50 protein-coding genes and 4 tRNA genes (2 of these 54 only partly in view) are annotated in these 57,414 nt (G+C 60.0%); 27 read left to right on the plus strand and 27 right to left on the minus strand.

Annotation, left to right across the window (positions count from 1 at the left end; translation table 11 throughout):
• A protein-coding gene (gene lpdA / locus I6L41_RS18555; RefSeq protein WP_005336123.1) for a dihydrolipoyl dehydrogenase crosses the window boundary here: on the plus strand, positions 1-34 show its final stretch. Its footprint begins 1,394 nt before the window's first position; 34 of the gene's 1,428 nt are visible here — the last part of the coding sequence; its start codon lies off the left edge, out of view; the stop codon is at positions 32-34.
• Positions 35-158: 124 nt separating this feature from the next.
• Positions 159-1,121, plus strand: coding sequence for a sensor domain-containing diguanylate cyclase (locus tag I6L41_RS18560; protein WP_201958487.1), 963 nt, complete (start codon positions 159-161; stop codon positions 1,119-1,121).
• Positions 1,122-1,205: 84 nt separating this feature from the next.
• Here the strand turns inward: I6L41_RS18560 and I6L41_RS18565 are convergent, their stop codons facing one another.
• Positions 1,206-3,116: a methyl-accepting chemotaxis protein gene (locus I6L41_RS18565; RefSeq protein WP_216960564.1), complete on the minus strand. Its 1,911-nt coding sequence runs from the start codon at positions 3,114-3,116 to the stop codon at positions 1,206-1,208.
• Positions 3,117-3,338: 222 nt separating this feature from the next.
• Here I6L41_RS18565 and I6L41_RS18570 point away from each other — a divergent pair, with 222 nt between their 5' ends.
• The 5 genes from I6L41_RS18570 (at position 3,339) to I6L41_RS18590 (ending at position 13,000) form a co-directional block, all read left to right on the plus strand.
• Positions 3,339-5,612, plus strand: a complete 2,274-nt coding sequence (locus tag I6L41_RS18570) for a patatin-like phospholipase family protein (RefSeq protein ID WP_216960565.1) — start codon at positions 3,339-3,341, stop codon at positions 5,610-5,612.
• A gap of 229 nt (positions 5,613-5,841) precedes the next feature.
• Positions 5,842-8,439, plus strand: coding sequence for a bifunctional aconitate hydratase 2/2-methylisocitrate dehydratase (gene acnB, locus I6L41_RS18575; RefSeq protein ID WP_043821991.1), 2,598 nt, complete (start codon positions 5,842-5,844; stop codon positions 8,437-8,439).
• 280 nt (positions 8,440-8,719) lie between these two features.
• Positions 8,720-10,306 carry an EAL domain-containing protein gene (locus I6L41_RS18580; protein ID WP_005355079.1) on the plus strand — a complete coding sequence of 529 codons (1,587 nt, stop codon included), beginning with the start codon at positions 8,720-8,722 and terminating at the stop codon, positions 10,304-10,306.
• Between the two features lie 162 nt (positions 10,307-10,468).
• Entirely contained in the window at positions 10,469-11,863 is a 1,395-nt protein-coding gene (locus tag I6L41_RS18585; protein WP_216960566.1) for a D-arabinono-1,4-lactone oxidase, read from the plus strand.
• Between the two features lie 9 nt (positions 11,864-11,872).
• Positions 11,873-13,000, plus strand: coding sequence for a GTP-binding protein (locus I6L41_RS18590; RefSeq protein ID WP_216960567.1), 1,128 nt, complete (start codon positions 11,873-11,875; stop codon positions 12,998-13,000).
• Here the strand turns inward: I6L41_RS18590 and I6L41_RS18595 are convergent.
• Together I6L41_RS18595 and I6L41_RS18600 are read right to left on the minus strand one after the other, a co-directional pair.
• Complete coding sequence (locus I6L41_RS18595; RefSeq protein WP_216960568.1) at positions 12,985-16,092, minus strand: efflux RND transporter permease subunit; 3,108 nt, start codon at positions 16,090-16,092, stop codon at positions 12,985-12,987. The genes I6L41_RS18590 and I6L41_RS18595 overlap by 16 nt on opposite strands.
• A complete protein-coding gene (locus tag I6L41_RS18600) occupies positions 16,089-17,189 on the minus strand; it encodes an efflux RND transporter periplasmic adaptor subunit (RefSeq protein WP_040068952.1) in 1,101 nt (366 codons plus the stop codon). The genes I6L41_RS18595 and I6L41_RS18600 overlap by 4 nt, the downstream gene beginning before the upstream one ends.
• Positions 17,190-17,279: 90 nt before the next feature.
• Between I6L41_RS18600 and I6L41_RS18605 the strand changes: the two genes are divergently transcribed.
• The gene (locus tag I6L41_RS18605) at positions 17,280-17,888 is read left to right on the plus strand and encodes a TetR/AcrR family transcriptional regulator (RefSeq protein ID WP_005355070.1); all 609 of its coding nucleotides are present in this window, start codon (positions 17,280-17,282) and stop codon (positions 17,886-17,888) included.
• Between the two features lie 11 nt (positions 17,889-17,899).
• A complete protein-coding gene (gene mdtD / locus I6L41_RS18610; RefSeq protein ID WP_216960569.1) occupies positions 17,900-19,303 on the plus strand; it encodes a multidrug transporter subunit MdtD in 1,404 nt (467 codons plus the stop codon).
• Here the strand turns inward: mdtD and I6L41_RS18615 are convergent.
• The 3 genes from I6L41_RS18615 to folB all read right to left on the minus strand — a co-directional run bounded on the left by I6L41_RS18615 (position 19,275) and on the right by folB (position 20,770).
• Positions 19,275-19,763, minus strand: a complete 489-nt coding sequence (locus tag I6L41_RS18615; RefSeq protein ID WP_005336108.1) for a YbaK/EbsC family protein — start codon at positions 19,761-19,763, stop codon at positions 19,275-19,277. The two genes, mdtD and I6L41_RS18615, sit on opposite strands and share 29 nt — an antisense overlap.
• 126 nt (positions 19,764-19,889) lie before the next feature.
• A complete protein-coding gene (gene folK / locus I6L41_RS18620) occupies positions 19,890-20,399 on the minus strand; it encodes a 2-amino-4-hydroxy-6-hydroxymethyldihydropteridine diphosphokinase (protein ID WP_139474360.1) in 510 nt (169 codons plus the stop codon).
• Complete coding sequence (gene folB, locus I6L41_RS18625; RefSeq protein ID WP_005356584.1) at positions 20,399-20,770, minus strand: dihydroneopterin aldolase; 372 nt, start codon at positions 20,768-20,770, stop codon at positions 20,399-20,401. Before folB ends, folK begins: the two co-directional genes overlap by 1 nt.
• Positions 20,771-20,927: 157 nt before the next feature.
• On the opposite strand from folB, the gene plsY reads away from it, so the two are divergent.
• The 6 genes from plsY (at position 20,928) to I6L41_RS18655 (ending at position 23,281) form a co-directional block, all read left to right on the plus strand.
• Positions 20,928-21,590 carry a glycerol-3-phosphate 1-O-acyltransferase PlsY gene (gene plsY, locus I6L41_RS18630; RefSeq protein WP_042053596.1) on the plus strand — a complete coding sequence of 221 codons (663 nt, stop codon included), beginning with the start codon at positions 20,928-20,930 and terminating at the stop codon, positions 21,588-21,590.
• A gap of 47 nt (positions 21,591-21,637) precedes the next feature.
• A tRNA-Phe gene (locus tag I6L41_RS18635) sits at positions 21,638-21,713 on the plus strand.
• Between the two features lie 51 nt (positions 21,714-21,764).
• Positions 21,765-21,840, plus strand: a tRNA-Thr gene (locus tag I6L41_RS18640).
• Between the two features lie 3 nt (positions 21,841-21,843).
• Positions 21,844-21,919 (plus strand) — tRNA-Phe (locus I6L41_RS18645).
• A gap of 8 nt (positions 21,920-21,927) precedes the next feature.
• Positions 21,928-22,003 (plus strand) — tRNA-Asn (locus I6L41_RS18650).
• 105 nt (positions 22,004-22,108) lie between these two features.
• Positions 22,109-23,281: a nucleoside recognition domain-containing protein gene (locus tag I6L41_RS18655; RefSeq protein WP_005355060.1), complete on the plus strand. Its 1,173-nt coding sequence runs from the start codon at positions 22,109-22,111 to the stop codon at positions 23,279-23,281.
• A gap of 85 nt (positions 23,282-23,366) precedes the next feature.
• On the opposite strand, the gene I6L41_RS18660 is transcribed toward I6L41_RS18655, so the two are convergent.
• A complete protein-coding gene (locus I6L41_RS18660) occupies positions 23,367-23,699 on the minus strand; it encodes a hypothetical protein (protein ID WP_181222970.1) in 333 nt (110 codons plus the stop codon).
• A gap of 133 nt (positions 23,700-23,832) precedes the next feature.
• Here I6L41_RS18660 and I6L41_RS18665 point away from each other — a divergent pair, with 133 nt between their 5' ends.
• Both I6L41_RS18665 and I6L41_RS18670 read left to right on the plus strand, forming a co-directional pair.
• Positions 23,833-24,348, plus strand: coding sequence for a ClbS/DfsB family four-helix bundle protein (locus I6L41_RS18665; RefSeq protein WP_181222971.1), 516 nt, complete (start codon positions 23,833-23,835; stop codon positions 24,346-24,348).
• A gap of 242 nt (positions 24,349-24,590) precedes the next feature.
• A complete protein-coding gene (locus I6L41_RS18670; protein ID WP_216960571.1) occupies positions 24,591-25,046 on the plus strand; it encodes a hypothetical protein in 456 nt (151 codons plus the stop codon).
• A gap of 75 nt (positions 25,047-25,121) precedes the next feature.
• On the opposite strand, the gene argH is transcribed toward I6L41_RS18670, so the two are convergent.
• The 5 genes from argH to argC form a co-directional block, all read right to left on the minus strand.
• Entirely contained in the window at positions 25,122-26,507 is a 1,386-nt protein-coding gene (gene argH, locus I6L41_RS18675; RefSeq protein ID WP_181222973.1) for an argininosuccinate lyase, read from the minus strand.
• 211 nt (positions 26,508-26,718) lie between these two features.
• The gene (locus I6L41_RS18680; protein ID WP_033115910.1) at positions 26,719-27,954 is read right to left on the minus strand and encodes an argininosuccinate synthase; all 1,236 of its coding nucleotides are present in this window, start codon (positions 27,952-27,954) and stop codon (positions 26,719-26,721) included.
• A gap of 56 nt (positions 27,955-28,010) precedes the next feature.
• Complete coding sequence (locus I6L41_RS18685) at positions 28,011-28,922, minus strand: ornithine carbamoyltransferase (RefSeq protein ID WP_216960574.1); 912 nt, start codon at positions 28,920-28,922, stop codon at positions 28,011-28,013.
• Between the two features lie 25 nt (positions 28,923-28,947).
• A complete protein-coding gene (argB, locus tag I6L41_RS18690; protein ID WP_216960580.1) occupies positions 28,948-29,727 on the minus strand; it encodes an acetylglutamate kinase in 780 nt (259 codons plus the stop codon).
• Between the two features lie 22 nt (positions 29,728-29,749).
• Positions 29,750-30,757: an N-acetyl-gamma-glutamyl-phosphate reductase gene (argC, locus tag I6L41_RS18695; RefSeq protein ID WP_064339283.1), complete on the minus strand. Its 1,008-nt coding sequence runs from the start codon at positions 30,755-30,757 to the stop codon at positions 29,750-29,752.
• A gap of 272 nt (positions 30,758-31,029) precedes the next feature.
• On the opposite strand from argC, the gene argE reads away from it, so the two are divergent.
• Both argE and ppc read left to right on the plus strand, forming a co-directional pair.
• Positions 31,030-32,175 (plus strand): acetylornithine deacetylase, encoded by a 1,146-nt coding sequence (gene argE / locus I6L41_RS18700; protein WP_216960585.1) that lies wholly within the window; start codon positions 31,030-31,032, stop codon positions 32,173-32,175.
• A gap of 231 nt (positions 32,176-32,406) precedes the next feature.
• On the plus strand, positions 32,407-35,040 hold the full coding sequence (gene ppc / locus I6L41_RS18705; RefSeq protein WP_005356550.1) for a phosphoenolpyruvate carboxylase: 2,634 nt from the start codon (positions 32,407-32,409) through the stop codon (positions 35,038-35,040).
• A gap of 371 nt (positions 35,041-35,411) precedes the next feature.
• On the opposite strand, the gene I6L41_RS18710 is transcribed toward ppc, so the two are convergent.
• Complete coding sequence (locus I6L41_RS18710; protein WP_254203338.1) at positions 35,412-35,822, minus strand: hypothetical protein; 411 nt, start codon at positions 35,820-35,822, stop codon at positions 35,412-35,414.
• A 76-nt stretch (positions 35,823-35,898) separates the two neighbouring features.
• On the opposite strand from I6L41_RS18710, the gene I6L41_RS18715 reads away from it, so the two are divergent.
• A complete protein-coding gene (locus tag I6L41_RS18715) occupies positions 35,899-36,213 on the plus strand; it encodes a hypothetical protein (protein WP_216964016.1) in 315 nt (104 codons plus the stop codon).
• Here the strand turns inward: I6L41_RS18715 and I6L41_RS18720 are convergent.
• Complete coding sequence (locus tag I6L41_RS18720) at positions 36,210-36,527, minus strand: hypothetical protein (RefSeq protein ID WP_005355042.1); 318 nt, start codon at positions 36,525-36,527, stop codon at positions 36,210-36,212. The two genes, I6L41_RS18715 and I6L41_RS18720, sit on opposite strands and share 4 nt — an antisense overlap.
• 348 nt (positions 36,528-36,875) lie before the next feature.
• On the opposite strand from I6L41_RS18720, the gene I6L41_RS18725 reads away from it, so the two are divergent.
• Positions 36,876-37,766 (plus strand): sensor domain-containing diguanylate cyclase, encoded by an 891-nt coding sequence (locus I6L41_RS18725; protein WP_158110931.1) that lies wholly within the window; start codon positions 36,876-36,878, stop codon positions 37,764-37,766.
• Positions 37,767-38,237: 471 nt separating this feature from the next.
• Entirely contained in the window at positions 38,238-39,512 is a 1,275-nt protein-coding gene (locus I6L41_RS18730; RefSeq protein WP_005340121.1) for an amino acid permease, read from the plus strand.
• A 66-nt stretch (positions 39,513-39,578) separates the two neighbouring features.
• Here the strand turns inward: I6L41_RS18730 and I6L41_RS18735 are convergent, their stop codons facing one another.
• The gene (locus tag I6L41_RS18735) at positions 39,579-40,217 is read right to left on the minus strand and encodes an exopolysaccharide biosynthesis protein (RefSeq protein WP_216960589.1); all 639 of its coding nucleotides are present in this window, start codon (positions 40,215-40,217) and stop codon (positions 39,579-39,581) included.
• 250 nt (positions 40,218-40,467) lie between these two features.
• On the opposite strand from I6L41_RS18735, the gene I6L41_RS18740 reads away from it, so the two are divergent.
• The gene (locus I6L41_RS18740; protein ID WP_031227913.1) at positions 40,468-41,091 is read left to right on the plus strand and encodes an outer membrane beta-barrel protein; all 624 of its coding nucleotides are present in this window, start codon (positions 40,468-40,470) and stop codon (positions 41,089-41,091) included.
• 90 nt (positions 41,092-41,181) lie between these two features.
• On the opposite strand, the gene I6L41_RS18745 is transcribed toward I6L41_RS18740, so the two are convergent.
• On the minus strand, positions 41,182-42,105 hold the full coding sequence (locus tag I6L41_RS18745) for a GGDEF domain-containing protein (protein ID WP_216960593.1): 924 nt from the start codon (positions 42,103-42,105) through the stop codon (positions 41,182-41,184).
• A 505-nt stretch (positions 42,106-42,610) separates the two neighbouring features.
• On the opposite strand from I6L41_RS18745, the gene amt reads away from it, so the two are divergent.
• Positions 42,611-44,038: an ammonium transporter gene (gene amt / locus I6L41_RS18750; protein ID WP_216960596.1), complete on the plus strand. Its 1,428-nt coding sequence runs from the start codon at positions 42,611-42,613 to the stop codon at positions 44,036-44,038.
• 82 nt (positions 44,039-44,120) lie between these two features.
• Here the strand turns inward: amt and I6L41_RS18755 are convergent, their stop codons facing one another.
• The 9 genes from I6L41_RS18755 to I6L41_RS18795 all read right to left on the minus strand — a co-directional run bounded on the left by I6L41_RS18755 (position 44,121) and on the right by I6L41_RS18795 (position 52,255).
• Complete coding sequence (locus I6L41_RS18755; protein WP_005340126.1) at positions 44,121-44,588, minus strand: glycine zipper 2TM domain-containing protein; 468 nt, start codon at positions 44,586-44,588, stop codon at positions 44,121-44,123.
• A 97-nt stretch (positions 44,589-44,685) separates the two neighbouring features.
• Positions 44,686-45,183, minus strand: coding sequence for a GNAT family N-acetyltransferase (locus tag I6L41_RS18760; RefSeq protein ID WP_005340127.1), 498 nt, complete (start codon positions 45,181-45,183; stop codon positions 44,686-44,688).
• Positions 45,184-45,294: 111 nt separating this feature from the next.
• Positions 45,295-45,699 carry a nitrous oxide-stimulated promoter family protein gene (locus I6L41_RS18765; RefSeq protein ID WP_005356534.1) on the minus strand — a complete coding sequence of 135 codons (405 nt, stop codon included), beginning with the start codon at positions 45,697-45,699 and terminating at the stop codon, positions 45,295-45,297.
• 87 nt (positions 45,700-45,786) lie between these two features.
• Positions 45,787-47,589: an aminopeptidase P family protein gene (locus I6L41_RS18770; protein ID WP_005355029.1), complete on the minus strand. Its 1,803-nt coding sequence runs from the start codon at positions 47,587-47,589 to the stop codon at positions 45,787-45,789.
• 33 nt (positions 47,590-47,622) lie between these two features.
• On the minus strand, positions 47,623-48,288 hold the full coding sequence (locus I6L41_RS18775) for a GntR family transcriptional regulator (RefSeq protein ID WP_005340138.1): 666 nt from the start codon (positions 48,286-48,288) through the stop codon (positions 47,623-47,625).
• A gap of 193 nt (positions 48,289-48,481) precedes the next feature.
• The gene (gene pckA, locus I6L41_RS18780; protein ID WP_005340139.1) at positions 48,482-50,107 is read right to left on the minus strand and encodes a phosphoenolpyruvate carboxykinase (ATP); all 1,626 of its coding nucleotides are present in this window, start codon (positions 50,105-50,107) and stop codon (positions 48,482-48,484) included.
• 149 nt (positions 50,108-50,256) lie between these two features.
• The gene (gene hslO / locus I6L41_RS18785; protein WP_005340140.1) at positions 50,257-51,141 is read right to left on the minus strand and encodes an Hsp33 family molecular chaperone HslO; all 885 of its coding nucleotides are present in this window, start codon (positions 51,139-51,141) and stop codon (positions 50,257-50,259) included.
• A gap of 78 nt (positions 51,142-51,219) precedes the next feature.
• Positions 51,220-51,618 (minus strand): ribosome-associated heat shock protein Hsp15, encoded by a 399-nt coding sequence (gene hslR, locus I6L41_RS18790; RefSeq protein ID WP_005340141.1) that lies wholly within the window; start codon positions 51,616-51,618, stop codon positions 51,220-51,222.
• A gap of 256 nt (positions 51,619-51,874) precedes the next feature.
• Positions 51,875-52,255, minus strand: a complete 381-nt coding sequence (locus I6L41_RS18795) for a hypothetical protein (RefSeq protein ID WP_005340143.1) — start codon at positions 52,253-52,255, stop codon at positions 51,875-51,877.
• Positions 52,256-52,440: 185 nt separating this feature from the next.
• On the opposite strand from I6L41_RS18795, the gene I6L41_RS18800 reads away from it, so the two are divergent.
• Entirely contained in the window at positions 52,441-53,817 is a 1,377-nt protein-coding gene (locus I6L41_RS18800) for a phosphatase PAP2 family protein (RefSeq protein WP_216960598.1), read from the plus strand.
• Positions 53,814-54,899 carry an AI-2E family transporter YdiK gene (gene ydiK, locus I6L41_RS18805; RefSeq protein WP_005356525.1) on the plus strand — a complete coding sequence of 362 codons (1,086 nt, stop codon included), beginning with the start codon at positions 53,814-53,816 and terminating at the stop codon, positions 54,897-54,899. The genes I6L41_RS18800 and ydiK overlap by 4 nt, the downstream gene beginning before the upstream one ends.
• A 219-nt stretch (positions 54,900-55,118) precedes the next feature.
• Here the strand turns inward: ydiK and I6L41_RS18810 are convergent, their stop codons facing one another.
• Both I6L41_RS18810 and I6L41_RS18815 read right to left on the minus strand, forming a co-directional pair.
• Positions 55,119-55,745 carry a hypothetical protein gene (locus tag I6L41_RS18810; protein ID WP_216960601.1) on the minus strand — a complete coding sequence of 209 codons (627 nt, stop codon included), beginning with the start codon at positions 55,743-55,745 and terminating at the stop codon, positions 55,119-55,121.
• 106 nt (positions 55,746-55,851) lie between these two features.
• Positions 55,852-56,340: a hypothetical protein gene (locus I6L41_RS18815; protein ID WP_201913430.1), complete on the minus strand. Its 489-nt coding sequence runs from the start codon at positions 56,338-56,340 to the stop codon at positions 55,852-55,854.
• A 539-nt stretch (positions 56,341-56,879) separates the two neighbouring features.
• Between I6L41_RS18815 and dhaR the strand changes: the two genes are divergently transcribed.
• Positions 56,880-57,414, plus strand: partial view of a dihydroxyacetone kinase operon transcriptional regulator DhaR gene (gene dhaR, locus I6L41_RS18820; protein WP_216960603.1) — the 5' end (the start) only. It continues 1,367 nt past the right edge of the window; 535 of the gene's 1,902 nt are visible here — the first part of the coding sequence; its start codon is at positions 56,880-56,882; the stop codon falls past the right edge of the window.

A 57,414-nucleotide genomic window follows, 5' to 3' on the forward strand; every position in this document is an offset into this window, starting at 1 on the left:
CCTGCCGAACGCCAAGGCCAAGAAGAAAAAGTAATTTTCTTCCCCGCTTGTCTAAAAAGCCGCTCGAATGAGCGGCTTTTTGTTTTCTCCTTGCTGCCCCGACTTCGACAAAGCCCAATATGCTAAAGATAGGTTTTGGCACGGATGAGAGAGGCACGATGCTAGAAGCACCCATTCCACCCGATGAGGCATTGCGGCTGGAAACCCTGCGGCGGCTCTCTTTGCTCGATTCCGAGGCTGAGGAGCGGTTTGATCGGCTGACCCGCATGGCCCGACGGGTGTTCAATGTCCCCATCGCGCTGGTAAGTCTGGTGGATGAAGATCGCCAGTGGTTCAAATCCTGTATCGGTCTGGAAGTCCGTGAGACTGCCCGGGACATTTCGTTCTGTGGCCACGCCATCATGGGCAATGAGACCTTTATCGTGCCGGATGCTTCGCAGGATCCCCGCTTTGCCGACAATCCGCTGGTGGTGGGCGGGCCCGGCATCCGCTTCTATGCCGGACAGCCACTGCGGATCGCCAACGGTTGCAAACTGGGGACGCTCTGTATCATCGATACGGTGCCGCGGGAATTGAGCGACGAGGATGTGGGGTTGCTCAAGGATCTGGCGGCGATGGTGGTGCGGGAGCTCGAAGCGGTGCAGCTGGCCACCATTGATGAGTTGACCATGATCTCCAATCGGCGCGGGTTCGTGATGCTGGCGGAGAAGAGCCTCTCGCTGGCCAGTCGCTTGCAGATGCCGCTGGCGCTGCTCTATCTGGATCTCAATGGCTTCAAGGGGATCAACGATCGGTGGGGGCATGCAGAAGGGGATCGGGCCCTGATCGCCTTTGCCACTCTGCTCAAGCAGGCTTTTCGGGGCGCAGACGTGTTTGCCCGCATGGGCGGCGATGAGTTCGCCGTCCTGTTGCCCAATGTGCTAGAGGCGCAGGCACAACTAGCCTATGAGCGTTTCAATGCCATGTTGGCCGAGCACAATCAGCACAGTGGTTGCGGCTATGCGCTGACCTGCAGCACCGGGATTGTCTGCTATGACGGGCGCGGCTGTGTCTCCCTGGCCGAGCTGCTCACCAGCGCGGATGAGCTGATGTATCAGCGCAAACGGGATGGCAAGGGCTGACTGCTATGCCGGATTAGCCGCCACCAAAACAACAGAGAGCGCCACGGCGCTCTCTGTTGTTGAGGACTCAGGTCAAGGTCGGGGTCAGAGCCGGAAGTTGCCGACCAGCTTGTCCAGCTGACCGGAGAGCTGCTGCAGGCTGCGGCTCGATTCGGTCAGCTGGTGGGCGATATCGGCGGTTTCCATAGTGAGCTGGTTGATGTCTTCCACGTTGCGGTTGATCTCGCCGACCACACTCGACTGCTCCTCGGTGGCGGTGGCGACCTGGATGTTCATGTCGTTGATCTGGGTGATATGGGCGGTGATCTGGCCGAGGGCGGCGTTGGCCTCATCGGCCTGGCTCACCACCTCCAGACTCTGGTTGCGCCCCTGCGCCATGGCGCTGACAGCGCGGGCACTTTGCTCCTGCAAGCGGTTGATCATCCCCTGGATCTCGGCGGTCGAGGCGGCGGAGCGGTTGGCCAGATTGCGCACTTCATCTGCCACCACGGCGAAACCGCGACCCTGTTCACCGGCGCGAGCGGCCTCGATGGCGGCGTTCAGTGCCAGCAGGTTGGTCTGCTCCGAGATGCTGCGGATGGTTTCGAGGATGCTGCCGATGGAGTCGGTCTGGCTCGCCAGCGACTCGATAACCCCGGCCACCTGCTCAATCTCGCCTGAGAGGTCGACGATGCCGTGGCGCGCCTGCGCTACCACTACTGCCCCTGCATCGGCCTGATCGTTGGCCTGTCTGGCTACTTCGGCTGCCAGCGAAGCGTTACCGGCGATCTCGCTCACCGTGGCCCCCATTTCGTGGATGGCGGTGGCCACCTGCACGGTGCGGTCACGCTGGGCAGTACAGTTGTGCTGGGTCAGCTGCGCCTTGTTGGCCACCTCGTTGGCGGTGGCCGCGAGCTGGCGGGAGTTCTCCGCCACCTGCTCGATGGAGCCGTGGATCTTGGCGACAAAGTTGTTGAAACCGGTGGCGACCTGACTCAGTTCGTCACGTCCTTCCACTTTCAGTCGCTGGGTAAGATCCCCATCGCCGCTGCCCAGCTCCTTGAACAGGCGGGCCAGCTCGTTGAGCGGGCGGCTGACCGAGCCTGCCAGCAGCATCCCTATCAGCCCCATGGCCAGCGCAATCACCAGCGAGATCATCAGGATCTCGTTGCGGGTCTGATCCAGCTCGGCATAGATCTCGGCTTGCGGCACCTGGGCCACCAGATACCAGTCGAGCAGCGGGATATAGCTGCTGGCCAGTACCATGGGCTCGCCATTGACTTCGGCGTTGATGACGGCAAAGGGGCGTTTGGCCAGCAGGCTGCCGGTATCACCGCTGGCAATGTTGCCAAGTGTGTCACGCTCGATGCGATTAGCCTCGGGGTGCAGCTTCACCTTGCCGCTGCCATCGACCATAAAGACGATGCCGCTCTCTTCCAGCCGGAAGTTGGAGACCATGGTCACCATGGTGTCGAGGGATTTGGCAAAGCCCGCCAGCCCGCGCCCGTTGAGCTGCTGGAAGTTGACGAACAGCTTCACCTCGCCGTTGCTCTCGCGGAAGATGCTGAGGGTCATCTCCTTCTGGCTCTTGGTGTAGTCATAGAACCAGGCGTCTTGCGTGGGGGTCAGGTTGCGCAGAAAGCCATCCTGGTTGTAGTAGGCAGCGGTCTGGCGATCGGCGAAGGAGGCGGTCACCAGACCATACTGGTTGGCCACATCCTTGAGCTGGTTGATGAGGATTGGCTCCTGCTCTTTGGGCATGCCCCGATCCACCCAGTCGAGGATGAAGCGGTCGGTGGCCAGTTGGCGGGCGGCCTGGGCGATGCCGTGGAGATCCTGTTCAATCTCCTTGCTGATCCGCTGGGTCAGGTTGGGGAGCTCCTGCTCGAACATCCGGTTTTCGATCAGTTGCTGGGCCGAGCGTTGACTGAAGTAGCCTACCAGTAGGCAGGAGACGACCACGGCCAGGGTGACCGTGGCCAGTATTTTCTGTTTAAGAGTGAGGGTTGCCAGCATAAAGGTGCTCAAAAGGTTGAGATTGACGACGCTCATATTAGCGGCAGCGCGGCGCTACCCATGAGGCTTGCAGCCCTTTATTTGCGGATTACGTTTGCGCTCACAGGGGCGGCGGCGTGCCCCTTCGCCATGCAGCACAGGCGGGATGCGGATTGACGGTTGCGCTAACTGCCGGGCCCCTTATAGTAGAGGCCATCCTTGGTGACTGACCCTCTGAATAATATGGAAAATATGATACGCAGCTTAGGTGCGGGATGGACCCGTCTGCTTTTGGTGATGTTGGCGGCGATGCCGCTGCTGGCTGTGGCGGCACAGGGGGAGCGCCCGAAGATTGCGGTGGTGCTCAGTGGTGGCGGCGCCAAGGGCTCGGCCCATATCGGCATTCTCAAGGTGCTGGAGCAGAAGCGTATCCCGGTCGACATCATAGTCGGCACCAGCATGGGCTCTTATGTGGCGGGGATGTATGCCATGGGGCTCAGTGCCGAGGAGGTGGAGCGCACCACTTTGGCCATCGACTGGAACAAGGGGTATCAGGACAAGGTGGGCCGCGACGAGCTGTCGTTGCGCAAAAAGCAGCAGAACGAGCAGTATCAGCTGCGCACCGACATCGGGGTGAATGGCGACACCACCCAGCTGCCGGACGGTTTCTTCCAGGGCCAATCCATGGCCAGCCTGCTGCGGGGGGCAACCTCCAACCTGCCGGTGCAGGCGAGCTTCGATGATCTCCCCATTCCCTACCGCGCTATGGCGACCGACATGGAGACGGTCACCCCCTTCGTGCTGGATCACGGCAGCCTAGCCAAGGCGATGCAGGCCTCCATGTCCATTCCCGGTGCCCTCAAGCCGGTGGAGTGGGAGGGGCACATCCTGGCGGACGGCGGCAGCGTCAACAACATGCCGGTGGATGTCGCCAAGGCGATGGGGGCCGACGTGGTGATCGCGGTGGATATCGGTGCCAAGCTGCGTACCCGGGAGTCCCTCAAGTCAGGGTTGGCGATGATTGACCAGCTCACCACCTACATGACCCAGGTGGGCACCGACAAGCAGAAGGCGCTGATGGGACCGAAGGATATTCTGATCGCCCCCGAGTTTGGCGATATGGGGATCGCCGACTTTGCCCGCATGCCGGAGGGGATCAAGATCGGTGAGACGGCGGCTGACAAGGTGTCGCTGCAACTCGATAAACTGTCGCTCACCAAGGCGCAGTACAACGCCTATCGCAACCAGAAGCTGAGCCGCCGTGCCGAGCGTAGCGGTCAGCCCGCCTACTTCATCGACAAGGTGGAGATCATCAACAAGTCGCGCCTCTCCGACGAGACGGTGCGCGCCATGCTGAAAGTGCGGCCGGACAAGGTACAGACCAATGAGAGTCTGGAAGCGGGCATTCGCCGCCTCTATGCCCTTGAGTCGTTCGATCGCATCACCTACGAGGTGGAGGAGCGTGACGGGGAGAACGTGCTGCTGGTGGATGCCAGCGAGAAGAACTGGGGGCCGGGCTACCTCAACTTCCAGTTCGGTTTCACCGATGACTTCGAGAACACCTCCAACTACAACGTCGGCATGTCCTATACCCTCACCAACGTCAACGAGTGGGGGGCGGAGTGGCTGACCGAAGCGTCTCTGGGCACGGCCAAACATATCAAGACCGACTTCTATACCCCGCTCGAACCCTCCCAGACCTTCTATGGTGAGGCGAGTCTGGCCTATGACCAGACCCTGCGCCGCCTGTTTTTCCCCAATCCGGATCCCGAGGCGGTTTCGATAAGCTATCTCGACTCCGAATACTCCTTCTTTAGCGGCGATCTGGCGGTGGGCTGGAACCGCCAGCCCTGGAGCAGGTTGTCGATGGGGCTGGAGGGACAACTGGGCACGATTGATGTGAAGAACTTCAAGGGGCTGGAGATGGATGCCACGGCGTGGGGCCCCTATGTCCGCTTTGAACACGACAATCTGGATAGCCTCTATTTCCCCTATCAGGGGGTGAAATGGGATATGAAACTGGGCCACTCCCATGTCAGTGTGGATGGACTTGAGTCAGCAGATGGGCGCAGTGAAGGCTGGAATTATCAGCTCTCGATGATCAAGCCCTGGTCATGGGACAGGCACAGCCTCAACTTGATCCTCGAAGGGGGTGGCTCGGGCAGTGAAGAGGTGGTGCCGCTGCATATTCAGGATCTGGGCGGGCTGTTCCGCCTCTCCGGTTTCCAGCGCTACCAGCTGAGCGGTCGCTACAGCCTGTTTGGTGGCCTGCGTTACATCTATCGGGTGGCAGACAATGACTTCGGTGCCCTCAAGATGCCGCTCTATCTGGGTGGATCTCTGGAGCAGGGCGGGGTCTGGAACAAGGGTGAGGATATCAGTCTGGAGAGCTCGTTTACCGCCGGGTCGGTTTATGTCGGGGTGGAGAGCTTCCTCGGCCCTGTGTTCCTCGGCTACGGCATGGCGGAGGGGGGCAATGACGTCTTCTATCTGCAATTGGGCAGTACGTTCGAATAATGCTGAATTGATGCCAATTTGTTAACTCTGGTTGAGGGCGTTCAATTAATTTTCAAAAAATACCAGCCTGTTTAATTGGTTACGATTTTGTGGTGAATAAGTAAACAGGGTTTGGATTTTAATTAGTCGTTAAAACTTATATAGTGGGGAGCACCCTACGGGGTGTCCCGCAAGGACGATCGCCGCGAGCGTGGGCGAACCCCAAAAAAAGACCAAAGAGGAATTAGTCGTGCTTGAAACATACCGTAAACACGTCGCAGAACGTGCCGCCGAGGGCGTGGTTGCCAAACCTCTGGATGCAGAGCAGGTCGCCGCCCTGGTTGAGCTGCTCAAGAACCCGCCCGCTGGCGAAGAAGACTTTCTGAAAGAGCTGTTGTCCTCCCGTATTCCCCCCGGTGTTGATGAAGCGGCCTATGTCAAAGCCGGTTTCCTCACCGCCGTCGCCAAAGGCGAAGCCCACTCTCCCATCCTGACTGCCGCCGAAGCTGTCGAGCTGCTGGGCACCATGCAGGGTGGTTACAACATTCAGCCGCTGATCGACCTGCTGGATCACGCCACTCTGGCGCCGCTTGCCGCCAAGGGGCTCTCCCACACCCTGCTGATGTTTGACTCTTTCCACGACGTGGAAGAGAAGGCCAAGGCGGGCAATGTCCACGCCAAACAGGTGATGCAGTCCTGGGCTGATGCCGAGTGGTTCCTCTCCCGCCCGGAGCTGGCCGAGAAGATCACTGTCACCGTGTTTAAGGTGACCGGCGAAACCAACACCGACGACCTCTCGCCGGCACCGGACGCCTGGTCCCGCCCGGACATTCCGCTGCACGCCCTGGCGATGCTGAAAAACGCCCGTCCCGGCATTACCCCGGACAAGGATGGCGCCGTCGGCCCCATCAAGACCATCGATGCTCTGAAAGAGAAAGGCTTCCCGCTGGCCTATGTGGGTGACGTGGTCGGTACCGGCTCTTCCCGTAAATCCGCCACCAACTCGGTGCTCTGGTTTATGGGCGACGACATTCCGTTCGTGCCGAACAAGCGCGCTGGCGGTGTCTGTCTGGGTGGCAAGATTGCCCCGATCTTCTTCAACACCATGGAAGATGCCGGCGCCCTGCCTATCGAAGTGGACGTCTCCAAGCTGGAAATGGGCGATGTGATCGACATCTACCCCTATGCCGGCAAGATCTGCAAACACGGCACCGAGCAAGTGCTGGCGCAGTTTGAACTGAAGACCGACGTGCTGATCGACGAAGTGCGCGCCGGTGGCCGTATCCCGCTGATCATCGGTCGCGGCCTCACTGACAAGGCCCGCGAAGCGCTGGGTCTGCCGTTCTCCACCGTATTCCGTCGCCCGCAGCCGGTGGCCGATACCGGCAAAGGCTTCACCCTGGCCCAGAAGATGGTGGGCAAGGCGTGCGGCGTGAAGGGCATTCGCCCCGGCACCTACTGCGAGCCCAAGATGACCACGGTCGGCTCTCAGGACACCACGGGCCCGATGACCCGCGACGAGCTCAAAGATCTGGCCTGCCTCGGTTTCTCTGCCGACCTGACCATGCAGTCCTTCTGCCACACCGCGGCCTATCCGAAGCCCATCGACGTGCAGACCCACCACACCCTGCCGGACTTCATCATGAACCGCGGCGGTGTGAGCTTGCGTCCGGGTGACGGTGTCATCCACTCCTGGCTGAACCGCATGCTGCTGCCGGATACCGTGGGTACCGGTGGTGACTCCCACACCCGTTTCCCCATCGGTATCTCCTTCCCGGCGGGCTCCGGTCTGGTGGCCTTCGCCGCCGCCACCGGCGTGATGCCGCTGGATATGCCGGAGTCCGTGCTGGTACGCTTCAAGGGCGAGCTGCAACCGGGCATCACCCTGCGTGATCTGGTTCATGCCATTCCCTACGCCGCCATCCAGAAAGGGCTGCTGACCGTCGAGAAAGCGGGCAAGAAGAACATCTTCTCCGGCCGCATCCTCGAGATCGAAGGTCTGCCGACCCTGAAGGTGGAGCAGGCGTTCGAACTGGCGGACGCCAGCGCCGAGCGCTCCGCTGCCGGTTGCACCATCAAGCTGGATAAAGAGCCGATCATCGAGTATCTGAAGTCCAACATCGTGATGCTGAAATGGATGCTCTCCGAAGGTTACGGTGACCCGCGCACCATCACCCGTCGCATCAAGGGGATGGAAGAGTGGCTGGCCAACCCGACCCTGATGGAAGCGGACAAGGATGCCGAGTATGCCGAGATCATCGAGATCGATCTGGCCACCATCAAGGAGCCGATCCTGTGTGCGCCGAACGATCCGGACGATGCCCGTCTGCTGAGCGACGTGGCTGGCGACAAGATCGACGAGGTGTTCATCGGTTCCTGCATGACCAACATCGGCCACTTCCGTGCCGCCGGCAAACTGCTCGAGAAGTATCAGGGCGAGCTGCCGACCCGTATGTGGATCGCACCGCCCACCAAGATGGACAAGGATCAGCTGACCGAAGAGGGCTACTACGGCATCTTTGGTCGCGTCGGGGCCCGCATCGAGATCCCGGGCTGCTCCCTCTGCATGGGCAACCAGGCGCGGGTAGCGGAAGGGGCCTCGGTGGTCTCCACTTCCACCCGTAACTTCCCGAACCGTCTGGGTAAAGGTGCCAACGTCTATCTGGCCTCTGCGGAGCTGGCAGCTGTTGCCGCCATCCTCGGCAAGATCCCGACCGTGGCGGAGTACCTGCAGTACGCCAAGGCGCTCGATGCCACTGCGGCAGATACTTACCGCTACCTCAACTTCAACGAGATTGCCTCCTACACCAAGAAGGCCGATGCGGTGATCCTGCAGCAAGCCGTTTAACGGAGTTCTTGCGCGATTTGCGCGATAAGAAGCCAATAATGCCGCGTATTTACGCGGCATTATTTATTTGTGTGTTATTCACCGTCTTTTTTGAGGATTGTTTGCACGATCCTTGCTAGAGAGATCCAACCACCTGTTTGGTGGTTCGTTTTATAAACGCTTTGGGTTATGTTGTTCGGTTATGTGCGGTAATGATGAGGCATCGTTATCGAGGGAAAGTGGATATCTGTTCACTGGGTGCTTGCGTTGGCAGGCCTGACGAATTGCGGCGTGGTTCTTTATGTTTCTGTTCAGGATCGATCTCTCCCGAACCGGGTTACGCTTCGGCGGTGCCTTGCTGGTCTTTACCCTGCCGCTGCTGGTGGGAGCTTGGCTCATCCACAGCAATTATGTGCAGGAGCTGAAAGCGGAATCCAGCGCCTCGGCCCACAAGGCCAGAACCCTGATGGAGTCGATGCTGGATCATGCGGAGCAGGCTAATCGCTCCGTGCTGCCCCTGGTGAATGCTCCCTGTCGCGACAACCTGCTGGTGCTGCGCAAGAAGGTCGCCATCGAGCCCTTCCTGCGTTCGGTCAATCTGGTACGAAACGGCATCATCAATTGCACCTCGCTGTTTGGTGAGGCCAATGATGCCGATGACGGCTCCATCTACACCGGCCGCAAGTTGCTGCTGATGAGTGGCAACCGGGTGCGGCAAAATCACCCGCTGCTGGTGGTGCGCACCGAGCAGGGTAAGGATGCCGCCTTGAGTGCCATCGACAGTACCCAGCTCAGTTTCATGCTCTCCATGAGCGGAAAATCCAGTGCGCTCTATCTGCAGGTGGGATCGGCCTGGCTCAATGAGTCTGGCCGCTATCTGAGCGAGGCGCCCACCCTCCATCGCGGGATCAGCCAGGCCCTCACATCATCCCATTATCCTTTCACCATCCATGCCGGTTATGCCATGCCGGTCTACTGGAAGTCGCTGTGGGCCGCGCGGCACGTGGCGCTGTCGTGGCTGGCGGTTTCCTCGCTTTTGCTGGCCTGGCTGGTGTGGTGGGTGCTGGGGCGTCCCGGCTCGCCAACAGATGAGTTGCGACGTGCCCTGCGGGCCAGGGAGTTTGTTCCCTACCTGCAGCCGCTGATTGCCAGCCACGACGGCAAGATGATGGGAGCCGAGGTGCTGATGCGCTGGGAGCATGTCAATGAAGGGGTGATCCGGCCCGATCTCTTTATCCCGCAAGCGGAGGAGTCGGGACTGATCGTCCCCATGACCACCCATATCATGAAGCAGGTGGCGACAAGGTTGAACCGCTCTCAGGAGCAGTTGCCCGATGGGTTTCATATCAGCTTCAACATCAGCGCCGCTCATTGCCACGATTTTGCCCTGCTGGCCGAGTGCCGCGCCTTCCTCGGCCACTTCCTCCCCGGCAAGGTGGTACTGGTGCTGGAGCTGACCGAGCGGGAGTTGCTGATGTCAGATCCCCAGACCCTCTCCCTGTTCCGCCAGCTGGACGAGATGGGGGTCAAACTCGCCATTGACGACTTTGGCACCGGCCACTCCAGCCTGGCTTACCTGCAGCAGTTCCATGTGGATTACCTCAAGATCGACAAATCCTTTATCGCCCGCATCGGTACCGAGTCGCTCTCGGAACATATCGTGGACAATGTGATCGATCTGGCGACCCGGCTCGGTCTGGCGCTGGTGGCGGAAGGGGTGGAGAGCGAGCGTCAGGCTGACTACCTCAGGGCCAAAGGGGTCGACTATCTGCAGGGATACCTGTTTGCCCGCCCCATGCCGCTGCGCCAGTTCTGCGAGGAGCTGCTGCCGGAAGAGGCACAAACCCGCCAGCCAGATGGGGTGCGAGGCATCCCGAATGCGACCTGATCTATCGGTGACAGACGGGCGGCCACGCTCCCGTCTGGCAGGGTAGGGGAGTGCTCTCTCCCTATCCCCCCTCGAGTGCAGGGGCTTGTTTTCCATGCCTTGTGGCTCGCTTTTCGGTAGAATCGGCGCTCATTTTGACGTCAGTAAAAGATGAGGCGCGGTATGACGGTTCAGTTCCAGGCATTTCACAGCATCAAGGCGATCGGTAATCGGGAGGTGCTGTTCAACTGGTCGAGAACCAATCCCCTCGGGGCGCTGGATCAGGTGTGGCGCCCGAAAACCCGCGACGATCTGCAGCAACTGCTGCGGGAACATCCCGAGCGCAAGCTGCGCCTTATCGGCTCCGGCCTCTCCTTCGAACCCATCCACAGCGTCTATGCCGAGGGCAGTCAGGCACTGCTGGTGGACTTGCACCACCTGCGCGGCCAGTTGGCCAAAACCGCCGATACCGTGACCTATCAGGCGGGGACGCCGCTCGATATCGTCTACGGCGATCTTATCGCCATGGAGCGGATGCTGCCGGCTTCCCCCGGGGTTATCGGCATCCAGACCCTGGGCGGCGCCCTCAGCACCGGCACCCACGGTCAGGGACTGCACCAGTCTGCCCTCTGCGATGCGGTAGAGGCCATGACCGTGATGCTGGCCAATGGCGACATCATCCGGGTGGATCGCACCGACCCGCGCTTCGGTGCCTTCGTGATGGGGATGGGGATGCTCGGCATCCTGCTCGACGTCACCCTGCGTACCGTACCGAACCGCATCATGCGCTGCACCAAGTTCACCACCGATTACCCCTTCCTCCTGGAGCACAACGAGCGGCTCAACCGCGAGCACGGCTTCGTGAAGAGCTGGTGGTTTGCCTGGACCGGCGAGAGCCACATCTGGCTGGTGGATCCCGCCTCCGATGAGGAGGTTGCCCGCTACCGCGCCGGTGGCAGCGAGCCGCTGCTGCTGGATGGCGATATCGACGCCCGCATGAACGCCACCATTGATGCCACCTTGCAGAAGATGGCGAAAGATACCAAGGATGAGGCGCTGGCGGGGGAGCACTTCGAGACGGTGCGCCGCTTCAAGGATGCCTCCGATCTGGTGGGCAACGTCTACCAAATTCTCTGCAAGGGGATCCCGGCCCCCCAGATCAACTGTGAGGTGGCGGTGCCGCTTAATCGCATGAACGAGGCGCTGGAGACCCTGCAAGCGTGGCAGCAGGCCAATCCGGGCGTGCTGCACTATCCCTTTATCCTGCGCTGCACCGGCCCTTCCGAGGCCTGGCTCAGCGCCGCTTATGGCCAGTCGGTCTGCTGGATCGGTTTTCTGGTCTATCTGGCGGCGGACGGCACCTTCGTCAACGGCTCCATGGATCAGATGCGCGAGCTGCAGCAACTGCTGGTGCCGCTTGGTGGCATCCCCCATTTCGGCAAGCACTTGGCGATGGATCTCTATGACTTCCCGGCCCTGCTGCCGCGCTGGAACGACTTCGTGGCGTTGAAAGCCGAGCTCGACCCCCATGGCCGCTTTGAAAACCGCTGGCTCAGCGACCTGTTTGCCAACCGGTAAGGATCTGACATGACCGATATGCAAGATACCCGTATCCCAGTGACCCTGCTGACCGGCTTTCTCGGCAGCGGCAAGACAACGCTGCTCAACCACTGGGTCAAGCAGCCGGAGCTTGGTGAGTGCGCAGTGCTGATCAACGAGTTCGGCTCGGTGGGGCTGGATCACCATCTGGTGCAACAGGTGGATGAGCAGGTGATGCTGCTCGACTCCGGCTGCATCTGCTGCTCGGTGCAGGGCTCTTTGGTGGAGGCGTTGCAGGGGCTGTTTATGAAGGCCATCCAGCGCAAGATCAAACCGTTCAAGCGGCTGATTATCGAGACCACCGGTCTGGCAGATCCTGCTCCCGTGCTTTTTACCCTGCGCGAAGAGGGCTTTATCGCCCAGCGCTACCGCTTCGATGGCACTGTCACCGTGGTGGACGCCGGCCATATCGAGCAGCAGTTGGCGGCTCAATATGAAGCGGTGAAACAGGTGGCGCTGGCGGATCTGCTGGTGGTGAGCAAGGGGGATCTGGTGGATGGCGAACAGCTGGCACGGGTCGAAGCCCAGCTGGCGGCCCTCAATCCGGCGGCCCCGATCGAGCGGGTGACCAATGGCGAACTGTCGCCAGCAGTGCTGGAGAAGCTCGGCGCCTACAACGAAGCTGCAGGGCGCGATGTGCGCCAGCTGCTGGCCTGGCTGCGCACCGAATCCCCCAAGCAGGGGCTGGCGTCACCCATGCAGCCGAAGATGCAACCGTTCGCCGCCAAGGTGGGCACAGCTGCGCCCACCCACTTCGAGCACGGCAACATCGAGAGTTTCTCCCTGCGTATCGGTGAGCCGCTCAAGCCCTCTCGCCTGCTGGCCGCCATCGATGCGGTGCAGGCCCAATACGGCAATGCCCTGCTGCGCCTCAAGGGGATCTTGCAGCTGGAAGGGGAGAGCCAGCCGGTGGTGATCCACGGCGTCCACGGCCAGCTCTATCCGCTGCAGGCGCTGGGCGACTGGCCGGAGGGCAAGGCCCAGTCCCGACTGGTGTTTATCGTGAAAAGTCAGGACAAGGCCGGTATCGAGCAGCTCTTTATGGCGACCCTCAAGGCCCCCGAGCCCACTCTGGAAGAGCGGCTCAAAGCCATGCTGGGTCAGCCCGACAACTGATCTTGCGCGTTGCAGCTCTCCTGCACCGGGTCAGGACGGCGACGGTTGAACAGCACGAACGCCACCGGCACAAAGTAGAACGAGAGCAGGGTCGCCAGCGCTGTGCCACCGGCGATGGCGATGGCAAAGGGGGGCCAGAAGCCGCCGCCCCCCAGCAATAGCGGGATGAAGCCGCCCACCGTGGTGATGGTGGTCGAGACGATGTGGCGGCTGCAACCGGCCACCAGATCGCGGATCTGCGGCAGATTGCCCTGTTGTGCCAGCGGGTCTGCCCTCAGCTCAGCCAGAATGACGATGGCGGCGTTGATGGCCAGCCCCATCAGTCCCAGCAGGGCGATGATCACCGTAAACCCGAAGGGGTACCCCAGCAGCCAGACCCACAGCAGCCCGAGCCCAGCCGACTGGATCGCCACCAGGGTGACGATGCCCGCCAGCCGGAACGAGTTGAAGCTGAGCACCAGCACGGCCACCAGCAGCACGGCGACCAGGCTGACATGGGCCATCAGATTGCCCACCGATTCATCCCGCTTGGCGGCTTCTCCGCCAAACTCCAGTCGATAGCCCGGCTGCAACGCCAGCGCCTTGGCGGCCAGCCTCTCTTTGACCTGCTCCAGCACGGTTTGCGGCAGTACGCCGACCGCCAGATAGGCCTCCAGCACATTGACCCGCTCACCATCCCGACGGCTGATCTCCCCCCAACTTGGCAGCAGCTCGGGAGTGGCCAGTGCCCGTAAGGTGAGATTGGCTACCCCTTGCTGGCCGGTGCCGGTGAGCGACAGCGGCACATTGAGCAGCGCATCCGGATCCTGACGCAAGGGCTCGGCCAGTCGCACCCGAACCGGGATTGACTCGGTGCCTTCCAGCACAGTGCCGCCCAACCTGCCATCCAGTGCGCCCGCCAGCCGGGAGGCAACATCGGTCAGGCTCATGCCTGCCAGTCGGGCGGCCTCCTCATCGACCTGCAACCAGAGTTTGGGGGCCCCTGCCTGCAAGGTGGCGCGGGTCTGCACCACGGCTGGGGTATTGGCGAGCAGACTGCGCAGCTCCTCTCCCAGACGGTGCAGCTGTTCAAGGTCGGGGCCAAACAGCCGCAGTTCGACCGGAGCATTGAAGGGCGGCCCCTGTTCCAGCTTGCGCACCAGGATCTGCGCTTCGGGAAATCTTGCATCGAGCCGCTGCTGCAGTTGTGGCATGAGCCGCTCGGCGGCATCGGCATCCTGCAGGGTGATCATCCCCTGGGCGTAATCGGCCCGCCCCTGTTTTCTGGGTACCAGGTTGTAGTAGAAGCTGGGGGCGTTGTCGCCCACCACCCAATCCTGGCGAACCAGCTCGGGGAGGCTGGCCAGCTCGGCGGAGATCCCCAGTGCCAGCTCGCGGGTGCGCGCCAGGCTCGCCTGTGGGGAGAGGCTGGCCTCGATGTGGATCATGTCCCGGTCGGCAGGGGGAAAGAACTGTTCGGTGAGGCGGCCCGCCACCCAGAAACCGAGCAGGGGCAGCAGACTGACCAGCAGCAGGGTTCGCCATGGGTGAGCAAGCGCCATGGCGATGCTCTGCTGGAAACGGGCGCTCACCCGGGGCAGGTGCAAGCCATCCTGATACCAGCGCCCCCCCTGGTCACTGCCAATCCAGCGGGCTGCGAGGCCAGCCACCAGGGTGTGGGCGATGAGGTAGGATCCCAGCAGCGAGCAGATCACCGCCCAGGCGATGCCGCCGACAAACTCGCCCGCCGGGCCCGGCATCAGAATGATCGGCATAAAGGCGAGCATGGTGGTGAGGGTGGAGCCTAGCAGTGGCAGCCAGAGGTGGCCGATGGCTTCCAGTGCGGCGGCACTCATGGCCATGCCGTGACGGCGCTGATACTGCACCCGATCCGCCATGACGATGGCGTTGTCCACCATGATCCCGAGCGCCACCACCAGACCGGTGACCGACATCTGGTGAATGGGCAGATTGATCAGGTTCATGCAGGCGAATGAGAACGCTACGGTAAGCGGCAGCGACAGGGCCACGATAATGGCGGCCTTGACTCCCAAGGTCACCAGCAGCACAGCCACTATGATGAGGAAGCCCTGCACAATGTTGATGAGCAGGGTGTCGAGCCGCTGATCGGTATAACGCTGCTGATCGAAGCTGGTGACGAGGCCGATATTATCCGGCAAGTCCTGTTGCAGCTTGGCCAGCATGGTATCGACCCGTGCCGACCAGAGGTCGATGCGGTGATCCTGTGCCATGCGCAGGCCGACCACCACGGCCCGTTCACCATTGGCAAAGGCCAGCTGGCTCTCCGGCTGGTGCAGGGTACGTCTTACCTCGGCCAGATCGCCAAGGCGCAGGGTCTGGCCCTGCTCGCCGGTACGCAGCGGGATCTGGCGGATCCGCTCCAGGGTATCGAGGGCACCGCGGATCTCTACCTGAAAGCGATTGTGGCTGCCCTGCAACTCGCCGGCGGCCACTTTGGCATCGGCACCGCTCAGCGCCTGGGCAAGCTGTTCGCCACTCATGCCGCTGGCACTGAGGGCGAGGGGATCGAACCGCACCTCGATCTCCTCCTGCGGTGCCCCGACCCGCTCGACGTATTCGGTACCCGGCAGCTGGCGAGCCCTGCGTTCCAGCTCGGCGCTGTAGCGGGCGAGGCGATCCAGCTGCGGCTGGCCCGGCCCGCGCCAGACCACATTGACCAGCCGGGTGAAGGGGTAGCCCTTCTCGTCATCCAGCTTGGGGGCACTGGCGCCGGCTGGCAGCACGGCGGCCAGATCTGCCAGCCGATCACGGACTCTGGACCAGACAGGTTCGACATCGCTGACCTCATCCTTGAGCTCCAGATTGATGATGGAGAGGCCGGGGCGAGAGCTCGACTCGATCAGCTTGATCTCGCTCTGGGCCCGCAGCCGGTTCTCGATAGGCTCGCTCACCAGCGCCTCCACCCGTTCGGCGCTGGCCCCGGGGAAGTGGGTAACCACGCTGGCAAAACGGCTGGTGAGCTGGGGATCTTCGGTTCTGGGCAGGGTCTGCAATGCCGCAAGGGCGGCCGTCAGCAGCAGCGCTACCGTCAACAGCAGCAGGCGGCCATTCTCGATAAACGGGCGGATCATGACTGTGGCTCCGGATGGCCTGCCTGATGATCCATGCTGGTTGTCAGGGTGACCTGCTGGCCCGGCACCAGTTTATGCAGGCCATCGGTCACCAGCTGTTCCTGTCCATTCAGGGCACCACTGATCCAGGCCCGCTCGCCATCTTGCTGCAGCAGAGTGACGTCCCGACTGACCACCCGGGGTGGCGTTTCGTCGTTGAGCAGATAGAGGGTCCAGCTGCCGCGCAATCCCTGTGTCAGTGCGGTGAGCGGCACCTCGTAGGCGCGGGTGGGCTCGCGGGTCTGATGCAGCAGGGTGATCAGTTGCCCCTCTGCCAGTTGTTCGCCGCCCCGGGTCAGCTGGAAGCGGGCGGTGCGGGTGTGGGTCTGCCCGTCCACTTGTACCCCCAGATTAAGCAGGCGCCCCTCCAGTGATTGCGCACCGCTTTGCAGGGGGTAGTGTTGGCCGACGATCAGGGACTCGGCCTGTTTCACCGGCACGCCGATATCGGCCTCCCACTGGCCGCTGCGGGTCAGGGAGAAGAGAGGCTGGCCTGCGGCCACCACGGCCCCCAATGCCTGCTCGCGGCTGACTACGATCCCGTTGAAAGGGGCGCGCAGCTGTGATTTCTCCTGTTTGACCCGGTTGGCTTCGAGAGCGGCGGCCAGCTGGTTGGCGCTTGCCTCCAGCATGCGGACTTTGCCTTGCTGTTCATCCAGCGCCTGACGGGAGCTGAACTGCTGCTGGCGCAGGGCGGTGAGTCGATCGAGCGTCTGCCGGGCAAGGGTCAGCTCGGCCTCGTTCTGGGCAGCCCGGGCAGCCAGCTCTTTGGCTTCCACTGCCAGCAGCCGGGTGTCCAGTGTGGCCAGCAGTTCGCCAGCCGCGACCGGCTCTCCGCGTCCCTTGTGCAGAGTGGCGATCCGCCCTGCCAGCTCGAAGCCTATCTGGCTGTGCTCGGGAGCGATCACCCGGCCATTGAAACGGTGCAGCACCGGGTAGTGATCGCTGGCTTGCAGCGGCTGGGCGATCACCCGGGTCAGGGCGGGTGTTTCTTCTGACTCTGTGACCGGGCTGCAGCCACTCAGTAACAGCGCCAGCAGGATTAAGCAAAGTGTCATGACATCATCCTCTGGTTGACATAACATCAAATCATACCGGTGAGTCTAGTTTTTCGGAACTAGACTGTCCAGTTTGATTGTGGAGGAAAAATGAACATTTCACCCCGTAGTCAGCAGAAGCGGGCTGCGATCCTCGATGCTGCCGGGCGGCTCTTCTGTCAGCACGGTCTGCATCTGGTCAGCATGGACATGGTGGCCAGTGAAGCGGGCGTCTCCAAGCAGACGGTCTACAGCCATTTTGCCAACAAGGAGTCGCTGTTTGCCGAAGCGGTGGGCAGCAAGTGCGTCAGCAGCGAGCTGATGCCGGAGGTGTTGCTGCGTGGCAACAATGTGCGGGAGAGTCTGATTGCCTTTGGCCGCAGCTTTCGCAAGTTGATCCTGAGCGATGACGCCATCAATATCTTTCGCACCTGCATCAGCTGCAACGATGCCCAGCTGGCCACCCTTTTTTTCGAGGCGGGCCCGCTCTATGTGACCGAGATGCTGTCCAACTGGCTGGAGCAACAAAAGCAGCAAGGCCTGCTGTGCCATCAAGACAGCGAACAGGCCGCCTTGCAGCTGTTGCTGATGTGGCAGGGCAAGGAGCGCATGCTCCGTGAGCTGGGTCTGCCGTTGACCCAGAGCGCTGCCGAGCAGGATGCCTGGACCCTGAGTTGTGTCGATCTCTTCCTGACCGCCGCCGCTCCCCCGCAAAAATAATGGAGGTGGCAATGAGCCACACAGTGACAGATGCCCAGCGCAAGTGGCTGCCCCTGCTGGCGGCGGTCGGTTTCTTTATGCAGGCGCTGGATGGCACCATTCTCAACACCGCCCTGCCCAGCATGGCCGAGACCTTGGGAGAGAGCCCGCTCCAGATGCAGTCGGTGATCATCGCCTACATGTTGACGGTGGCGTTGCTGATCCCGGCTTCCGGCTGGCTGGCTGACAGATTCGGCACCCGCCGCATCTATCTGGCTGCCATCTCGCTCTTCACGCTCGGCTCGCTCGCCTGTGCCGCCTCCAATTCGCTCTCCATGCTGGTGGCTGCCCGTGTGCTTCAGGGGATTGGCGGTGCGCTGCTGATGCCGGTGGGACGGTTGGCGGTGCTGCGGGTTTATGACAAGCACGAGCTGCTGCGGGTGATGTCGTTTGTCACCATCCCGGGGCTGCTCGGCCCGCTGATGGGGCCGGCGCTCGGTGGCTGGCTGGTGGAAGTGGCGAGCTGGCACTGGGTATTTCTCATCAACCTGCCGGTGGGGTTGCTCGGCTTTATCGCCAGCTGGCACTTTATGCCGGAGCTGCGGCAGCAGACCGCCCGGTTCGACTGGCAGGGCTTTGTGATGTTCAGCGTCGGCATGGTGCTGGTGTCGGTCGGCTTGCAGGGACTGGGGGAGCACAGCATCTCCACCGGTTGGGCGCTGTTTGCACTGATCTTCGGCTTGGCGGCGATGGCGAGCTACTGGCTCTATGCCGCCAATGCACCGCAGCCGCTCTTTAGCCTGAGCCTGTTCAAGACCGCCACCTTTGCCATCGGCATCTGGGGCAACCTGTTTGCCCGCCTCGGCAGCGGCGCTATGCCCTTCCTCACCCCGCTGTTTCTGCAGTTGGGGCTCGGTTTCTCCCCGAGCAAGGCGGGGATGACCATGATCCCCACCGTGATTGGCGCCATGCTGACCAAGACGCTGGTGAACAAGCTTATTCCGAAGGTGGGCTATCGCCGCATCCTGATCGGCAACACCCTGCTACTGGGGGCGATGATCGCCAGCTTCTATTTTATCGACAACCAGCTCCCCTACGGGGTCTTGCTGGGCTGGCTGGCGATCTTCGGCGCCATCAACTCGCTACAGTTCTCCGCCATGAACACTCTCACGCTGCAAGATCTCAGCCCGACCCTGGCCAGCAGTGGCAACGGTCTGCTCTCGGTGGTGATGCAGCTCTCCATGAGTTTGGGGGTGGCGATTGCCGCCAGCCTGCTCGGGCTCTTCTCGGCGGGCACCTCAGCGGCCAACGGCCAGTGGCTGGCCGGGTTCCACCTTACCTACCTCTGTGTCGGGCTGCTCTCCATGCTGGCGGCGCTGATCTTCGCCCAGCTGGCGCGCGATGGGGCTACGCCGTCGGCGCGGGCAGATAGCTGACCTCGCAGGGAAGCTGCGCCAGTACCTCGGCCAGATGCTCGGTCGCCAGCAGAAAGGTCTGCTCCGGGTGGCCCGGAGTCCAGGTGAAGGCGGTGTGGTTGAGCAGTTGCGGATCCACCAGTAGCGGAATATCGGCGCGGGGCAGGAAGGGGCAGACCGCCCCCGGCAGGCAGCCAATCTCCGCCTGCATCTCTTCGGCGGTGCAGATGGAGGGCTTGGCACCGAGTGCGGCCTTGACCGCCTTGTTGTCGAGCCGTCCGTCCCTGTGGGTCAGCAGCAGGGCGAAGCGGCCATCCTTGAACTTGAGAAACAGGGTCTTGCTGAACTCAGCCTGCCAGCCGAGGCGGGCCTTGACCTTTTCATCGGTGGCGTAGTCGAGAATAGGTTCATGCTCATAGCGCTGGTGGGGCAGTTCGGCCAGCAGCTGGCAGTTAAAGTGGTGAATGGTATCGAGTGGCATGGGGTTCTCCTGTAGTGGGCGCTATCCTGCCAGCCTCGCAGGGTCAGGCCCAATGACACTTTCTTATCCGTGATAAGCAACCCTGTCCGTGGAAACAACAAGGGCGCCGTGAGGCGCCCTTGCGGATCAGTGATGCTGCAATTCGCACGCTTCCCAGTGAAAGGGAATGGGGCACAGCTGCTGGGAGGCCTTGTCATAGGCTTGCCACAGCTCGCCCATGGTGCGGCCATCGACCGGGTGGCGCAGTTTGGGTGCCAGCTCGGCCAGTGGCCACAGCACGAAGGCGTTGGTGAGCACTTCACCGCGCGGCAGTACCAGCGGGGTGTCGCAGACCAGATCGCCATAGAGCAGCAGGTCGAGATCCAGGGTGCGCGGGGCGAACTTCTTGGCATCCGGCTCGCGGCCGTGGGCGAACTCCATGGCCCGCAGTCGCTGGCAGACGGTGGCCAGCGGCAGATCGGTCTCGGCAGCCGCCACCAAGTTGTAGAAGGGGCGGCCGTTGAAGCCGACCGCCTCGCTCTCGAATACCCGGGAGACCCGCAGCTCGCCAAATTCGGCGTGCAGGGCATCGAGCCCGGCGCGAATATGGCGATCCCGCTCGATGTTGGAGCCCAGGCTGATATAGATGGTGGTCATCAGTTGCTGCTCGCGGCCGGGGTGCGATGGCGCAGGATCTCGACGCCGACTCCGGCGGCATTGGGCACGGCGCCCGGCTTGGTGAGGGTCACCTTGACCCACTGCACCCGCTCGTCGGCGAGCACCAGCATGGCAACCTGCTCGGCCATGGTCTCGACCAGCTCGACCACCTTGCCGGTGACATGCTCGCAAATCTTGTTGGAGAGGTCGGCATAATCCAGTGCCAGATTGATGTCGTCGGTTGCTGCCGCGGGGCGGTTGTCGAACCCCATCTCGAGGTCAAAACGGAGCTTTTGGCGAATGCCCTTCTCCCACTCATATACACCTATGGTGGTCAAAACTTCGAGTCCGCGAATAAACACCTTGTCCATGACTGTACTTCTTCTTTACTCTTGATGGGCTGTGATGACAGCGCAGGGATGCTGGCCGGGCAACACGCTTGCCGAGGCGCTCTGGGTGGGCATGGGCCCATGCCAGCGTATGTGGCCCGCATCATACCCCATTCATATCGTGGTAAAAACGACCAAGATGACGGCCCTGACGATTTTGATGATTATTCTGGCCTACCTGGGTGGTTCACTATCCAGTGCTGTGCTGGTCTCCCGCTGCACCGGTCTGCCCGACCCGCGGGATCATGGCTCCCACAATCCGGGGGCAACCAATGTGCTGCGCCTCGGTGGCCGGATGGCGGCGCTGGTGGTGCTGCTGCTCGATGTGCTCAAGGGCACTGTGCCCGTCTATCTCGCCTGGTATCTGCAGATCAAACCCGTCTACCTCGGCTTTATCGGGGTCGCCGCCTGTCTCGGCCATATGTACCCCATCTTCTTTCATTTTCGTGGTGGCAAAGGAGTCGCCACGGCACTTGGGACCATGATGCCCATCGGCTTTACCATGGGGGGTGCCGTGATTGGCACCTGGCTGCTGGTGCTGCTGGTGAGCGGCTACTCCTCGCTGGCCTCCATCATTACCGTGCTGCTGACGCCGCTCTTTACCTACCTGCTCAAACCCGAATATACCCTCCCTGTCTCGCTGCTCTCCTGCCTCATCCTGATCCGCCATCACGAGAACATCTCCCGCCTGCTCAAGGGGGAGGAACCCAGAGTCTGGGGGCGAAAAGGCGCGGCCTGTGCCGAAGAAGTGGCAGAAATGGACGATGTTGCGCAAAAAAGAGACGAACGAGACAAAAAGTGAAATTTCCCGTTGACCATCCGCCTTAAAATCCGTTTAATAGCGCCCACGCCCAGATAGCTCAGTCGGTAGAGCAGGGGATTGAAAATCCCCGTGTCGGCGGTTCGATTCCGTCTCTGGGCACCAATTTTGGTGCCATGAAATAAAAATTTGTTCATGCACAATGGTTTAAAGTGTGCCGGCTTAGCTCAGTAGGTAGAGCAACTGACTTGTAATCAGTAGGTCACCAGTTCGATTCCGGTAGCCGGCACCATTTGCCCAGATAGCTCAGTCGGTAGAGCAGGGGATTGAAAATCCCCGTGTCGGCGGTTCGATTCCGTCTCTGGGCACCAATTACAATTCCTCCTTAGTTCAGTCGGTAGAACGGCGGACTGTTAATCCGTATGTCACTGGTTCAAGTCCAGTAGGAGGAGCCAATTCAAAAAGCCCTTGTCGCAAGACAAGGGCTTTTTTCTATTTGGCGCAGCTATTTTTTAACCATAAAAACAACCACACACGCACAGATGAACCGCAGGATAGATATGGAAAATCATGTAGTTATAGAGTCAAAGGGGCGACTTGCCGCCATTAGGAACTGGATGGAACCCGTGCTGGTACTGCTTATTCTTGGCAGCCTGTTCGGTTACCTCGGCAGCCAGATGGGCCTCTCTGCCATGGTCAACACCCTGTTCAATACCGCCCACCAGCTGCTGCTCAATACCGTGCTCTTTATCATGGGGATCACGGTGCTCTCCGGTGCCCTGAGCCAGCTCTTGAGCGAGTTCGGGGTGATCCGCCTGCTGGAGGTGCTGCTGGCCCCCCTGATGAAGCCGGTGTTTCGTCTGCCCGGTCGCACCGCCCTGGCGGCGCTGATGACCTTCTTCTCCGACAACCCTGCGGTGATCAGCCTCGCCAAGGACAGCCGCTTTCGCAAAGGCTTCACTCCGTGGCAACTGGTGTCGCTCACCAACTTCGGCACCGCCTTCGGCATGGGCCTGATCGTGGTGACCTTTATGGCCACCTTGCAGCTGCCGAGCGGTGAATCCACTGCCAGCGCGGCGCTGATCGGGCTGCTCGGCGCCTTGGTAGGCTCGGTGGTCTCTACCCGACTGATGCAGCGGATGATCCGCCCCTTGGTGGGGGAAGTGCTGAACGATGACGCTGTATCGTCCGACGGCCGCAAGGTAGGGGTGACCAAAGAGGCTGCTCCCGGCTGGCTGCGGATCCTCAACTCTCTGCTCGATGGCGGCAAATCTGGCGTGGAGCTGGGGATGGCGGTGATCCCCGGGGTGCTGATCATCAGTACCTTCGTGATGTTGCTGACCTTCGGCCCGGGCGACAAGGGCTATACTGGCGAAGCGTTTCAGGGGGTAGCCCTGCTGCCGGTGCTGGCCGCCAAGGTGAGCTGGCTGTTTGACTTGCTGTTTGGCTTCCAGCAGCCGGAGCTGGTCGCCTTCCCAGCTACCTCGCTCGGTGCGGTCGGTGCCGCCATGTCGCTGGTGCCGCCCTTTATTGCCAAGGGGTGGATCACCGGTAACGAGGTCGCGGTGTTTACCGCCATGGGGATGTGCTGGAGTGGCTTTTTGAGCACCCACACCGCCATGCTCGATGCCCTCGGCTATCGCCACCTCACCTCCCGCGCCATCGTTGCCCACACCATCGGCGGCCTGTGCGCCGGGGTGGCAGCGCACCAGCTCTATCTGCTGCTGGGCTGAGTCGGGTTCAGACACGGATACAAAAAGAGGCTCTTCGGAGCCTCTTTGCATTTCTCCCTGCCGGTTCTGTTCATGGGCATACCAATCACTCTTGTGGCGTGATGCCCTGCACCTTTAACCAGAATCGCTCCTGGCAGTGGTTGTGAAACAGCTTGCGGGCTGGAGTGATGGGAATGGGACTGGCGATGACCCGATAGCTGATCCAGCACTCGGCACAAAGCTGCTGCGATGGCGCTTCGTCCTGTTCGGTTTGCTGGCGGATGACGACCCCATTGGCAAACCAGCTGGTGGTTATCTGGTGCTGGATCACAGTGCCGCTCTCATCATGCTCGCTATAGTGTTCACTCTCTTGGCGGGTGAGGGTGACGGGGCTCGCCTGTCGATGAATGGCCCTGATATAGCTGATTAGTTGATTTATTGCCGATCTTGCCGTGATGGTTGGCCTGCACTGGATGAGCTGCACAGGATGGAAGAGGGCTAGCGTAACGTGCTGCCGGGTTTGCGGCAATCGCCTCGGCTGCACCGCAAGTAAACCTGAACGGGGGAGAGCAATGGGGATCCCGCAAAACAAGGCCGAGCTGCTACTCGCGATCGATACCAATTTCAGCAAGTTGTTCAAGGCGTTGCAGGCCGTCCCCGAGAGCCGGGTGCGGGAGCCGACCTTGGCAGGGCACAGCAAGGGAACCACCATGAGCGTCGTCAATCTGCTGGCCTACCTTATCGGCTGGAACGAACTGCTGATCAAGTGGATCGAGCGGGATGCGGTAGGTCTGCCAGTGGATTTTCCCGAAACCGGTTTTAAGTGGAACGAGCTGGACAGGCTGGCCCAAAAGTTCTATCGGGATTACGAGGGGCTCAGCTATCCGGCGTTGTTACAGCGGTTGGCTGCCGCCAGAGGGCACATCATTGAACTGGTGGAGGCGCGCAGCGACCAGCAGCTGTATGGCTGCCTCTGGTATGAGAAGTGGACGTTAGGGCGGATGATCCAGTTCAATAGCGCTTCCCCCTATCTCAACGCCAACGGGCGGCTGCGCAAGTGGCTCAAAGAGTTGGCGATCCGGGTGTGAAAAGAGGGCGATAGCTGCCCGGGGGGGCGGCAAAACGCTTTGCCACCATATTGCCACTACCGCCCGTGGCGGCAGCTACTGGCCGCCTGACTCCCCTTTGCGCTCGGCCATCTCCTGCGTGCTGGTGTGCTGGTTGAATAAATAGATCAGCCATTCAAGGGATTAGCCGGTGCGGTGCGTTGGCCCCGCTTATGCAGACCTCTTGGCAACACCATCAAGGGTCGTTGTCGCGGAGAGTTATCATGATCAGCAACCTGCTTCCCCTTGCCTCAATCGCCCTCAATCTGGGCAGCCAGCTGCTTGGCAGCAGTAGCAAACCCCAGCCCGTGCAGCCTGCCGTGCAGGAGGATCGCCTTGCCCCGACCGTCCAGAGCTTGTTCCAGCGGCTCGGCATCAAAGATGCCGACAGCGAACAGAACCGCTCGGCCATCAATCACTTTATGGGGGAGCTGATGCAGACCCTGGGGCAGGAGAATGGTGGCAAATCCCTCCCGGCTGCCATCGATAGCGCCCGCAACCAGCTGGCGAGCGGCACCCAGAGCACCCGCCTCGATGCCCTGCAAAGTGAGCTTGATACTCTCAAGGATTCCCTCGGTGCCAGCCATCTCAACCTCGATCAGTTGCTCGGTGCCTTTAAACAGACCCTGCCAAATGGCAAGGGAGAGGGGGTTGGCAAGCTGCTAAATGCCAGCGCGTGAACGGGGGGTGAGTAAACAGAAACGGCAACCGAGGTTGCCGTTTTGCTTTCAACTTTGGATGACAAGCCGGTTGGCTTAACCCACCCGCTTGGCCAGCCACTGTTCGGCTGCAGTCAGTGCTACCTCAACCTGTTCGCGGGCGACGCCGCCTTTGGCGACCCGTTTGGCCAGGGTCGCTTCCAGCTCCAGATTGGGGTAGACGTCGAACTCGATCACCGGGCTGAAGCGCTGGAACTCGCCAATGGAGAGCTCCTCCAGCGGTTTGCCCACACTGATGGCGAAGACCACGGTTTCGCCGACGATATGGTGCGCTTCACGGAACGGAATTCCCTTGGCCACCAGATAGTCCGCCAGCTCGGTGGCGTTGGCGTAACCGCCTTGCGCCGCCGCCATGGTGCGCTCGCCGTTGACCTTCAAATCGATCAGCACCAGCGCGGCCATATCGAGGCAGTCGTGCCAGGTGTCGAGGGCATCGAACAGCCCTTCCTTGTCTTCCTGCATGTCCTTGTTGTAGGCCAGCGGCAGCGCCTTGAGGTTCATCAACATGCCCATCTGGGCGCCGACCACCCGGCCGGTCTTGCCACGAATAAGCTCGAGCGCATCCGGGTTCTTCTTCTGCGGCATCAGCGACGAGCCGGAAGTGACCGCATCGGAGAGCTCGACAAAGCCCGCCTCGCCGGTGTTGTAGAAGATGAGATCTTCGGCAAAGCGCGACAGGTGGGTCATGGAGAGGGACGCTACGTGCATCAGCTCCACCACGTGATCCCGATCGGAGACCGAATCCAGACTGTTGCGGGTGGCGCCGGCAAAGCCCATGTCCAGCGCCAGCGCTTCGCGGTCGATGGCGTAGGCGGTGCCCGCCAGCGCGCCGCAGCCGAGCGGACTGGTGTCGAGGCGCTTGAGGGCATCCTGCAGCCGGGAGTAATCCCGCTCCAGCATCTCCACATAAGCCAGTGCCCAGTGGGCGTAGGTGACCGGCTGGGCCCGCTGCAGGTGGGTGTAACCGGGCAACACGGCCACCTGATTGGCACGGGCGGAGGCGACCAGCCCTTGCTGCAGGGCGGTGATGGAGCCGAGCAGCAGCTCGCCCTGCGCCTTGCACCAGAGTTTCAGGTCGGTGGCGACCTGATCGTTGCGCGAGCGGCCGGTGTGCAGCTTCTTGCCAAGATCGCCGACGGCGGCAATCAGCTGGCTCTCGACCCAGGAGTGGATATCTTCGGCATCCGAATTGAGGATCTGCCGGGGATCCTGCTGCACCGAGGCGAGCAGCCCCTCCATCGCCTGTTGTAGTTTGCCCTGCTCATCGGCAGTCAATACGCCCACTTTTACCAGCGCTTTGGCCCAGGCCATGGATCCCTGAATATCCTGCTCCGCCAGCCGGTAATCGAACCGCAGCGAATCGTTGAACTGCTTGAACCGGCTATCGGCTCCCTGACTGAAGCGTCCACCCCAAAGTGCCATACTGCTCTCCTTGAATGCGTTGTCGGCGGCGCCTTGCGCCGTCGAGCTTGAAATCGTGCCCTGTTTTTCTGCGAGCCTGTTATCTCACAGAAGTGGCCCGGGCGCTGCCGCTCTTGTCACACCCGCCGATGATGGCTCAGGAGCCATGCCCTCTGCCTGTAGAAGAGGGGGCCATGCCCCCTCAACGGAATCAACGGGTTATCGCGCTTGCTTAGCCGTGGGTATGGTCGCCACCGATGGCCTGATGCTGCTCCTTCATGGCGCGGATCCGGCTGGCCAGGGTGTAGAGACGGATAAAGCCTTCGGCATGGCTCTGGTCATACACTTCGTCGGCGCCGAAGGTGGCGAAGTCTTCGGAGTAGAGGCTGTTCGGCGACTTCTTCTGCACCGCGGTGACCTGCCCCTTGTACATCTTCAGCACCACTTCACCGTCGAGATCTTCGGCGATGGCGTTGGCAGAGGCGAGGATCGCCTTGCACAGCGGGGTGAACCAGCGACCGTCATAGACCAGATGGGAGAACTCGGCACCCAGCTTTTCCCGCCAGGCGCGGGTCGGGCGATCCAGTACCAGCTCTTCCACGGCGCGCAGCGCGGCGACCATCACGGTACCACCCGGGGTCTCGTAGCAGCCGCGGGACTTCATCCCCACCATCCGGTTTTCGGTGATGTCGATGCGGCCCACGCCGTGCTTGCCGGCACGCTCGTTCAGGGTCATCAGGATCTGGTGCGGGCTGAGCGGCTGGTCGTCAACGGCCACCACTTCACCCTGCGCCACGGTCAGCTTGACGTACTCCGGCTGATCCGGTGCCTGCTCGGCCGGTACGGTCCACTGCCAGACTGCTTCGGACGGCTCGTTCCAGGTGCTCTCCAGCTCGCCACCCTCGGTGGAGATGTGCCAGGCGTTGGCGTCGCGGCTGTAGATCTTCTTCAGGGTCGCCTTGCAGGGGATGTTGCGGGTCTCCAGATAGGAGAGTAGATCTTCCCGGGAGCGCATGTCCCAGATCCGCCACGGGGCGATCACTTTCAGCTGGGGCGCCAGCGCGGCGACCGCACCTTCGAAACGCACCTGATCGTTGCCCTTGCCGGTGCAGCCGTGGGAGATGGCATCGGCCCCTTCCGCCAGCGCGGCCTCGACCATCGCCTTGGCGATCACCGGACGGGCCATGGAGGTGCCCAGCAGATAGGTGCCCTCATAGACGGCGCCAGTCTTCAGGGTCGGGTAGACGTACTCTTTGACGAACTCTTCCCGCAGATCCTTGATGATGCACTTGGTGGCGCCGGAGGCGATGGCTTTTTGCTCGATCCCTTCCAGATCGTCGCGCTCCTGACCGACGTCGGCCACGAAGGCGATGATTTCGGCATCATAGTGCTCTTTCAGCCAGGGGATGATGGCCGAGGTATCCAGTCCACCCGAGTAAGCCAGTACGATCTTGTTGATTCCGCTCATTTTACTTCTCTCCATGATGATTCGATAAAGGGTCGTGATTCAGGTTGAGTGCCGCGTTACTTGCCGCCGAGAAGGGTCAGCAACACGGCGTTCTGGATATGCATCCGGTTTTCGGCCTCGTCCATGATGAGGGAGGCGGGGCCATCCATCACCTGCGAGGTGATCTCCAGCTCCCGGTGCGCCGGTTGGCAATGCAGCACGTGCTGGATGCCGGTGCGGTCGAGCAGGGCCTGGTTGATCTGGTAAGGCATAAAGAGGTCTTTGACCTGCACCATCGGCGTGTTGTCGCCCATGGAGACCCAGGTGTCGGTGTAGGCCACGTCGAACCCTTCGATATCCGCCACGTCATCGCTGATGTGGATAGTCGCCCCCGACTTGGCCGCCAGAGCCTGCGCCTGCAGGAAGATCTGGGTATCCGGGCCGTGGCCTTTCGGGCAGATCAGGGTCACGTCGGTGCCGAGGGTCGCCCCCAGCAGCAGCAGAGAGTGGCTGACGTTGTTGCCATCACCGAGGTAGGCAAGCTTCACCTTCGACAGGTCGTCGTAGTGCTCGGCAATGGTCATAAAGTCGGCCAGCCCCTGACAGGGGTGGTAGAGGTTGCACAGGCTGTTCACCACCGGCACTGTGCCGTGCTCTGCCAGCTCGACCAGGGTCTGGTGATCGAACACCCGGGCGACGATGGCATCACACCAGCGGGACAGGTTGGCGGCGAAATCCTTCACCGACTCCCGCTTGCCCAGCGCGCCGTTCTGCTGATCCAGATAGACGCTATGGCCGCCCAGCTTGGCGATGCCGATGTCGAAGGTGACCCGGGTGCGCAGGGAGGGTTTCTCGAACAGGGTAACCACGCTCTTGCCGGCCAGCGCCTGGCTGTACTTCTTCGGGTCGGCTTTCACTGCTTTGCCCAGCGCAATCAGCGCTTCGATCTGGGCTTTGTTCAGATCACTGTCTTTCAGAAGATGTTGCATCGGATGTTCCTTGTTCCGGTGGAGATCAAATGGCCACTTGAGTGCCGACGGCGTCGCCAGCCAGCAGCTTGAGCAGCTGGTCCGGGTAACGCCAGCTGGCGACACAGACCGGCTTGCCGAGGGTCTGGGCGGCGTGCAGGGCGGCTTCTACCTTGACCGCCATGCCATCGCGGATCACCCCTTTCTCCATCAGATCCAGCGCGGTCAGCTTGTCGAGCTGGGGCACCAGCTTGCCCTTGCCATCGAGGATGCCGCTCACATCGGAGAGCATCACCAGATCGGCGCCGAGCGCCTCGGCAATGGCGGTGGCCGCCTGATCCGCGTTGACGTTCATCAGCTGCCCCTCGGCTGTGATGCCGATGGAGCTCACCACCGGCAGGAAGCCCTGACCGAGGATGCCCGCCACCAGTGCCGGGTTGCCCGGCTTGCACTCGCCGACCGCGCCGAGATCCGGGTCGAGCTGGGTCACCTGACAGAGGCCGCCATCCGCCAGACAGAGCCCAACAGCGGGAATGCCGGTGGCGATTGCCTTGGCCATCATCTGTTTGTTGGCAGTGCCCGCCAGCGCCCCGGCAATGAAGGGGATCTGCTCGAAGGGGGTTACCCGCAGGCCGTTCTTCTTGGTGGAGGTGAGACCCAGCCCCTTGAGCAGGTCATCCACCAGACAGCCACCGCCATGCACCAGCACCAGCGGACGGTGCTGATCGTCGAGAAAGGTTTTGAGGGTGGCGAACAGGGCGGTCAGCGCCTCGTCGTTCTCGATAAGGGCGCCGCCCAGCTTGATTACCAACGTCTGTTTGTCCATGTTCGAGATCCTTCCTAAGTCCTTAAATCAGGCCGGTGGCCGGTTCAAATCCAAATTTGATATTTATGCACTGCATGGCTTGCGAGGCGGCACCCTTGAGCAGGTTGTCGATGGCAGAGACCACCACCAGCATGTTGCCCTGCTGTTGCCAGGCGATATCGCAGTAAGGGGTGTTTGCCACACCGCGAATAGAGGGCATCTGGCCGGTGAGGCGCACCAGCGGCTTGCCTTCGTAAGCCTTGAGGAAGGCCTGATCCACCTGGGTGGGGGTGACGCCGTCCGCCAGCTGCACATAGATGGTGGCCAGGATGCCGCGCACATAGTTGCCAAGATGGGGCTGGAACAGCACCTCCTTGCCGAGGTGATGGCTGATCTCCGGCTGGTGTCTGTGATTGAAGGTGCCGTAAGGGTTGAGGCTCACTTCGCAGAAGCTGGTGTTGATGGCCGCCTTGCGACCGGCGCCGGAGACCCCGGAGACGGCGTTGATGATGGGCTGCCACCCCTTGGCAATCAGGCCATCCTGCTGCAGCGGCTTGAGGGCGCACAGCGATGCGGTCGGGTAGCAACCGGGCACCGCAATCAGCTGGGCGCTGGCGATGGCATCGGCATTCCACTCGGCCAGACCGTAGGCGGCCTGATCCAGCCACTGTTCGCTCTGGTGGGTGAAGCCGTAGAAGCTGTCGTAAAAGCCCTGATCCTTGACGCGGAAGGCACCGGAGAGATCGAACACCGGCAGCCCCTTGGCGAGAAACTTGGGGGCCAGCTCGGCGCTCACCTCGTGGGCGGTGGCCAGCAGCACCAGATCAGCCTGGGTCAGGATCCGGGTCATGCCATCCTCGTCCAGCGGCAGCAGCGGCTGATCGAGGGCGCCGACCCATTGGGGATGCAGGGATGAGAAGCGCTTGTGCGCATCCTGACTGCCGGCGGAGACATAGAGGCCGAACAGTTTGAGTTGTGGATGGTTCTGTACCAGTGCGGCCAGTTCGGCTCCCGCGTAGCCACTGGCACCGACGATAACGGTGTTGAGCATGTTTGAATATTCCAAATCAGAGTTCGAGATTCACAGCGTGGTGCTGCGGTACACAAGGGTGTTCGATCGCCCCTGTGCACAAGTGCGGAGGGGCAATTCAGGCGGGTGTGTGTCGTCGGTTATAGATCAGGTGACAGAACATTAACTTTCCCTTACAACTAGAAGCCTTTGTTGATGAGCCAGATATTCAGGTAAAATTAAAGAATATTCATGCACTCACTTTGCATTTGTATTTTCTAACAGAAACATTCCGGGGACGCAAGGAGGAGCTGATGGCCAATCTGGATTTTTTTTCACTTTATAAGAATATTATTGCGATTCCCTCTATCAGCAGCACGGATCCCAAGTGGGATCAGAGCAACGAGGCGGTGATCCGGCTGCTGGCTGACTGGTTCACCCGGCTTGGCTTTCAGTGCGAGGTAACTGCGCTCCCCGAGCTGCCGGGCAAGTTCAATCTGGTGGCGACGATCGGTCAGGGAGAGGGCGGTCTGCTGCTGGCAGGTCACACCGATACGGTGCCGTTCGATGAGGGGGGCTGGAGCAAGGATCCCTTCAAGGTGACCGAAGAGGGCAACCGCCTCTATGGCCTCGGCACCATCGATATGAAGGGCTTCTTCGCCTTTATCGTCGAGGCGCTCAAGGAGATTGACCTCACCAAGCTGACCAAGCCACTGCGCATCCTCGCCACTGCCGATGAAGAGACCACCATGGCAGGGGCCCGCGCCATCGCTGCGGCAGCCGAACTGAAACCCGACTACGCCGTGATTGGCGAGCCGACCGGGCTGGTGCCTGTGGTGGCCCACAAGGGGCATATGTCGGAGGCGATCCGCATTACCGGCAAGAGTGGTCACAGCTCGGATCCCGCCAACGGCGTCAACGCCATGGAGATCATGCACAAGGCGATGGGGCAGGTGCTGCGCTTGCAGCAGGATCTGAAAGCTCGCTACGCCGACCACCGCTTTGCCGTGCCGCAGCCAACCCTGAACCTCGGTTACATTCAGGGCGGCGACAGCCCGAACCGCATCTGCGGCTGCTGCGAGCTGCATATCGACCTGCGACCCACTCCTCAGGTGGGGCCGGATGAGCTGATGGGGATGCTCAAAGAGGCGCTCTCTCCCATCGAGATCCACCAGCCCGGCTGCCTGCATCTGCAACATCTGCATGAACCCATTCCCGCCTACGCCTGCGCCGACGACTCTGTGCTGGTACGTGAGGCCGAGAAGGCGAGCGGCCGCGCGGCCGAGTCGGTCAACTACTGCACCGAGGCCCCTTTTATCCAGCAGCTTGGCTGCGAGACCATAGTGATAGGGCCCGGCCATATCACCCAGGCGCACCAGCCTGACGAGTATCTGGATCTCTCCTTCGTCAAGCCGACCACCTCGGTGTTGCAGCACCTGATCAGACGTTTTTGCCTGTAGCGGCGGCGGTGAAAGGGGCGTAAAAACTGTAAGTAAGTTACATAACAAGCCGGTTGTGGAGTGGTGATGGAAATACATGTTCTGAATCGGCCTGTTATTTGACCTTGCGCAGACAATCTGGGTAGATTGTCACCCTAAGATGACGGAGCATATGTTGTAATCGCACAACAATAAGTGAGGTCGTCTAGCACCCCGGATGGGTGTCAGGCACCAACAAGATAAGGATGTGGAATGAACGAAAAGTACGCCGCACTACGCGCCAACGTAGGTATGCTGGGTCAGCTGCTGGGTAAATCCATCAAGGATCATCAGGGTCAGGCCTTTCTCGACAAGATCGAAACCATTCGCCAATTGGCCAAGTCCTCCCGCAAGGGCAATGAATCAGACCGGGAACGTCTGCTCGATACCCTGCGCACCCTGAGCGATGACGAACTGCTGCCGGTGGCCCGCGCCTTCAGCCAGTTCCTCAATCTGGCCAACGTGGCGGAACAGTTCCACACCATCTCCCGTCGCTGCGAAGAGCAGGTCTGCACCCCGGACCCGCTGGAGCAGATGTTCGACAAGCTGAAAGCGTCCAACCTGTCGCAAGAGGCCATCATTCAGGCCGTGCGCGAGCTGGATATCGATCTGGTGCTGACTGCTCACCCCACCGAGGTGACCCGTCGCACCCTGATCCACAAGCACGTACAGCTCAACGACTGCCTCGAGGCGCTGGAGCTCTCCGACCTGCTGCCCCGCGAGCGGGACAAGATCCTCAACCGCATCGAACAGCTGATCAATCAGGCGTGGCACACCAACGAGATCCGCGAACAGCGCCCGACTCCGGTCGACGAGGCCAAGTGGGGCTTCGCCGTGGTGGAGAACAGCCTGTGGCCTGCCATTCCCGAATTCATGCGCAATCTGGACGAGCGTCTGCAACACCATCTGGGTGTGCGGCTGCCGCTGGATGCCGCGCCGGTCAAGTTCACCTCCTGGATGGGCGGTGACCGCGATGGCAACCCCTTCGTCACCGCCAAGGTGACTGCCGAAGTGCTGGAGCTGGGCCGCTGGATGGCGGTGAGCCTGTTTTACAAAGACATCAAGGAGCTCACCTCCGAGCTCTCCATGTCCGACTGTACCGACGCCGTGCGTGCTCGCGTTGGCGATCACCCCGAGCCTTACCGTGCGCTGGTGCGCGAGCTGCGTGAAGCGCTGCGCGAAACCAAGGAGCACCTCACCGCCAAGGTGCAGGGCCAGGCGAGCGAGAGCCAGGATCTGGTCAAGACCACCGCCCAGCTGCGCGAGCCGCTGGAGCTCTGCTACCACTCATTGCACGCTTGCGGCATGGGCAACATCGCCGATGGCATGCTGCTGGACGTGCTGCGCAAGGTCGCCTGTTTCGGCATCCATCTGGTCAAGCTGGATATCCGTCAGGATGGCGAGCGTCACGGGCTGGTCTTCTCCGAGCTGACCCGCTATCTGGGTCTGGGTGACTACGCCGAGTGGAGCGAAGATGACAAGCAGGCTTTCCTGCTCAACGAACTGAATTCCCGCCGCCCGCTCATTCCTCACGACTGGGAGCCGAGCGCCGAGGTGCGCGAGACGCTGGATACCTGTCAGGTCATCGCCCAGCACGACCCCGATGCGTTCGGTATCTACATCATCTCCATGGCCGGAGCGCCGTCCGACGTGCTGTCGGTGCAACTGCTGCTCAAAGAGGCGGGCTGCAAGTTCCGTATGCCGGTTGCCCCGCTGTTTGAAACCCAGGATGACCTGATGGCAGGCACCGCCGTGATGGAGCGTCTGCTCTCGGTGGACTGGTATCGCGGCTACATTCAGGGCCGTCAGTACGTGATGATCGGTTACTCCGACTCTGCCAAGGATGCGGGCATGATGGCCGCTGGCTGGGCCCAGTACGCCGCCATGGAATCCCTGGTGGGACTTGCCGAAGCCAACAACATCCGCCTCACCCTGTTCCATGGCCGTGGCGGTACCGTCGGTCGTGGTGGTGCGCCAGCCCATCAGGCCATCCTCTCCCAGCCGCCGGGATCCCTGCGCGGCGGTCTGCGTACCACCGAACAGGGGGAGATGATTCGCTTCAAGTTCGGCCTGCCGAAAGTGGCGATCAAGAGTCTGGAGCTCTACACCAGCGCCGTGCTGGAAGGGAACCTGCTGCCGCCGCCCAAGCCGAAAGAGTGCTGGCGCGAGGTGATGGAACAGCTGGCCGCCGACTCCTGCGAGCACTACCGCAGTATCGTGCGCGGTCATCCGGACTTCGTCCCTTACTTCCGTGCCGCCACCCCGGAGATGGAGCTCGGCAAGCTGCCGCTCGGCTCCCGTCCCTCCAAGCGCAAGCCCAACGGCGGCGTCGAGAGTCTACGCGCCATTCCGTGGATCTTCGCCTGGACCCAGAACCGCCTGATGTTGCCAGCCTGGCTCGGTGCCCACAAGGCACTGCAGCAGGCGATCGACGGCGGCAAGCTGGCGGTGCTGGAAGAGATGAGCGCCCAGTGGCCCTTCTTCCGCACTCGCCTCGAGATGCTGGAGATGGTGTTCCTCAAGGCGGACGTCTGGCTCGCCGAGTACTACGACACCCGTCTGGTGCCGCAGGAGCTGTGGGGCCTTGGCAAACAGCTGCGTCAGGAGCTCGCCGAGTCCATCGAGGTAGTGCTGAAACTGAGCCCGCGCGGGGATCTGCTGGAGGATCAGCCCTGGATCAAGGAGTCCATCAAGCTGCGCAACCCCTACACAGACCCGCTCAACGTGCTGCAAGCCGAGCTGCTCAACCGCTCCCGCAACCACCCGGAGACCCTGCACCCCGAGCTGGACAAGGCGCTGATGGTTACCATCGCCGGTATTGCCGCAGGGATGCGTAATACGGGTTGATAAATATTTCCAAACAGGTCTTAAATAAAAAGAGCGCATAATATGCGCTCTTTTTATGGCTAGTTTATTTTGTCAACTTCATTTAAATAGAGAGTTTTAAATCATCCTGAAAACTAATGGCTGAATGTAGAAAATCATATAGCAACCTAGTATTGCATCATCACAACGCACCAGAGTAGATCGATAGTTAGCTTTTAAAATAATGGTAAATACAATAAAGGTTAAATATATCCAGGCAGAGAAAGTACCCGAGAGATAATTAAATAGTATTGAACCGCTTGAAATTAGTAGCAGTGCAATTCGATGGGCAAGGTTGTTGCTTAAAAGAAAGGGTGCTACAACGGCCGCTATCAATGTGACGATTATTATCACTAGTGACATGAGGCACAGCCCCCGCTTGCTGCTAGGCCAGCACTGCTTGAAGCCATCATGCCTGCGACACCATTTCCCATGATGGGGCTTAACCTACCGGTAACGGTACCACCAAATGCACCTGTAGCAATCTCTCTCATGCTGGCATCAGGATTGTTGGCAATGACGGTCATCGCCCCGATAACGGCACCGCCGCCTGCCCATACGACTGGTGCCGCTCTCTTGTTACGCTTGCTTTCATTTATATCTCTTATCACGATAAAGCTATCGTGCTCTATGCTGATAACTACCTTGGTTGAATTTGCGATTGTTGATATGGTATCGACATCAACAAATTCACCAGGGTATATAACAGTTGGATTTGAATTTTTGTCTTCTATTTCAATGTATCGACTAGAAAGGTTTACCACCGTGATGTTTTCTTTGTTGAAATTGATGCAATACTTTCCATCGGCATTAATAGAGTAATGTTAACCAGCGTGTAGTGTGTTGCAGTTACTCAATGGGCAAGTATTGGCATTGGCACCTGAAATACTGCATAGCAATAATGCTGTGGCCAAACAGAGCTTCATCCACTATCTCCAGAGTGGTTCATTTGGAAATCAATCATTGATTAAATGGGAATTGTTGTCAATTGTTTTTTGGATGCATTCTATTGATTTAATTGTCAAGTTTTCTGACAGCACCCTTGGCATTGCGGGTTGTGGGGCAGCACTTGCCTATGATGAGCTCGTTGTCGATGAAAGGGATATTGTGGGAGCTGGGCTGCACCCCATGCTCCCTGAGTTGACCTTGGGCTAGAGCGCCGGGAAGTAGCAGGCGCTCATGTCGATGGGGTGATCGGGGCAATTGGGCAGATAGAATTGCCAGCCCGCATCGGAGAAAGCGCGCAGTTCGGTTTCGACAAACTTGATGGCGAGGCTCAGGGCCTGCAGGCTGTCGATGCCGTAGATAAAGGTCTTGTCGCTCAGCCCTGCCAGCTTCACCTTGCAGCGCCAGTCACCGCTGGCGGACTTGGGATCCGGCTCGGGGGCCTTGATGGCGATCTTGAGGGTGAGCTGTTCCCCTTCGGTGCTGATAGCGTCGAAGCGGGCGGTAACGATGGCGTTTTTCATATGGTGATTCCTTTTCCGTGGTACAGCCCCTACGGTTGCGGGTGGCTGGCTCCCTGATGGCTGATGAGGTGAAAACTGGACTCAGGACGGCCAGCGTAAATGAACTTGTGAGTTGAAACAATGGGATATGCGCGACCGGGTGAGGGGGCTTTCGCCGCCGTGAGCGAGCGTAGTGGCGGGAGTAGCAACGCGCTGGCCACCTGTGGTGGCCGAGAGGCTGGCGGGCTGCTAGATGTAAAGGGTTGTTGGCTGTGGCCGCAGATTTTTCTGCGCTGCCGATGAGGGCGAGTGAGTCCTCTTGAGGCAGAATATCTCCCCCCTGTTTGACGTTGAAGTACAGGAGTTTCCGTGGCGCTTTCGGTAACCCAGCTTTATGAAGTGATGGCCCAGCTGCCAGATCCCGTCTTTATCCTCAGTGAAGATGGCTATTACGTGGAATATATCGGCGGTATGGAGCAGCAATCCTATCACGACGGCAATCCGCTGGCGGGCAAGCAGCTGGCCGATGTGCTGCCACCCGAGATGGCCATGTGGGTCAAGGCGCAGGTGGCCGAGTCGCTGGCAAACGGTCAGGTGCGGGTGGTGGAGTATGAGCTCTCCGCCGTCGAAGTGGGGGGGATCAATGCTGCCGTCGGGCCGCAAGGGATACAGCGTTTCGAGGGCAAGATTGCGCCGCTGCCCTCCCTCTATGACGGAAAGCGGGCGGTGGCCTGGGTGACCCGCAATATCACCCGCCAGTACGAGTTGCAGCAGCGACTGCTGCGCCAGAGTGAAACCGACCAGCTGACCGGCCTCTACAACCGCCGGTTCTTCTTTGAGCACTGCCAGCCGTTGCGGGCAGGGGAGGCCCCCTGTGGTCTTATCATGCTCGACATCGATCACTTCAAGCAGCTCAACGATCGTTACGGCCATCAGCAGGGAGATCGGGCCTTGCAGCGCTTTAGTTGTTGTATCGATGCCCTGTTGCGGGCGGATGACCTCTTTGTGCGCAGCGGTGGCGAGGAGTTTCTGATCCTGCTGCCGCGGATCGATGAAGCCGGTTTGCTGCAGATGGCGGAGCAGATCCGTGCCGCCGTCGAAGCGCTGCCTGCCGACCCGGTCGCCATCACGGTCAGTCTGGGCACAACTCTGGTGCAGCCGGAGGAGGAGATCAATCAGGCGCTGGCTCGGGCCGACGAGTGGCTCTATCGGGCCAAGCGGGCAGGCCGCAACCGGGTGGCGCACTGCCCGGCAGGTTGAAAGTGCCGCCTCGGTCGCTGTCGGAAATAGCCTGCGCTTTTACCCTGAATAAATTGGCTGACATCACTGTCAATTAGTAGAAAAGTTGGCCGTATTATTTAACTCATATTCCACAGCTTAAGGTGTTAATATTATCGGCCTGTTCGCTGGTCTTATTTATGTTGTTGGGCAACAGCATGAGGTTTTATCGGTATGTTATCAAACAGGCGTGAATCGGGTTTTGGGTGACGAATGTGATACATCCTGTTGTCTTTTGAAACATTCCGATTCAAACAGTCATGAATTATTAACCTTGACCCGGATAGCGATTTCAACGATGGTAGCGTGGCAGCTCCGTTTCTCTCCGGTGGCCCTGTTGGCCACTGGCGGCGTTGTTTTTTCATGTGCAGGGCGATATGCAACGACATATCTCCAGCCTGTTATTCGGGCCAATAAAAATAATGATGACAGATTAATAAGGTATATATTGCAATGAGTGTTTCTATTGCTGAAAAGAGTAACCCTGTTTCAAAATTGAAATGGGAGAAAAGCGATTCGGTATGGACCATGGGCCTATATGCCACTGCTGTCGGTGCCGGTACGTTATTTCTCCCTATTACTGTTGGCAGTAATTCCCCGGTTATTTTGCTGTTTATTTTATTGCTGGCTTTTCCGCTTTCTTATTATTCCCATCGGGCATTGAGCCGCTTTGTGCTCTCCAGCTCCCACAAGGAGGGGGATATCACCCATGTGGTGGAGGAGCACTTCGGAGCCAAGGCGGGCAAGCTGTTGATGCTGGTCTATCTGATGGCCTTCTACCCCATCATTCTAGTCTACAGCATCTCCATCACCAACGCGATCCAGAGCTTCGTTGTTCACCAGCTGGGGGATGCCGAGCTTCCGCGCGGCTTGCTGGTGCTGGGGGTGATGCTGGGCCTGCATCTGGTGCTGCTGGCCGGCAAACAGATCGTGGTGTCGGCCATCAGCGTGCTGGCACTGCCCATGGTCGCCTTTCTGATTGGCCTCTCCATCTATCTGCTGCCCCAGTGGAGCCTCTCCTATTTCAGCGAGAGCCAGGCGGTGGATTGGCGGGATCCGGCGTTCTGGAAATCACTCTGGCTGATCGTGCCGGTGATGGTGTTCTCCTTCAGCCATGCGCCCATTATCTCCTCCTTCAGCGCGGCGCAGAAAAAGCGCTGTCAGGAGAGTGCCGACCTGCGTGCCAAGCGGATCATCAAGTGCAGCAGCATGCTGATTTGCGGCAGCGTGCTCTTTTTCGTGGTGAGCTGCGTGATGAGCCTGAGTCAGGCCGAGATGGCGCTGGCCCGCACCGACAATATCTCCGTGCTGTCGGCGCTGGCGAACAAGTTCTCCAATCCGCTGATCGCCTATGTGGGGCCGCTTATCGCCATTCTGGCCATGTCCAAATCTTTCCTCGGCACCTCCATGGGGGTGAGCGAGGGGACGGTGAGCATGGTGAGCGGTGCCTGTCAGGGGCTGGGGCTCTCCCTCAAGGAGTCGACCATCGCCCGGGTGTCATCAGTGATCCTGTTTATGGTGACCGCCGTCATCACCTATCTGAACCCCAACGTGCTCGACATCATCGAGCGCGTCAGTGGCCCGCTGATCGCGGTGATCCTGTTTCTGCTGCCGGCCTGCTCCATCTATCGCTTGCCCGCACTCAAGCGTTATCGCGGGCCGAGTACCCTTTTTGTGTTGGTGATGGGGCTGCTTGCCATCTCGGCCCTTATCTACGATCTGCTTTGACCGGGCGGTATCCCGCACAAATCAAAAAGGGCGACCATCTGGTCGCCCTTTTTCTTTGCCTCTCATTTAGCCGAGCAAACTGGTGGCGCTTTGGCCCGCCATCAGCAGGCCGGCCGCCAGTACGCCGAACCAGACCAGGGTCGCGCTTACCAGCAGATAGCCGCCGGCGACAAACAGACCATCCCGCTGCAGCATGCCAGTAGCCAGCAACAGAATGGCCCAGGCGGGCAGGGCGTTGGTGAAGGGGATGGCGCCAAGGGGCAGCATCAGCAGCAGGGCGGCCAGCATGATCAGCAGGCCGTTGCAGCGGTTGACCGTACTGCTGCCGGTCAGCACCAGCAGGCGCGGGCGGATAACGCGATCGACCCGGGCCAGCAGATCCGCCCCCTTGTGCAAGGTCGGCTTGAGCTGGTCGGCGGCGAAGCGGCGCTCCATCAGCATGGCGGGCAGCCAGGGCACCCGATTGAGGGTGATGCCGATCCCGATAAAGAGGATCAAGAGGCCAAACGGGGTGCTGACGCCGGGGATGGAGACCGGCAACAGGAAGGGGACGGTGAGCAGCACGCAAAACAGCAGCATGCCCTGCTCGCCCACCAGCGCGAGCATCTGGCGCAGGCTGATGTGGCTCTCGTCGATGGCATGCGCGGTGGCCCGCAGGGTATCCGCGAGGGTAGTTGTGGGGTCGTTGAGTTGCGCGGCAACCATTCCCTGATGTCCTTCTGAGTAGTGATAACGGGCCCCGATGACCCGATTTGGCGCCAGCATACGTGGCAGAGGTTAACCGTCGATGAATGGTGGCAGGGGGGCATAGCGGCGCCAGTGGGGCGGGGCGGCAGGGTTCAGGCGAGAGGGAAATCCCGCGATGAAAGTGATCCGGTACAGCCGCCGTTTAGGATGGGCCTAGGACGCCTCTGGTATGCTTTCTGCACAATCACACAGGGAGCAGGGGATGATGATGAAGAGAGCCGGGATAGTGATGATGGGGCTGTTGCTGCCACTGGGGCAGGCCTGGAGTAGCGAGGCCGCGACCACATCCGGTTGGCAGGTGACGCCATTTTTCGGCTACAGCTCAGCCATCGACTTCGAGAAGAGTGACGATGTGGTGCAGCCGGTGCCGCTTTCTGCATCGTTTGATTCACTGCAGGGACAGGGCTCCGGCAGCTGGGGCCTCTTTATCAGCAAGGAGGTGGATGATCCCGGTATGATCGAGCTGCTCTACAGCCATCAGTCCACCACCCTCTCTCCCGACCAGCCGGATCGCCTGACGGTGGATACCCTGCACTTTGCCGGTGCGCTGACCCTCTCTGACAACCTGATGGCGCCCTATATCGGCGCCGGGATCGGGGTGACCCGCTTTGCCGCCTACGACAGCGAGGTGACCCCTTCCATGTCGCTGGCGCTCGGGGTGCAACCGCGCCTCGCCGAGCATCTGGCGCTGCGGGCCGAGGTGCGCGGTTATGGCTCGCTGGTCAACGACAATAACCAGTTTCTCTGCAACCCGGAGCAGTGCGTGTTCAAGGTGCGCGGGGAGCTGGTAACCCAGTGGCAGGCCAATATCGGTCTTACCTTCCGCTTTTAGGCGAGGGGATTTTCCCTATGAAACAGGGGCCATTGGGCCCCTGTTTCAGCAGAAATGTTTCGCCGTGATCGGCAATCAACCTGCAGATCTTCATACCTCCTTGTTAGTCGGCATCGCCCATACCGCGCAGTTTCTGCCCGCCTCCTTGGCGCCATAAAGCGCCTGATCCACCCGTTTGAACAGCGAGACTGCCGGCTCCCTGGGCTCGCGGATCCCCACTCCCAGACTGACCGTCATGGTATGGGCCGGGTCGGGTGCTATGGTGCGGGTCGCAGTGAGCAGGGTGTTGGCCAGTTGCTGTAGCTCGGCTTCGTGGGCTACGGGCAGCAGCAGGGCAAACTCTTCACCCCCGACACGGGCCGCCAGCGCACCGGGCGGGCAGTGCTGTTGCAACAGCTCGCCAAACTGCTGCAACACCCGATCCCCGATATCGTGGCCGTAGTTGTCATTGATCACCTTGAAGTGATCCAGATCCAGCAGGATGAGGGCGTGGCAAATCCCCTGTTCCAGAAACAGCTGCTGATGAAAGTAGCGCCGGTTTGGCAGCCGGGTCAGATCGTCGAACAGTGCCTGCTGTCTGAGCTGGGTATTGATGTGGAAGAGGTGGTGCATGGTGCTCAGGATGCCGATGCTGCTGAGCAGGATGCCGCTGGAGCGCAGCAGATCCTCGGCATAGATGGCGAGCCAGAGTGGCTGCGCCACCAGCTCATCCATGATGTCGGCGGTGGCTCCCATGATCCACAACATCAGACCGCAGGAGAGCATGCGGTAGGTGTGGGTGGGCAGGTGGGCGCACTGCACCACCCAGAACAGGAACAGCATGGTGAGCCAGTTGATCACCTCGAAGCCAAAGCTGACGGCGTAAAAGCGCTCGTAGGGGAAGTGGGGCAGCAGCAACAGATGAAGGGCCATGATGGCCAGCATCACTATCCCCAGCAGCGCGATGTGGGCGCGATGCTCCCGGTCGAGATGACGGTAGTGGGAGAGGCTGATGTCGAGACGATCGAACTGCATGGTGTTCCTCGGATTGGGACTGCCATCAGGTTGCAAACAAGAGGCTGCGTAATGGCATGCCGTGGTCGGATAACAGGAAACGGCTGGTCTGTCAGTGTAAACGAGCGGGCCCGCAGCGCGCGATATCGATGACGTCAGCTTGTGGACTGGCTCAGGGTTTGCGCACTTCTGGTGCGTGAAGTATCGCCTGCCCTGTGACAGGGCGACCCTGGGCAGGTTAGCGCAGCTCATGCGCCAAATTGGTGCGTTGATGATGCGTGATCTTACTAATGCAATGATTTAAAAGGATTTAAATTTGTGGCCCGCTTTATGCTTTTTACATGTCAGACGGTCTCTTGCGGTCATCGGCGGCAGACGCAGTGATGAGGAAGTGGCAAGAGACATCCCCGTGCCGGGCACGGGTGTGATTCTGGCGGGTTGCAGCAACACCTTGCGGTTCGCCACAGATTCAATCAGGGAAACGGAGCCGGTCTTGTACCGGTACGACAGGGAAGGAGAGTGCTCTATGGTCAAAAAATGGATGATGGCGGGTCTGACGATGTTGCCTGCCTTGCTGGTTACCCCAAGTTGGGCCGAAGAGGTCGCTCAGGTACAGGCGGCGGTGGCACCGGTTGCCAGCGTGACAATCAACAAGGGTGACAACACCTGGATGCTGCTCTCGGCGGCGCTGGTGATCCTGATGTCTATCCCCGGTCTGGCCCTCTTCTACGGTGGTCTGGTGCGGGCCAAAAACATGCTGAGCGTGCTGATGCAGGTCTTTACCCTGTTCTGCCTTATCTGCGTGCTCTGGGTGATCTACGGCTATTCGCTGGCCTTTACCGAGGGGGGCAATTTCTATGGCTCCTTCAGCAAGGTGCTGCTCAAGGGGGTGACCCCTGACTCCATCGCCGCCACCTTCAGCAAGGGGGTCGGGATCAGCGAGCTGATCTATGTGGTGTTCCAGGGGGCCTTTGCCGCCATCACCTGCGGCCTTATCGTGGGGGCGTTTGCCGAGCGCATCAAGTTCGCTGCCGTGCTGCTCTTCTCGGTGATCTGGTTCACCTTCGCCTATATCCCGCTGGCTCATATGGTGTGGTACTGGGCGGGTCCGGATGCCTATACCAGCGCCGAGGCTGCGGCCACAGCGACCGCCACTGCCGGCTATCTGTTCCAGCATGGTGCGCTGGACTTTGCAGGCGGCACCGTGGTGCACATCAACGCCGCCGTGGCGGGTCTGGTGGGTGCCTATCTGGTGGGCAAGCGTCTGGGCTACGGTCGTGATCCCATGACCCCCCACAGCCTGACTATGACCATGATCGGTGCCTCCCTGCTCTGGTTCGGCTGGTTCGGTTTCAACGCGGGCTCCGCGCTGGAAGCCAACGGTATCGCCGCACTCGCCTTTATCAACACCTGGGTGGCACCGGCTGCAGCAGCTCTGTCATGGACGTTGGCCGAGTGGGTGATGAAGGGACGTCCCTCCCTGCTGGGGGCAGCCTCTGGTGCGGTGTCCGGTCTGGTGGTGATCACCCCGGCAGCCGGTTTCGTCGGTGTGGGCGGTGGTCTGGTGATGGGCCTTATCAGTGGCGTGGCGGGTCTGTGGGGTGTCCACGGTCTCAAGCGCCTGCTGGGTGCCGATGACAGTCTGGACGTGTTTGGCGTGCACGGGGTGTGCGGCATTCTCGGCGCCCTGCTGACCGGCGTCTTTGCCAGCCCGGATCTGGGCGGCACCGGGGTGTGGGACTATGTCACCAATCAGGTGGCCGAGGGTTACTCCATCCTGACTCAGGTGAAGATCCAGGCTATCGGGGTCGGTGTCACCCTGCTCTGGTCCGGTGCCGTGGCGGCGATTGCCTTCAAGGCGGTCGACATGCTGGTGGGTCTGCGGGTGAACGGTGATGCCGAGCGGGAAGGGCTGGATGTCACCTCCCACGGCGAGAAGGCTTACAGCATGTAATCCCGAATGCCAGACAACAAAAAACCGCCGGGATCGGCGGTTTTTTTATGGCTCTAAAGCTGCAAAGCCTGAGTTCACACGCTTAATTTACGACGGCCACGTTGATGCTGCCATTGCCCTGGGTCATGCGCACACGAGCTCCCGGGGTGAAGGTGGGGCTGGCTTTCTGCACGACCACGATGGCTTCGCCGTTCTCTTTCTTGATCTCCAGCTCGACGCCGTCGACCTGATTCATCTTGTTACCGATGGCGTTGCCTGCCGCCGCACCGGCGATAGCGCCGCCTGCGGCTGCGATGTCGCGTCCGGTGCCGCCACCGACTGTGCTGCCCAGCAGGCCACCGACTACGGCGCCGCCAATGGTGCCAATCAGGGAGTTCTCATCGGCCTGGATCTTCACCGGGCGGGTGGAGATGATGGTGCCGTAGCTGACGGTCTGCACCTGTTTGGCGCGGTCTTTGGTGTAAACATCGCCAGAGTAAACGTCACTGTTGGCGCATCCGGTGATGGTGGTTGCTGCCAGCAGGGCAATAAGGGTCATACGCTTCAACATGGTGGGCCTCCTGGGCTGCACGTAATTTGAACAATCCGGTTGATGAGTGAACTTTACTCCAACCCCGTCACACATGAAATCGGCAAAATGTAACCAATTATGCGTTCTGTAACCGGTTTTGTCCTTGAATCGCAGCTGTACCGGAGAGGGTTTTAACCAGCAGCAGACGGTCTTCTCCGGGGCCGAAATAGTCGGCGACCTCCGCCTGCAATGTGTAACCGAGCCGGTAGTAGAGGCGCTGGGCCGGATTGGCCGGATCGACCGTGAGCCGCAGTTCGCTGATCTGCAGCGCCTGCTGGTTGGCCTCCATCTGGCGCATCATTCGCTCGGCCAGACCAAAACCGCGCGCCTCGGGCAGCACCGCCAGCGAGAGCACCCAGCCTTGCGACCGCTCCTGACCGAATCCCCCCAGCACATAACCCACCAGCTGCCCCTCGTATTCGGCCACCAGCAACAACTCGGGCCACAAATCCATCGCCTGACGGAAGAAGAAGGCGGGATAGACATCTTCGCCAAACACCTTGGCATCGATCTGCCAGATGGCGTGCATGTCATTGTGGGTAGCGGTGCGTAGCAGGGGCGGGTTGTGGTGCATCAGGACTCCATCGGCAGCAAAGGATCGGCAACGCCGCTGACCTTGGGGTCAACGGCAGAAAAGGAGTCATAGGGTAGTGGTCATCCCCTGCCGGATGCAAGGGATTGGCGGTTATGGCGGCAGGGGGCGGCTCTGGGGCAGTTTGGGAGCCTTGCGCAAGCCGTCGAGCAGATGGCGAAGGGTGAGCCAGGGGTGGCGCAGTAACATGCGCGGGCCGCTCCACTTCATCACCTGCTGGATCTGTTTGCGCATCGCCGGGGCGTAGCAGTGGATATTGCAGTTGGCGCAGGTGGGTTTGTGGCCGTGGCCATAACGGCAGCGACGAAGGCGCTGATGGGCGAAATCCCGCAACTGGCGACAGTGGCGGCAATGGGGATCCTGATGATGGTGCTGGCAGTAGAGGCGGATCATGGCGCTGACCGTCTGCTGCTCGCGCATGAGTCTGGGATGGTCACTCGCCTTTTTGCTGGCTGCGGCGTGTGAGCCCCGGGCTGGGCTGGCATGATGACTTTTCATGGCCGCCATTCTCCTGACCTGCTCGCTTTGGGTGTTGATACAGGTCAAAAGGGGGGATAAAAAACAGGGCCCGCAGGCCCTGTGTTATCAGATGAGGCTGGTTGCCTGCTCCAGCCAGGCGAGATCCTCGCCTTCTAGCAGCGGGCTCAGGCGGCGGAACACCTCGACATGGTATTCGTTGATCCAGCGGAATTCGGCCGGGCTCAGCAGGCTGCGGTCGATCAGGCGGGTATCGAACGGCACGTAGGTCAGACGCTCGAAGCCCAGCATCGGCAGCTCGCCAACCTGTTCCAGCTCGGTCACGACTACCAGGTTCTCGCAACGGATGCCAAAGCCATCTTCACGGTAGTAGCCCGGCTCGTTGGAGAGCACCATGCCCGGTTGCAGGGCAACCATGCTCCCTTTCGGCGCGATGCGCTGGGGTCCTTCGTGGACACTCAGGAAGTGGCCGACGCCGTGGCCGGTGCCGTGGTCGTAGTTGTAACCGGCTTGCCACAGCGGCATGCGGGCCAGCACGTCGAGCTGGATACCGGCGGTGCCGCGCGGGAAGCGGGCCTGATCCAGCGCGATATGGCCCTGCAGTACTCGGGTAAACATCGCCTTCTGCTCGTCGCTCACCTCACCCACCTTGATGGTGCGGGTGATGTCGGTGGTGCCATCCATATACTGGGCGCCGGAGTCCAGCAGATAGAGGCTGTCCTGACCGAACGCACGGGGGGTGCCATTGGTATGGTGGTAGTGGCACATGGCTGCGTTGGGGCCGAGCGCGGAGATGGTATCGAAGCTCGGCTCGACGTAGTGCTCCTGCTCGCGGCGGAACGCTTCCACCTGATCGGCCAGGGTGCCTTCATCCACCCCCTCGAACTCGCCGGAGGCGACCAGCCGATCCAGCCAGGCGAGGAAGCGGGTCATGGCCACGCCATCGCGCAGGTGAGCGGCACGCATGCCGGTCAGCTCGATCTCGTTCTTGCACGCTTTCGGCAGCATGGTGGGGTCTTGCCCTGCCACCAGAATGGCGCCCGCCTCTTCCATGACGAGCTGGGTCCAAGCGTTGGCGCTGTCCGGATCGGCCAGCACCTTCTGCTGATCTTCACCGATGCGCTGCAGCACGTCGCCCAGCTTGTCGATGGGGTAGACGGAGACATCCTGCCCCACGTGCTGGGTAAAGGCGAAGCAGTCAATTTTGTCGGTATCGACGAAGAAATCCATGCTGGTGTTGGCGTAGAGCACTGCAAAGCCCAGCACCACCGGCAGCCGGTCGATATCGCGGCCACGCAGGTTGAGCAGCCAGTTGATGGGCTCGGCCTGGGTCAGCAGCACGGCATCCAGCCCGCGCTTGCGCAGGTCGGCCGCCAGCTGTTCACGTTTGGACTGGCTGGACTGGCCCGCCAGCTCCTCGCTGTAGAGGATGACCGGGCTCTTGGTCGGCTCCGGGCGATCGCTCCAGTTCAGGTCGATGGGGTTCTGCTCGACGCGGATCAGCTCGATACCGCGATCGGCCAGCACGGCTTTGGCATTCTTGTACCAGGTCAGGCTGTGCAGGCGGGCATCAAAGCCAACCCGGGAGCCTGACGGCAGCTGCTCGGCCAGCCACTGCACATGAGGATTTTCAATGAGGTGGAGGAATTCGAACAGTTCGGCGGGGGTTTGCATCCGCGCCTGCACCGTATAGCGACCATCGACAAAGAGGGCTGCCCGCTGGGCCATGATGATGGCGACCCCGGCAGAGCCGTTGAAACCGGTGATCCAGTCAAGCCGCTCGGCATAGGCGGGGATGTACTCGCCGAGGTGCTCATCATCGTGGGGGACGATAAATGCGTCCAACTCCTGCATGGCCAGCTCGGCCCTGACTTGGGCGACGCGGGTTTCAATTATCTCGAAATTATTCATGTCGTTAGTGCCAGATGGTTGCTATATGAGTGTTCAGTTTTTATGGCCGCTGGCCAGGATCCGCTTGATCGACTGACCCGCTGCTTCGATATGCTGCCTGAGCAGCACCACCGCCTCGTGCTTGCGCCGGGCGCGGCACAGTTCCAGCAATTGGGCGTGTTCACGCTCCGCCTTGTCCACCCCGTCGCTGGCAAACAGCAGCTCGAAGCGGACATAGCGGTCACAGCTCAGATTGATCTGGGCGATCAGTTCAAGTGCCTGGGGGCGACCGGCTGCCTGATAGAGGGTGGCGTGAAAGCTGTGGTTCAACTCGGCCCAATGTTCGATCTGGGTGCCTGACTCCAGGGCGTGATCAAACTGGGCGAGGATCGCCTCCGCTTGTGCGAAGGTGGCTTCCGTCATCTTGTCGACGGCGTGAAACAGGGTATCGGCTTCCAGCAGCGCTCGCAAATAAAAGAGCTCTTCAATGGCCGAGGCGTCCAGCATGGTGACCACGGCGCCGCGATGGGCTTCGAACTTCACCAGCCCCTGCGCTTCCAGCTGCATCAGGGCTTCGCGCACCGGGATGCGGCTCACGGCCAGCTCTTTGGCGATGGCATCCTGACGCAAGGGGGCGCCAGCGGGGAACTCCCCACGGAGGATCCGGCCACGGAGGTTTTCCATCACCATCTGGGTTCGGGTCTTGTAGGGTGGGGTCATGGTCGGGTCACGATTGCGCGTTACAGAATTGTATATTGTATAAAGTTTGGCTGAATCTAACCTGTCACAATGGGCAAAGGCAAGGTTTTGGCCCCTTTAACGGGGGCGATGGCGGCGTTCGGCGCTCCACAAAAACAAAAATGCCGGTCAGCGTGGCTGACCGGCATGATGTCACTGATACGAAGCGAGCCTGTTACAGCTGCGGGCCTGCCGCAACCAGACGTTTGCCTTCGTCATTATCGGTGAAGCGCTCGAAGTTCTTGATGAAGCGCCCTGCCAGATCGACGGCCTTGGCATCCCACTCGGCCTTGTCGGCATAAGTGTCGCGCGGGTCGAGGATCGCCGGGTTCACATCGTGCAGCGCGGTCGGGATCTCCAGATTGAAGATCGGCAGCACCTTGGTCTCGGCCTTCTCGATGGAGCCATCCAGGATGGCGTCGATGATGGCGCGGGTATCCTTGATGGAGATGCGCTTGCCGGTGCCATTCCAGCCGGTGTTGACCAGATAGGCTTCTGCACCTGCCGCTTCCATCCGTTTCACCAGCTCCTGACCGTACTTGGTCGGGTGCAGGGAGAGGAAGGCTGCGCCGAAGCAGGAGGAGAAGGTCGGAGTCGGCTCTGTGATGCCGCGCTCGGTACCGGCCAGTTTGGCGGTGAAGCCAGACAGGAAGTGGTACTTGGTCTGCTCCTTGGTCAGTTTTGAGACCGGAGGCAGCACGCCGAAGGCATCGGCAGTCAGGAAGATCACCTTGGTGGCGTGACCTGCCTTGGAGACCGGCTTGACGATGTTGTCGATGTGATAGATGGGGTAGGAGACGCGGGTGTTCTCGGTCTTGGAGCCATCATCGAAGTCGATGGTGCCATCGGCAGCAACGGTCACGTTCTCCAGCAGCGCATCGCGACGGATGGCGTGGTAGATATCCGGCTCGGCCTCTTCGGAGAGCTTGATGGTCTTGGCGTAGCAGCCCCCTTCGAAGTTGAACACGCCGTGGTCATCCCAGCCATGCTCGTCATCGCCGATCAGCTGACGCTTGGGATCGGTGGAGAGGGTGGTCTTGCCGGTGCCGGAGAGGCCGAAGAAGATGGCGACGTCGCCGTCCTGACCCACGTTGGCGGAGCAGTGCATGGAGGCAATGCCGCGCAGGGGCAGGAAGTAGTTCATCATGGAGAACATGCCCTTCTTCATCTCGCCACCGTACCAGGTGCCACCGATGAGCTGCATCTTCTCGGTCATGTTGAAGGCAACAAAGTTCTCGGAGTTGAGACCCTGCTCCTTCCAGTTCGGGTTGGTGCACTTGGCACCGTTCATCACCACGAAGTCAGGCTTGAAGGTTTTCAGCTCTTCATCACTCGGGCGGATGAACATGTTTTTCACGAAGTGTGCCTGCCAGGCCACCTCGGTGATGATGCGCACGGCCAGGCGGGTATCCGGGTTGGCACCGCAGAAACCGTCGACTACAAACAGGCGCTTGCCGGAGAGCTGTTTGGTGACCAGCCCTTTCAGATGTGACCACACTTCCGGGGTAATCGCTTTGTTATCGTTTTTACCCTGGTCAGACCACCACACAGTATCCTGGGTAGTGGCATCTTTGACGATATATTTATCTTTCGGGGAGCGACCGGTGAAGATACCGGTGTTTACGTTGACGGCGCCCAGCTCGGTCACCACACCGCGCTCGAACCCTTCCAGGTCAGGGCGTGTCTCTTCGGCGAAAAGCTGCTCGTAAGAGGGGTTGCGAACGATTTCTTGGCTGTTTTTGATGCCGTACTGGTCCAGTCCTAATTGTTGGGCCAGGGTGGGTTCTGCCACGATTGTCATTGTATTCTCCTGGGTTCAGAGGTTGGTAGGGTTCTATCTGACGGTCATCCTATCACTTAGGTGGTAGAGTTTAGCGATCGCCATCAAACTTTATAAAATAGGGTATTTTTTTGTTATTAAAGTTAAAGGCGGGTTTTGCCCGCCTTTAATTAGTGTAACTGGTTTGCATCATTGCCGGGAGCCCTGCTGAACAGGGTTTCGACATCGATCCCATTAAATTGGTACTGGGCGCCGCAATAATCACAGTGCATGTCGATCTTGCCGAGCTCCTGCACCATCTCCATCACCTCTTCCTTTTCTATCTGCAACAGGGCCCCTTCGCAGCGCTCGCGGGAGCAGGTGCAGCGGAACTCGACCGCCTGCGGATCGAACACCCGCACCTTGTCCTGATGGTAGAGACGGTAGAGGATCTCTTCTGCCTGCAGGCCGAACAGCTCTTCATCCTTGATGGTGCTGGTGAGCTGGGTCAGGTGATCGAAATCGTTGCTGTGATCCTCGCTCTGGGCTGGCAGCTCCTGCAGCATGATGCCGGCAGCGCGCGGCGCACCTTCGTGATAGCCGGTGCGGATCCACAGCTTGGTGGCCAGCTGTTCGGAGCGGGCGAAGTAGTGCTCCAGGCAGCCCGCCAGGGTGTCGGCATCCAGCGCGATGATGCCCTGATAGCGCTCGCCCTGCTCCGGGGTGATGGTGATGATCAGCTGGCCGTTGCCAATCAGGCTCTGCAGCTTGCCATCGCTCGGCAGCTCGCCTTCATAGCGGGCCACGCCGCGCAGCTGCTGGTTGTTGTCACCGTTGATCACGGCCAGCCGCACCGGGCCATCGCCCTGCAGTTGCACCGTGATGGAGCCTTCAAACTTGAGGGTGGCGGTCAGCAGGCTGGTGGCGACCAGCAGCTCGCCCAGCAGTTTTTGCACCTGCACCGGGTAGTTCTGGGCTTCCACTACGTGGCGGTAGGTGTGATCCAGCTGGACCAGCTCGCCACGTACTTCGTACTCTTCAAACAGATAGCGATACAGCAGATCTTGGTTGCTCATCATATGTTCCTGGGTTCTTCGGTGAGGTAAATCGGGCGGGCTGGGGTTGATGCCAGCCCGGTATCAAATCGGGGTCGGTCAGTACTGTTTGACCTTGAGCAACTGGCGTCGCTCCTGCTTGTCGGGACGGCGCTCGGGGCTGGGGGCAAACTGGCTGTTGAAGCGGCGCGCCTCGCTGTTCTCGGCCCGTTTTTTCAGGCTCTCGGCGGTCTCTTCATAGAGCTGCTGGGCCAGCGGGGCCGATTTGCGCTGCTCGCTCAAGGCCAGCACCCGCACTTCGCGTTCATCCTGCCCCTGCCAGAAGCGGATCAATGCACCCACTTCCACCTGTTTGCCCGGTTTGCTGCGCTGACCATTGTAGTGCACCTTGCCCCCGTCTATCTGATCCCGCGCAATGGAGCGGGTCTTGTAGAAACGGGCTGCCCACAACCACTTGTCGAGACGAACCTCGAGGGCACTTTCTGCATGATTGGGCATGAACAGGCTCCATAACGGGGAAAAGAGGTGGTCGATTATACCAGAGCACGGGGTCGGGATAGAAACCGGGCAGCCGCCGTGCGGGGCGCAAACCATGTCAAGGTGATGCAACATATGGGCAGTTTGCTGATTCACAAGGGAAAGCCGCTGCTTTATCGGGTATTCATGGGGGCAGGGAGGGGCCTCCATACCGCACATATAAAGCTGCCGCCCCGGTTGGGGGCGGCAGCGTTCACATCCGTTGACCACTGCTTAGTCAGAAGTGATCGTGCTGATCCGGCTTCTTCTGGTCGTGGGGGCCTTCGCTGTGGGCGATGGCGGTGCGGATCAGATCAACCCCGGCGCGGATAATCAGCACCCCCATGTTGACCAGCTTGACGCAGACCCACATGAAGGTGATGAGCAGGATCAGCTTGAGCACGGTCTGGAACGCTTCCAGGAAGTTCTGCTCCAGCTGGGCGGTCAGGCCGTTGGCGCTGGTCATCAGCCAGGTGTAGACCTCGCGCACGAACGGGATGCGGCTTGGCATCTCCAGTACATCCAGTGCGGCAGGGAGCGCCTGGAAGATGACGATGCTGCCGAACAGGATCAAAATGACACCGATGGCGATGCCGAGGAAAAAGCCGAACTGTCTCATGGAGGGCTCCAGCGTTTGCTGCATGAAATTGAAGATAGCCGCCAATAGTAGGGAGTGCCCTGCTTCATCGCAATCTTCCGTGTACCGCCAGCGCGGCGGGAACGGCGGCGATCCGGCCGCTACCGTTGCCCAACTATCTGATTTCTGGGAGGCTTGTCGCCATTGTGCATAGGGAAAGCAAATTGATGTCGAGAACCCTCTTTTTACTCTTGCTGGCGCTGTTTGCCGCTCTGCCAGCCCTGAGTGCCGAATCGGCAGCCCCCACGGCAGCGGCCTGCGCCATCCGCCATCAGGATCAACTGCTGCTTGTGCAGGATCGCATCTCCTCCCGCTACAGCCTGAGCGGCGGCTACATAGATGGCGACGAGAGCCCGCAGCAGGCGGCGCTGCGCGAGCTGCATGAAGAGACCGGCCTGCGCGGGGAAATCGTCGCGGAGCTTGGCCGCTGGCAGAAAGCGCAGGTTTTTGCCTGCCGCACTCTTGAGCCTATCGTCGCGCAGCAAGATTCCGATTTTGTCTCGCTGCTGCAAGCCCCCAATCTGGGTGGCGAGATCCTAAATGCCCGCTTGATCGCGGTGGACAAGCTCCCCCGCGCACAGCGCCGCTTCCCGGAGCAGCTCGACTGGCTGCAATCCCGACTGGATAAGGTGCCCGAGAGCGAGGTGCGCTGGCAGGCCGATTTTGTGGCGCAGGGCAATGCGCTGCATCAGGCCGAGATCCCGCTGATGCTGCGGCTGCAACAGTGGCTGGGGCCCGATGTCTGGTGGCTGTCGGTCAGCAATCTGTTTGGTTCAGGCGGCTTTCAGCTTGCCCTGATACCTTTGCTGCTCCCGCTGCTGGGGTGGCCGCGACTGCGCCAGCTGCTGTTCGCCATGCTCTGGCTCGGCTTGCTGGTGCAGGCGAGCAAGGAGGGGATCGGCTGGCCGCGTCCCTTCCATCTGCAACCTGAACTGGCGACTCACAGTGCCCAGGGCTTTGGCATGCCGAGCGGTCACACCGCATCGGCCCTGCTGTTCTGGGGGGCGCTGCTTGGCTGGCTCTGGCCTGCCCGGCGCGGACAGGCCTACTCGCTGGCGCTGACCACCGGTCTGGCGCGGGTCTGGCTCGGGGTGCACTTTATCTCCGATGTGGCGGTTGGCCTGCTGATTGGCGCCTTGCTGCTGGCCGCGCGTCCCTGCTGGCGTGCCGACAGGCAGTCGGCGGCTTGGCTGCTGCTGATTGCATCTGCGCTGGCGCTCGGGGGGCTGACCCAGTCGGCCCATCTGACCGGGATCGGCATGGCGGCCCTCGGGCTCTGGGTTGGCGGTTTGCGCTCCCTGACTCGCGGCGGTTATCCCCCCATTGTGACCGGCGCGGTCACGCTGGCGGGGGGCGCTCTGATCGGGGCGGGGCTCTGGGCATTGCCGCTGTTGACCAGTAGTTCGCTCACGATCCTGCTTGGTCAGTTTGTGCTCTTTTTCGGGCTGGGGCTCTGGTTGAGCGCTGGCCTCTGGTGGATACTCTCTTTCTTGAAATGCGACACTCGACCCAAGGGCAACGGCTCTGACAAGGGAACTCTATGAATGTGAAAAAAGTGGATTTGGCCAAGATAACCCTGGGGGTGCTGTTTCTCAGCATCCTGATTATCTCCTGTTTCCTGGTGTTGCAGCCCTTCCTGCCTGCGCTGGTGTGGGCCACCATGATCACCATCGCCACCTGGCCGCTGATGTTGATGGTGCAGCGCCTGTTGTGGGGCAAGCGCACCCTGGCGGCCCTCTTTATGACGCTGGTGTTGCTGCTGATGTTTGTCATCCCGCTCTTTATGACGCTGGCCAATGTGGCGGAGAAGGCCCCCATGCTGATCGAGCTGGGTACCCATATCAGCCAGTCACCGCCGCCGGAGCTGCTCTGGTTGCAACAGATCCCGCTGGTGGGCGACAAGCTCTATGACTTCTGGCAGCAAATTCTGGCGAGCGGTGGTCAGGTGCTGTTTGCCAAGCTGGCCCCCTATTTCGGCCAGACCGCCCGCTGGCTGGCCTCTCAGGCGGGTAATCTGGGGCTGCTGTTCGTCCACTTCCTGCTGACGGTCGGTATCTGCGGGGTGCTCTATCACTCGGGTGAAGTGGTGGCGACCGGCATTCGCCGCTTCGCCCACCGGCTGGCGGGCCAGCGTGGCGACAATGCCACCGTGCTGGCTTCACAGGCGATCCGTGCCGTGGCGATGGGCGTGGTGGTGACCGCTCTGGTGCAATCCTCGGTAGCCGGTGTCGGCCTGCTGATTGCCGGTATCCCCTACGCCATGGTGCTGGTGGTGGTGATGTTCCTGCTGATCGTCGCCCAGATCGGCCCCTTCCCGGTGCTGTTGGCCTGTATCGGCTACCTCTACTGGAGCGGTGACACCACCTGGGGCACCTTCCTGCTGGTGTGGTCACTGATTGCGGGCACCATGGACAACTTCCTGCGCCCCTTCCTGATCAAGCGGGGCGCCGACTTGCCGCTCATCCTCATTCTGGTGGGGGTAATCGGTGGCTTGCTGACCATGGGGATCATCGGTCTCTTTATCGGCCCCGTGGTGCTGGCGGTGGGCTACACCCTGCTGGATGCCTGGATCAAGGAAGATGACCAACCGGCGACCGCTGCGGTTGAAGCGCCCAAGGCCCAATAACGATTCAGTAAAAAGACGATTCGGTAACAAGATGAATCAGTCACCATCGCTGATGCAAAGAGCCGCCCATAAGGGCGGCTCTTTTATTTGTGGCGATTATGATTATGGCGATCGTGTCGGATTGGCAGATCCGCGCCAACCTGCATATCCCACATATTACCGTCCCATGTAGGTTCGATTACGCTTCACGTTCAATCGAACTTACATGGGTACTTTCAGCTACTCAAAGCCAAGTTCGTGCCGCATGGTAAAAATAATCTTATTCCGTGTATCTACTAAAGAGATACCCAAGTTCGTCATTTTGGCTTTACTCTGCGTCTCAAAATTAAATTGTCCCGAAATAAATGATTCCATCGTCATAGATGCTCTAATCTCTGCCAGCATTTGAGGTTGAAGGCGTATCATTTCTTGGTAGGTACTTTCAAACGCATCGAGTAAAAGAGTCAGCTCTTTACTACAGACAATCCTTAAGCTAATGAGTTCATTTGTCGCCTTTTGAAATCCTTCATTTATACTCTTTGTAAAGTCATTAAGAGTTTGTTGGTATTCGACAATAGCCTCTGGTGAAGTGTTAGACTCATACAGTTTTCTTGTCGCATTAGGAAACGTTTCAGTTAAATATTTATCGTAGTCTTGACCTGCTAGTCGAGCAGCCTCTTCGATTTTCTTAAAATATCCCTGATACTCAGTTTTTCTAGTGTCAAATAATTTCTCTTCACGCTCACGCTTAACTTTGTATTTGTGTAACAAAAGTGGAAAAAGTCCTGAGGATAAGAGTACCATAAATGCTGGGATAATAAATTTTGGCTCAATCCACATCAAGGTGGTAGAGCATACTTCTTCCATAGCCAAATTTCCTCCTAAGGGATCTGATTGATATTTGGTTAAAGGGTGGGAATATAACAAAGTTAGCGTATAAGCAAAACAGTGTGTTGACATCCCTATTTATGTTTTAATCTCCCCAAACTTTTAAGTTACCACTACGCCATAACTCTCCATCCCAAGACAGTACATCAGCAAGATATTTACACATAGGATGCTGACGATAACGTGGGGTATAATCCTTTTTATACCAATTATTGATAAGGGTGATAGGTTTTGGTAGTGATATTTTTTTCATCTCGTTTAGTTCTGGTTGCCAGAAATATATTATCATTGACTCGGCCATTTCCAAATAGTATCTAGATGCCTCATCAGGGTATTGAATTTTTCCGATCCAGAATTTTTTGTCTCGGTTGATGTTATGGAGTTTATGATGGGATTTAAATCTCCTAATAAAACTCCCCTCAGTAATTCCGCAGTATTGGATTGTCTCTTCTCGCTTGTGTTTTAATTTTCCAGTCGCAAGATAAAGACCATCTCCTAAGTCTGGATTACTTTCTATCTCATCATAAGAAAATGGGCCACGCCAATTAACAATAACTGTAGTATGGGAACTCATATTTACTCCAAATAAAACGTAACAGTGATAATGTTCAACGTGATAACAATCCTTTACTAGATTTTTCCATATAACTTCAAGTCTTCGGAGAGCAATCTAATAAAAATTGGACGGCAGTCGTTTTCTCTTTTCATCCTCTTTTGACTCTCTGTTTTGCAGTAGGGGAAAAATACATTTATGGCACGGCAATGGAAAGCGTTACCCAGATTCGGCATCTTGAACAACTCAGGAGTGTGATCGAGGTGACACATCATATGGCATATCTGGCTAAGATTTATGGCTGCAGGTCTGAGGGCGTATTGGCATGGCGATATAACCCGATGCGCCGCAACGCGCCGGCTATCTGTCTGTAGGGGAGGGGCTGGCTGGTGAATGATGATGCACTACACGCCACCGCTGTCGGCGGCCTTATCGCCAAACTCGAGGCGAACCCGACCAAGAGCAGAGCGGGCTTGCCACCCTCTGAGGCAGGTCACTGAATCGGGGGCGCTGGCGTGGTTAAATGGTCGGCTCACATCTTGCCGGATATTGCTGTGACCATGCCATCTGACCTTCAGCCGCCGCTTGCTTGGCCTGACTATCTGCAGGCATCCTGGCTGCGCTGCGCCCACCAGACCAGTGCCACCCTCTGGCATCCGCCCCACAGCGCCAAGGGGCAGACCTTGCAGAGCCTGCGCCAGCGCAAGCGCGACCTGCTCACCACCGGCGAGATGGCCCTCGAGGATCTCTACGAATTTATGGAGGGGCGCCCCTGCGCCCTGCTGCTCACCGACGAGAGCGGCTGCCTGCTGGCCCAGACCGGCCACCCCGACACCCTGCGTGAGCTGGCGGCGCTGGGGTTTGGCCCCGGCGCCTTCTTCAGCGAGGGGCGCATCGGCACCAATGCCATCAATCTGGCGGCGCTGGAGGGGGTACCGCTCTGTGTCAGCGGTGCCCAGCACTTCAATCAGACCCTGCACCCGTGGCACAGCTGCGCCAGCCCGGTCTACAACAGCAATGGCCGTCAGGTCGCCATCATCGCTTTGATCTGCAAGGTGGAGGAGGCGAGCGCCGGCGATCTGGCGCTTACCGTCA

This window comes from Aeromonas sp. FDAARGOS 1411, from assembly GCF_019047125.1.
Lineage (GTDB): Bacteria > Pseudomonadota > Gammaproteobacteria > Enterobacterales > Aeromonadaceae > Aeromonas > Aeromonas veronii.

Coding starts and splice junctions, on each gene's coding strand:
- I6L41_RS18810 (WP_216960601.1), bottom strand. CDS start 55,745: ATGGAAGAAGTATGCTCTACCACCTTGATGTGGATTGAGCCAAAATTT.
- I6L41_RS18560 (WP_201958487.1), top strand. CDS start 159: ATGCTAGAAGCACCCATTCCACCCGATGAGGCATTGCGGCTGGAAACC.
- ppc (WP_005356550.1), top strand. CDS start 32,407: ATGAACGAAAAGTACGCCGCACTACGCGCCAACGTAGGTATGCTGGGT.
- I6L41_RS18755 (WP_005340126.1), bottom strand. CDS start 44,588: ATGTTGAAGCGTATGACCCTTATTGCCCTGCTGGCAGCAACCACCATC.
- argB (WP_216960580.1), bottom strand. CDS start 29,727: ATGGACAAACAGACGTTGGTAATCAAGCTGGGCGGCGCCCTTATCGAG.
- I6L41_RS18615 (WP_005336108.1), bottom strand. CDS start 19,763: ATGCCACTCGATACCATTCACCACTTTAACTGCCAGCTGCTGGCCGAA.
- I6L41_RS18570 (WP_216960565.1), top strand. CDS start 3,339: ATGGAAAATATGATACGCAGCTTAGGTGCGGGATGGACCCGTCTGCTT.
- I6L41_RS18565 (WP_216960564.1), bottom strand. CDS start 3,116: ATGCTGGCAACCCTCACTCTTAAACAGAAAATACTGGCCACGGTCACC.
- I6L41_RS18760 (WP_005340127.1), bottom strand. CDS start 45,183: ATGCACCACAACCCGCCCCTGCTACGCACCGCTACCCACAATGACATG.
- argH (WP_181222973.1), bottom strand. CDS start 26,507: ATGGCACTTTGGGGTGGACGCTTCAGTCAGGGAGCCGATAGCCGGTTC.
- folB (WP_005356584.1), bottom strand. CDS start 20,770: ATGGACAAGGTGTTTATTCGCGGACTCGAAGTTTTGACCACCATAGGT.
- argE (WP_216960585.1), top strand. CDS start 31,030: ATGGCCAATCTGGATTTTTTTTCACTTTATAAGAATATTATTGCGATT.
- I6L41_RS18585 (WP_216960566.1), top strand. CDS start 10,469: ATGACGGTTCAGTTCCAGGCATTTCACAGCATCAAGGCGATCGGTAAT.
- mdtD (WP_216960569.1), top strand. CDS start 17,900: ATGAGCCACACAGTGACAGATGCCCAGCGCAAGTGGCTGCCCCTGCTG.
- I6L41_RS18655 (WP_005355060.1), top strand. CDS start 22,109: ATGGAAAATCATGTAGTTATAGAGTCAAAGGGGCGACTTGCCGCCATT.
- hslO (WP_005340140.1), bottom strand. CDS start 51,141: ATGAGCAACCAAGATCTGCTGTATCGCTATCTGTTTGAAGAGTACGAA.
- I6L41_RS18600 (WP_040068952.1), bottom strand. CDS start 17,189: ATGACACTTTGCTTAATCCTGCTGGCGCTGTTACTGAGTGGCTGCAGC.
- I6L41_RS18595 (WP_216960568.1), bottom strand. CDS start 16,092: ATGATCCGCCCGTTTATCGAGAATGGCCGCCTGCTGCTGTTGACGGTA.
- hslR (WP_005340141.1), bottom strand. CDS start 51,618: ATGCCCAATCATGCAGAAAGTGCCCTCGAGGTTCGTCTCGACAAGTGG.
- I6L41_RS18685 (WP_216960574.1), bottom strand. CDS start 28,922: ATGCAACATCTTCTGAAAGACAGTGATCTGAACAAAGCCCAGATCGAA.
- I6L41_RS18665 (WP_181222971.1), top strand. CDS start 23,833: ATGGGGATCCCGCAAAACAAGGCCGAGCTGCTACTCGCGATCGATACC.
- I6L41_RS18775 (WP_005340138.1), bottom strand. CDS start 48,288: ATGACCCCACCCTACAAGACCCGAACCCAGATGGTGATGGAAAACCTC.
- amt (WP_216960596.1), top strand. CDS start 42,611: ATGGTCAAAAAATGGATGATGGCGGGTCTGACGATGTTGCCTGCCTTG.
- I6L41_RS18815 (WP_201913430.1), bottom strand. CDS start 56,340: ATGAGTTCCCATACTACAGTTATTGTTAATTGGCGTGGCCCATTTTCT.
- argC (WP_064339283.1), bottom strand. CDS start 30,757: ATGCTCAACACCGTTATCGTCGGTGCCAGTGGCTACGCGGGAGCCGAA.
- I6L41_RS18795 (WP_005340143.1), bottom strand. CDS start 52,255: ATGAGACAGTTCGGCTTTTTCCTCGGCATCGCCATCGGTGTCATTTTG.
- I6L41_RS18730 (WP_005340121.1), top strand. CDS start 38,238: ATGAGTGTTTCTATTGCTGAAAAGAGTAACCCTGTTTCAAAATTGAAA.
- I6L41_RS18735 (WP_216960589.1), bottom strand. CDS start 40,217: ATGGTTGCCGCGCAACTCAACGACCCCACAACTACCCTCGCGGATACC.
- I6L41_RS18720 (WP_005355042.1), bottom strand. CDS start 36,527: ATGAAAAACGCCATCGTTACCGCCCGCTTCGACGCTATCAGCACCGAA.
- I6L41_RS18670 (WP_216960571.1), top strand. CDS start 24,591: ATGATCAGCAACCTGCTTCCCCTTGCCTCAATCGCCCTCAATCTGGGC.
- I6L41_RS18800 (WP_216960598.1), top strand. CDS start 52,441: ATGTCGAGAACCCTCTTTTTACTCTTGCTGGCGCTGTTTGCCGCTCTG.
- I6L41_RS18605 (WP_005355070.1), top strand. CDS start 17,280: ATGAACATTTCACCCCGTAGTCAGCAGAAGCGGGCTGCGATCCTCGAT.
- I6L41_RS18770 (WP_005355029.1), bottom strand. CDS start 47,589: ATGAATAATTTCGAGATAATTGAAACCCGCGTCGCCCAAGTCAGGGCC.
- ydiK (WP_005356525.1), top strand. CDS start 53,814: ATGAATGTGAAAAAAGTGGATTTGGCCAAGATAACCCTGGGGGTGCTG.
- I6L41_RS18590 (WP_216960567.1), top strand. CDS start 11,873: ATGACCGATATGCAAGATACCCGTATCCCAGTGACCCTGCTGACCGGC.
- plsY (WP_042053596.1), top strand. CDS start 20,928: ATGACGGCCCTGACGATTTTGATGATTATTCTGGCCTACCTGGGTGGT.
- I6L41_RS18765 (WP_005356534.1), bottom strand. CDS start 45,699: ATGAAAAGTCATCATGCCAGCCCAGCCCGGGGCTCACACGCCGCAGCC.
- pckA (WP_005340139.1), bottom strand. CDS start 50,107: ATGACAATCGTGGCAGAACCCACCCTGGCCCAACAATTAGGACTGGAC.
- I6L41_RS18680 (WP_033115910.1), bottom strand. CDS start 27,954: ATGAGCGGAATCAACAAGATCGTACTGGCTTACTCGGGTGGACTGGAT.
- I6L41_RS18580 (WP_005355079.1), top strand. CDS start 8,720: ATGTTTCTGTTCAGGATCGATCTCTCCCGAACCGGGTTACGCTTCGGC.
- I6L41_RS18740 (WP_031227913.1), top strand. CDS start 40,468: ATGAAGAGAGCCGGGATAGTGATGATGGGGCTGTTGCTGCCACTGGGG.
- folK (WP_139474360.1), bottom strand. CDS start 20,399: ATGACCACCATCTATATCAGCCTGGGCTCCAACATCGAGCGGGATCGC.
- I6L41_RS18745 (WP_216960593.1), bottom strand. CDS start 42,105: ATGCAGTTCGATCGTCTCGACATCAGCCTCTCCCACTACCGTCATCTC.